The following is a 57,671-nucleotide window of genomic DNA, read 5'->3' as shown; positions in this document are numbered from 1 at the left end:
GCCGAAGGCGATGTTCTGGGCGACCGTCAGGTGCTTGAACAGGGCGTAGTGCTGGAAAACAAAACCGATGTTTCTGTCCCGAACGTGCAGGTTACTGACATCGTCACCACCAAACAGCACCCGGCCGGAATCCGACGATTCCAGCCCGGCAATAATCCGCAGCAAGGTGGTCTTGCCGGAACCGGATGGCCCGAGCAGGGCGGTCAGCTTGCCTTCCGGTATATCCAGCGAGACATCGTTCAGGGCCTGGAACTTGCCGAAAGATTTCTTGATGCGATCGATTGTGATGCTCATATCATGCACCTCCTGTTTTCGGCGCCGGGTGTTCAATTCGGGACTGTCGCCATTCCACAATGGCCTTGGCGATCAGTGTCAGTATGGCGATAGCCGCCAGCAGCGAGGCCGCGGCAAACGCGCCGGCCACGTTGTAATCCTGATAAAGCAGTTCAACATGCAGCGGTAAGGTATTGGTTTGTCCGCGAACATTGCCGGACACCACAGACACCGCACCAAACTCGCCCACGGCCCGGGCGTTGGTGAGTACCACGCCATAAATCAGTGCCCATTTGATGTTAGGCAGGGTGATCTTGCGGAAAATCCGCCAGCCGGAGGCGCCCAGAACCACGCCGGCTTCTTCCTCTTCACTGCCTTGTTGCTGCATCAGCGGAATGAGTTCCCGGGCCACGAACGGGCAGGTCACAAACACCGTGACCATGACAATGCCGGGCCAGGCAAACATCAGTTGAACATCGTGGCTGCTGAGCCAGCCACCCAGCCAGCCGTTGCGTCCATACAGCAGCAGGTAAAGCAAACCGGCCACCACCGGAGACACGGCAAACGGAATATCAATCAGGGTGATCAGCAGTTTGCGGCCGGGAAAGCGGAACCGGGTAACGGCCCAGGCCAGTGCGGTACCGAAAACAAGGTTCAGTGGCACCGTCAGCAGGGCTACCAGCAGCGTCAGCCCGATGGCGTGCAGGCTGTATTCGTCCAGAATGTTATCGCTGAAGGTACTCCAGCCGGCACTCAGCGCTTCGGTAAAGATCACCACCACCGGAATGACCAGCAGGATCACGGTCAGGCTCACCGCCAGGCCGATCAGGCTTCGGCGAACCCAGGGCTGGTCACCGACTCTGTGCTGTTCCGTCGACATCTATCGACCCTCCAGCCGGCGCAGATACCGGCCTTGCCACAGATTGATGGCGAACAGCAGCACCAGGGAGACCAACAAGACCATAGCGGCAATGGCACTGGCGGCGGCGTAGTCGTATTCCTGCAGGCGCACGAAGATCATCAGGCTGGTCACTTCGCTGACATAGGGGGTGTTGCCGGCAATAAAGATAATGGCGCCGAACTCACCAAGGCTGCGGGTGAAGGACAAGGCAATGCCGGTCACCAGGGCTGGCCACAGGGACGGGAAAATCACTTTCCGGAAAACCCGGGCATCGGAGGCACCAAGGCTGACAGCGGCCTCTTCATCGGCCGGAGACAATTCTTCAAGTACCGGTTGAACGGTGCGCACCACAAACGGAATGCTGGTGAAGGCCATGGCAACCACGATACCCAGCGGGGTAAAGGCAACCTCAATACCGGCTTTTGCCAGCGCCTGGCCATACCAGCCGTTCTGTGCGAACAGGGTAGCCAGGGTGATGCCGGCAACCGCCGTGGGCAGGGCGAAGGGCAGGTCGACAACCGCATCGATCAGCCGCTTGCCGGGGAATTCATAGCGCACCAGCACCCAGGCCAGGAGCAACCCGAACAGGCCGTTGAACAACGAGGCTGCCAGCGCAGTCCAGAGAGTCACCTTGTAGGATTCGATCACCCGGGGATCGGTGATGGTGAATACGAACTGATCCCAGGTCATGCCGGAGGTTTCCACGACCAGCCCGGTCAGGGGCAGCAGCAACACGAGGCTGACAAAGAACAGGGAAATACCGAGGCTCAGACCAAACCCCGGTAACACCCGTTTGCTTCGACCGGCAAAGCGCCGCACGGGGGCGGCGCCTGCTTGAGCGGATACCGACATGCTCGCCTCTTACCGCCGACGCTGCAGCTGGTCGAGTTTGCCGCCACTGGTGAAGTGAACCTTCATGGCGTTTTCCCAGCCACCGGCGATTTCATCGATGGACTTGAGCTTGAGCTCCTTGAAGCGGTCGGCGTTCTCGGCTTTCACAACCTCATTGTGAACCCGGTAGTTAAAGCCGGCCAGCAGGCGCTGGGATTCTTCAGAATACAGATGGGTCAGGTATTCCTTCGCCAGTTCTTCGGTGCCGTTCTGCCTTACGTAGTCATCAATCCAGGTGACCGGGAACTCGGCCAGGAAGCTCACGTTGGGGGTGACCACTTCGTACTCATCGCCCAGACGGTCGGCCAGGTTGAGTACTTCGGATTCAAAGGTCAGCAGCGCATCGCCAATGCCACGCTCAACGAAGGTGGTGGTGGCTCCACGGCCGCCGCTGTCGAATACCCGTACCTGGCCCAGGAAATCCGCCAGGAACTGGTCAACCTTGTCCTGATCGTCGCCGAATGTGTCCTGGGCATAACCCAGCGCGGCCAGGTAGGTGTAACGGCCGTTACCGGAGGTTTTCGGGTTCGGCATTACCAGGGCCACGTCTTCGCGAACCAGGTCATCCCAGTTCTGGATGTTCTTCGGATTGTCCTTGCGAACCAGGAACGCCATGGTGGAATAGTAGGGGGAGCTGTTGTTGGGCAGGCGCTCGGCCCAGTTTTCGGGGATCAGGTTGCCGCGTTCGTGCAGGATGTCGATGTCTGTTACCTGATTGAAGGTAGCTACATCGGCTTTCAGGCCCTGAATGATGGCCTGGGCCTGCTTGGACGAACCGGCGTGGGACTGGTTAACTTCAAGGGTTTCACCGGTCTTTTCCTGCCAGTGCTTCTTGAATTCCACGTTGTAGGCGGCGAACAGCTCGCGGGCAATATCGTAAGAGGTATTGAGTAGCTCCCGGTCAGCGGCAAGGGCTGGTTGGGCGGAGAGCAGGGCAGCGCCCAGTGCAAATCCTTTTAGCAGGTGTTTCATGGAAAGCTCCTCAGATTGGAATCAGTGAATCTGAGGAGCAATCTAGCAAAGGTTGTTAAGAACTAAAAATACTAAAAATAAATAAATAAAGCACCTTAGAGAATATGGATCAGTACCTTAACAGGGCGGAGCCCCAGGTAAAGCCCCCGCCAAACGCTTCCAGCAACACCACCTGGCCACGTTGAATGCGGCCATCCCGAACGGCTTCGTCCAGCGCCAGGGGCACAGAGGCGGCGGACGTGTTGCCATGGCGGTTAACGGTGACCACAACCTGGTCCATCGACATACCGAGCTTGCGGGCGGTGGCGGAAATAATCCGCAGGTTGGCCTGGTGCGGCACCAGCCAGTCAATGTCGGATTTCTCCATCTGGTTGGCTTCCAGGGTTTCATCGACGATCCGGCCCAGGGTGTTTACCGCCACCTTGAACACTTCGTTACCCTTCATCTCCACAAACGCCTTGCCGGCCTTGACCGCGTCGAAGTCGTTGGCGACACCGCAGGGCACGTGTAGCAACTCTTCATAGCGGCCATCGGCGTGCAGGTGTGTAGACAGAATGCCGGTTTCTTCACTGGCCTCCAGAATAACCGCGCCGGCACCATCACCGAACAGTACGCAGGTGCCCCGGTCGTCCCAGTTGAGAATGCGGGAGAATACCTCGGCTCCGATCACCAGCGCCTTCTTGCTGGAGCCGGTACGGATGAACTTTTCCGCAGTGGCCAGGGCGTATACAAAGCCGCTGCACACGGCCTGGATATCGAACGCGGGGCAGCCCTCGATGCCAAGGCGGGCCTGCAGAATACAGGCGCAGCTTGGGAAGACCTTGTCCGGGGTGGTGGTAGCAAACACAATCAGGTCGATGTCTTTGGCATCGATGCCCGCGGCTTCAATGGCCCTCAGGGCAGCATGTTCGGCAAGGTCCACGGTAGTCTGGCCGGGCAGGGCGATATGGCGTTGTTCGATGCCGGTGCGTTCACGGATCCACTGGTCAGAGGTATCTACCCGCTGTTCCAGGTCCTTGTTGGTCACAATGTTGTCCGGCAGGTAGGAGCCGGTTCCGGCAATGCGTGCAAAGGTCATTCGGCTTGTCCAGGGTCAGAGTCGATAACAATAGACCCATGCTAACCCTTTGCAACCGGATTGGTTATTAGCGGATTGTCAAAGACCGCCCGGGCAGAATATTTCCTGCCCGGGCGCTTTCGGAGGGCTGATCAGCTCTGTTTGAGCGTCTTCATATCGATCACGAAGCGGTACTTCACGTCGCCTTTTTTCATGCGCTCGTAGGCTTCATTGATGTTGCGGATGTCCAGCATCTCGATGTCGCAGGTGATGTCGTGCTCGGCGCAGAAATCCAGCACCTCCTGGGTTTCCGGCATGCCACCGATCAGGGAACCTGCAATCACCCGGCGCTTGGTAACCAGCAGCCCGGCTTGCAGGGCTGGCTCAACCGGCGTCAGCAGGCCCACCAGGATATGGGTGCCATCGTGCTTCAGGCATTTCAGGTAGGGGTTCAGGTCGTGGGCCACCGGAATGGTGTCGAGCAGGAAGTCGAAGGAGTTGGCCGCTGCCTTCATCTGCGCCTCATCGGTAGAGATGATCACATGGTCTGCGCCCTGTTTCTTCGCTTCCGCAACCTTGGCCTCGGAGCGGGTGAAGATAGTCACTTCAGCGCCCAGCGCCTTGGCGAATTTCACACCCATGTGGCCAAGGCCACCCATGCCCAGAACGCCGACCTTGTGGCCCTTGCCGACATTGAAGTACTTCAGGGGCGAGTAGGTGGTGATGCCCGCGCACAGAATCGGTGCCGCAGCGGCCGGGTCCAGTTTCTCTGGCACGCGAACCACAAAGCGTTCGCCGACCACGATTCTCTCCGAGTAGCCACCGTGGGTAACGGTGCCATCGTGCCGGTCCAGGCTGCCATAGGTCATGGTAGAGCCTTCATCGCAATATTGCTCCAGCCCGGATTCGCAGGCGGAACAGGTACGGCAGCTGTCTACCATGCAGCCCACGCCCACCAGGTCACCCTCTTTATAGCCTTTTACATCCGGCCCCACGGCGGTTACCCGGCCCACAATCTCGTGCCCGGGAATAACCGGGTACTTCGAGCCGCCCCAATCGTTCTCGACGGTGTGGAGATCGCTGTGGCAGACACCGCAGTAGTCGATTTCGATGGCTACGTCGTCGGTCCGCAGCTCCCGGCGGTCTATGGCGTAGGGGGCCAGGCCGGAATCCGGCGTAGTGGCGGCGTATGCTTTGGTATTTGCCATTCGATTACTCCTTTTCGGTTTTAATACAGGGGTCACGGTACCGGTACGATATGACCGTTATCGTATGTTACCCGACATTCGTCGATTGTAACCTACGTATTCCAGACCATCAGGGATGACCAGATGACACAGATGAAATCTCTCAGGGCGTTCGGCGTTGCCGGGTCCCTGGCCTTGGCCGGGATGGTAGCCGGCTGCATGCCCGGCACCATCGCCACCGGCGTGGGTACCGGCTTTGTGTATGAACAGAAGCAGGACCACAAACACCGTCATGAAGTAGAGCGGGCCGTCAACCAGTATGTGCAGGACCATGCCAGCTCACCCTGCCGGCACGGCGAAGACCGGGTGATGGAATCCGCCACAGAGATCCTCAGGGAATACCGGCTGACCGGTGTGAATGAAGTGCTCAGCCGCCTTGAACGGATTTACAAAGATGATAGCCAGCCGGACCAGGTCAGGGCCGGGGCGCTGTACAACATGGCTGTACTGGAATCCCGCCGCAAAGAGCCGAACAAGGTGCGGGCAAGGGAGTATTTCAAACGCCTTTATGTAGAGTTCCCGAACGAATACCGATGCATCTTTGCAGAGTCTGACTGGCGGGATTCGATGATAGAACAGCAGTTGCTGCTGCCCGGAGAAACCGTGGAGTCCTTTTTGCGTGATGCCCGTGAGGATGTAGAGCACATGCAGCAGTAGGAGTACACTGGCCAAAAGGCTTTGATGAACAAACTCCTACAACCGACTCGGGCGGGCACAGGCTATGAAGGTAATTGTTATCGGCGCAGGCATTATGGGTGTCACCCTTGCCACACTGGCAAAGGAACTGGCACCCGAGCTGGATATCACCATACTGGAACGGCTGGATGGCCCGGGGGCAGGGAACTCCTGGGTATTCAACAACGCTGGTACCGGTCACGAAGCCAACTGTGAGCTGAATTACACCCCGGTAGACGGTGAGGTTATCTCCGTTGAAAAGGCCCTGAAGATCCACGCCCAGTTTAACGTGGCCAAGCAATTCTGGGCGTACCTGGTAGAAAAGGGTGCCATTAAAGACCCCACCACGTTCATCAACCAGACCAAGCACTGCACCCTGGTCTCGGAATCCTTCATTGAAGAGCTGGCGCTTCGGCACAAGGAAATGTCCGGCCATCATTTCTTCGAAAGTATGCGGTATTCCGATGATTTTGATGAGATAAAAAGCTGGATCCCTTACACCATGGAGGGCCGGCCTCGCCATGAAAAGATGGCTGCCACGGTAATTGAAACCGGCACGGATGTGAACTTCGGCTCTCTGACAGAACAAATGGCTGCGTACGCTGCCCGGGATTTGGGCGTGGCCATTGAGTACGGTGTACGCGCAAAGCGGGCACACCGCAGCCCGGCCGGCAGCTGGTTACTGGAAACCGAGCGCAACGGTACGGCCACCCAGTATAAAGCTGATGTACTGTTTGTTGGCGCCGGCGGTGGCGCCTTCCCGCTACTGAAACGGAGCCATTTGCCGTTTGCCAGGCGTTTCGCCGGCTTCCCGGTGGGTGGCCGTTTCCTGCAGGCGCCGGTTACGCCGGAGCAGGCTGACCAATACCGCGCCAAAACCTATGGCCGGGCAGAAGTGGGCGCACCTCCGATGTCTGTTCCGCACCTGGATCTGCGGGTGGCCAATGGCCAGCATTACCTGTTATTCGGGCCGTTTGCCTCCTTTAAACCGGTTCTTGAGAAAGGCCGGGGCTTTATTGACTATCTCCGCTCCATGCGCCTGCACGACATTCCGGGCCTGTTGAACGTGGCCATGGAGAACTTCCCACTGGTGAAATACCTGGTCTCCGAAACCTTCAAAGGCGAGCAGAGCATGCTCGATTCGCTGGAGAAGTTTGCCCCCGGGCTCGGTGACAAGTTCAACTGGCAAGCCGTGGAAGCCGGGCAGCGGGTACAGATCATTAAAGATGGCGACCTGCAGATGGGCACGGAGATAATCGTCTCCAGCGACAAGACCTATGGCACCTTGCTGGGTGCATCGCCCGGAGCCTCGGTTTCGCCGGAAGTGATGTTGCGCGCACTGGAACAGTTGATGCCGGCGCGGTTAAACACAGAGAAAGCCAGGAGCAAGCTAAAAGAAATCTTTCCGGAAGATAACCTGGAAATCCTTGCCAACGATGCCGAGCGCTACCGCGAAATTCGTGACGGGGTAAACCAATCGCTGGGCATCGTTTAACAGAACCAGCAGTTACACCCGCCGGCGACGGCCTTCTGTTCGCCTGCGGGCCTGTTCCGAGTTTACGTAGACGGATTCCGTGAAGGTGGCATTGGCGTGGCCGAGCTCTTCACTGATGTGGCGGATATCCGCCCCGGCCTCGATGGCCTGGCTGGCACCGGTGTGGCGCAGATAGTGGGTTTCGGAGCGAATCGCCAGCATTTGCCTGGCTTCATCCAGATAGCCTTCGCGCTCCATCCGGTCTGCGGTGGCAACCATTGCCTGCTCGTAGATGCGTTGCACCTGTCGTTTTCCGATGGCATTACCTTTCGCGGACGGCAGAATAGGCGTGGATTCTCCGGGCACCGGCAACGGAGAAGGCAGGCCCAGATGGCCTCGCCAGCGCTTCAGGTAATCCAGGTAGGCGTCTGGCAAGGTAACTTGCCGGGTTTTGTCGCCTTTACCGAACACCGAATACACCCAGTAGGGTTCGCCATCGACAATGGTTCGGCGGAAATCACCAAAGCAGGGGGTACGCACCTGGTTCCGGTCCACCGGCCGCGGTGCCAGTTCGCTGACCCGCAGGAACAGGCTTTTCATGGTGACGATCACAAACAGGTTACGCTCGAATTTCGGGTTGCTGTCCGCCAGTTCAGTGAGGGTTTCCAGCAGGAACGACCATTGCCAGTCCGTCAACCGCCGCACTTCGGCGTCCCGGTCCTGATTCAGGTTGGGTTTGGCGTTCCGGTCCCGCTTGCGGACATCAATCAGTGGATTTTTGGGCAGATAATCGTGGGCCACCAGGTATTTGAAGAAGGTCTGCAAGGCGGTGCGGCTGGCATTCAGGCTGGCCTGGGTAACAGAGTAGGGCGCCTGCACGGCTTTGGACCGGAGCGCCATGGGCCGCCAGTCCGGGTTTGAGCGGCGCAGGTCCGCCTGTGAAGTAAACGCAGGATAGATCCCGCGGGATATCCAGGGCGCCGGAGGTGTTTTCAAAAAGGCAAAGTAGCCTGTGATCAGGTCGCTGTCTGCCTGGGCAAGGTGACGGCGGGCAATCAGCCAGGTGTAGTTGAGAAAACGCTGGATTTCGCTTCGAAAACGGTTGTATGTGCCGGAAACATCGCTGTATTTTTCGAGGAAGCGGCGGGCGGTGTAGAAGTCCTGACGGGCTTTGTCCGGGTTGATGGGCACCGCATCCAGCGCTGCACGCAGATCCGGATACAGCGCAAGCTCGGCCTGTTCGTGGATGAGATCAGCGGTATCAAACAGCGGAAAACCGGGAAATCCGGGCCTGGCGTTCATCTGGGCAGCCTTGTTTGCGAAGTGTGTTGTACAGTCGGGGAAGCCTGAAATGCCCAATACTCCTAAATATTGGACATAATGAGAGTGTATAAAATTCAGTGAGTTATCGCCAACTCTTCATGCAGTAACTCTCAAGCGTTTCGGCGCCTCAGCAATCTCTCTGCTTCAATTGATGCGACGAAAATGGAGTTTCAGCGAGTTATGAATATAAAAAACGGCTTATCGGGATTGGTAATCGCCGCTGCGTTCTCGGTGTGCCTGTTTGCGGTTCCTTCAGGTGCAGAGACGCTATGGGATGAACAAACTGCAGTCGTGGAGTTTTCCGTGCCTGTCGAACGGGTGGAGAAAGCGTCGATCTCGGATGACGGGCTTCTATGGATTGTTCTGGACGAACAGGGCCGAGCTGAGCTCCGCGAAATGACCAGGGCAAACCTGGGCCAGCCCGTGCAGATTGTGATGGCCGGCCAGGTTGTTCTGCGTTTTACCGTTATCACAGAGCAAGAAAGTGGCCGGCTGCGTGTGCAGAATCCCCACCAGGGCCTGATTGAAGCTTTAGAGGCATTTCTGTGAAATACGGCGGGGCCTGTGTTTGCCATTCTGACGACATGAAGGGCTTACCTGTTTGAACAGATACCCCCATACCGTACTGCGCATAATGTATATTATGTTAAATACGATATCTGACTGGGAGACTTTGTGATAAGCGCCATACAGGTTTAGAATCGCCAACGACTTTCCCGGCGGCTCATTCACAGGCAGCCATTCCTTTTCTGCGGTTCAGGATCCTGAGATGCCAGTTCTTGATGCTGTTCTGATTGCGGTTGCGGTGCTTGCGCTTCTTGGCGTGATTTTCGAAGAAGTCATCCACGTTAATAAGGCAAAGACGACCCTGTTTTTTGGCACCCTGAGTTGGGTGTTGCTGTTTCTTTTCAGTGTCAGCCCGGATGAAACTGCCGCGGTCTCAGCCGGGCTGTCTGAAAGTGTTGCCGAGATTGCCGGGCTCTGGTTGTTCCTGGTGGCGGCGATGACCTTCGTGGCATACCTGAACAAGAAAGGCATGATCGAGAACATGATCTACCTGATCATGCCACGCAAAGTGACGGAACGCCGATTGCTGTTCCTCACCGGGCTGTTCTGTTTTGTGTTCTCGTCCCTGGCGGACAATATCACCGCTACCCTCGTTTCCTGCTCACTGATCCTGTCCCTGAACCTTGAACTCAAGAAACGCCTGCAATTTATTGTTCTGGTTGTGTTTGCGGTGAACTCCGGTGGTGTCTCGCTGATTACCGGCGATGTAACCACGCTGATGATCTTCCTGGCCGACAAGGTAGAGATTCTGACATTGCTGACACTGGCCATCCCGGCCTCGATCACGGTGTTTATCCTGGCGGTGTTCCTCTCCGGCGGGCTGTCCGGAACGGTGACGCTGCAAGCCAGCTCCAATGAAGTGCGAAAGGTTGATGTGATCATCGCGATTCTGTTCCTGGCGACCATTATCGGCACCATTAGCGGAAATGCCCTGTTTGGCATCCCGCCGGTTCTTACCTTTCTGTTCGGTCTTTCTATCATGTTCCTGGTGTCCCGGTTCATGAGCAGCGACGAAGACCTGGACCCGATCCTGGAATACATTCGGGTGATCGAGTTCGAAACCCTGCTGTTTTTCCTCGGTATTCTGTTGCTGGTGGGTATGCTCAAGGAAATCCACGCGCTGGATTCGCTGGTAGCCATCTATGACGTACTGCCGCCGGTCTACGCCAATTATCTGATGGGCATTTTCTCGGCGATTATCGACAACGTTCCGTTGACCGCTGCGTTGCTGAAATCCGGGATTGATATGAGCCCTGCGGAATGGATGGGGCTTACCTACGCCGTGGGCGTGGGCGGTTCTTTGCTGGTGATCGGCTCTGCCGCAGGCATTGTGGCCATGAGCAAGATTCAGGGACTCACCTTTGGCACCTACATGCGCTACGCCCTTCACTTGCTGGCTGCCTATACGCTGGGCTATGGCGGGGTGTTGTTACTCGGATCCTTTATTAACGGTTGAGCATGAAAAAGCCCGCGGGAAGAGGCTTCCGGCGGGCTTTGTGCGTTGGGCGCGGGGTTAGAAATTGACTTGCATGCCGATGCCCAGGCCATCCACGGTTACATCGTTATCATCGTAGTAACGCATGTACTCCAGGTTCGCGGACAGGTTCGGGGCGAAGGCGAAGTTTACGCCAGCGCCATAGGAAAAGTCGGAGTCGTCGTCCTTGGCATTACCTGCCTCAGCTTCGATACGGGTGAAACCCAGCACCCCGTAAGGCGTAATCGGGCTCTCATTTACCATGTTGAAAGTGGCGTAGCCGCCGAAGAAGTTGTCCAGTTTAACGTCAACGCCCCGAACAGTATCGTCATCTACACCAAACCCCGCGCGAGCTTCCACGCCAAAGTATTCGGTGGCCATTACGCCCACTTTGCCGGACAGTGTGCCCGCGTCGGCATCACCAATTCCGTCAAAATCCGCGTTCATAAACGTGTAATTCGCACCCGCATACAAACCTCCAACGCCAGATTTGTACATATCCTGGGCCGATGCGGCGCCAGCCATGGCAATGCCGGCCGTAGCCACAGACGCAATCAGAACATTCTTTTTGATAGTCATAGCGTTTCTCCTTGGTGAAAAACGGAGTTGTGTTGCACTCCTGTTATCAACTTGCACCAACTCAACGGCACTGGCCATAGTAAGGTTCCGCATTTACCCGGAATTTACAGTGTTTTAATTTGCCGGTAATCCTGCGCCACGCGGGCTGTTACCTTGCGGATACAGGGCACCGCGGGTATCCTGACGGCCTCTCACTGTCAGCTGGTACGGGCGCACCTTGAGAAATCTAAATCCTGTTATTTTTATTGTCAGCGTGATGTTTGTACTTTTGAGTGCTTTCATGACGTTACCGGTGTTTCTCCTGGCCGGAACTCCCTCCGGCGCGCCTAATGCCATGGCGTTTGCAGAGTCTGCTGCGATCGTCTGTGTGCTGGGTATTCTGGGTATCCTGCTTACCCGCAACAATAATCGGGAGCTCAAGCCCCGATACATGTTTGTTCTGACCGTATCCAGCTGGTTTATTATCGCCCTGCTCTCGTCCCTGCCTTTTTATCTGAGCGATAACGGTATTTCTGCTGCCGACGCGGTGTTTGAAGGTACCTCCGGCATTACCACTACGGGCGCTACCGTGTTCAGCGGGCTGGATAACTTTGACCGGGACCTGCTGCTCTGGCGTTCCATTCTGCAATGGCTCGGTGGCATCGGGATTATCGGTATGTTCGTTGCCGTTCTGCCGTTCCTGCGGGTGGGCGGAATGCGCCTGTTTGCGACCGAATCCTCGGAGTGGACTGACAAGGCCCTGCCCCGGATGAAAACCCTCAGTCGTGGCCTTCTGTTCGTTTATTTGGTGTTCACCGTCATCGCAGTAACGACCTATTGGTTATCCGGTATGAGCCTGTTTGATGCGTTCAACCACGGTTTGACCAGTATCGCTACCGGTGGCTTCTCCACCTCCGACATGTCCATGGGCAAATTCAACGACTTGATCCTTATGGAAGCAACCTTCTTTATGATGCTCGGCAGCTTGCCGTTCTTCCTGTTTGTGCGGGAAATGCACGGCCAGCACTTTGTGCTGTTCAAGGATCAGCAGGTACGCCTGTTCCTGGCGATTCTGCTGGTAGTGCCACTGTTGCTCACGCTGCACCGGTGGTGGGTATCGCCGGTGGCATTCGACCCCTTCCATAATTATGTATCCACCCTGTTCAACGTTACCTCGGTGGTGAGTACCTCCGGTTACGCTTCGGAAGACTATTCAGCCTGGGGCCCTCTGGCGTTTGTCGCCTTCTTCTTCCTGATGTTTGTGGGTGGCTGTTCCGGCTCCACGGCCGGCGGTATGAAGATTTTCCGCTTCCAGCTGTCACTGATTATCCTGCGGGAGCAGCTGATGCGCCTGTTGCACCCCCGCGCGGTGTTTACCCGGAATTACAACGGCCGGGCGGTCAGCGACGAGATTATCTCCTCGATGATCGCCTATACCTTTATTTTCCTGCTGTGCCTGCTGATTATTACGGTACTGCTGGCATCCCTGCAGCTGGACTTTGTCACTTCGCTGTCGGGCGCGCTGACATCGCTCACCAACGTTGGGCCTGGACTGGGCGACATTATCGGCCCGGCGGGTAACTTCGGCCCGCTGCCGGATGCCGCCAAGTGGATTCTTTCGGTGGGTATGCTGATGGGCCGCCTGGAGATTCTCAGCGTGGTGATTGTGTTGTCACCGGGATTCTGGCGCGGCTGATTCTAGCGGTACCAAAGGATGTGGCTGTCTTCCAGCGGCAGGTTCAGGCGGGCATCCTTTACCCGGATTCTCGGGGTGAAGTGGCCTGCCGGGCGCGGGGGCACGGTTGCCCGGTAGAGATAGCTGTCTTCAGACCCCTCCAGTGCATGCTCCATAGCCATGGGTTGCACCAGTCTTGGCCCGAACTCCGACGCTTCCGCCACCAGTTCCACCGCCAGTTGTTCATGGCCCAGGCCGTCCAGGTAAACACAGAGTGAAAAGGTCTGGCTGTTGTCGCCCGTCTGTTCGGTCAGTTCACCAAACCGAAGTTTTGGCCAGTGCCGGCAGACGTTCTTTCGGTTGGCAACCAGCTCGGCCGCGATTTCCGGGGTGCGTTCGTTACCCTGGGTCACCATCGGCAGGTAAAAGTCGGAAACATACTCCCGCACCATGCGGTTTGCCGAATAGCGGGCGGTCAGCTGGTCCATACTGGCACGGATGCGTTGCAGCCAGGTACCGGGCAAGCCCTTGTCATCCAGGTGGTAGAACTCCGGAATCACCTGCTGTTCCAGCAGTTCATAAAGTTCCCGGGCATCCGAGTCGTCATGGCTGCCATCCAGTGCCAGTTCTTCAAAGCTTGCCCCGGGCCGTATCGCCCAGCCAACCTGATCGTTCCAGGCTTCCGCCCACCAGCCATCAAACTGGGAAAGGTTGAGCCCGCCGTTCACCAGAACTTTCATGCCACTGGTGCCACAGGCTTCCCACGGGTGGCTCGGGGTGTTTAACCACACGTCAACGCCCTGAATCAGCTGGCCGGCCACGGCAAGGTCGTAGTCTTCAATGAACACTACCTTGCCTTCCACTTCCGGGCGCTGCGAAAAGGCTTTCCAGCGCCGGATCAGTTCCTTGCCAACCTTGTCCTTCGGGTGTGCCTTGCCAGCCAGCACGATCTGCAACGGCCGGTCACGGGTGGTCAGTAACCGGACGAGCCTTTCCGGGTCTTTCAGCAACAGGTCCGGGCGTTTGTAGGCCGTGAACCGCCGCGCGAAACCCAGTGTCAGGGTTTCTGTATCCAGCAACAGGCCGCAGGCGGCGTCCGGGTTGCTGCCGTAGTTATGTTCGCAATGTTGTGCGTGCAGGCGTTTACGCAGATAACTCACCAGCCGGCGGCGCTGGTTGCGGCGCATTTCCCAGATAGACAGGTCATCAACGTCGCACATGGGTTCCGGTTCGAGCATTGGCTGGCGCCAGCGGTCCTTGCCACAGGCGCGGGTCCAGAGCTGGTCGGATTCCGGAGAATCCCAGCTCGGGGTATGGATTCCGTTGGTCACGTAGTCTGCAGGGATATCCGGCGTGGGCCAGCGACCAAACCAGGGCTGGAAGATGGTCTGGGTCACCTTTTGGTGTATCCGGCTGACACCGTTGAAGCGGCCGCTCATGCCCAGGGCCAGCCCCGCCATATTCAGGTCTGATGTGCCACCATTGGCGATGCCCAGCAGGTTCTCCAGGCGGTTGCCCTGCCCGGAAAGCCAGGGTTCCAGGTACAGGGCCGCCAGTGCGCGGGGAAAACGGTCGAACCCGGCGGCCACGGATGTGTGGGTGGTGAACAGGTTAGTGGCCCGGGTGGCAACGCGGGCGACTTCAAAATCAGTTTGCTGGCTGCGTTGCCACTGGTGGGCCCGCTCTACCAGGGCCAGGGCACTGTGGCCTTCGTTAATGTGGCAAAGTGCCGGTTTCCGATCCAGAAGTTCCAGCAAACGCCAGCCTCCGATACCCAGAACCATTTCCTGTTGCAGACGCTTTTCCGGGTCGCCACTGTAAAGTTCGCTGGTGATACCCCGGTCGCCGGGTTCGTTGCGGGGGTCGTTACTGTCCAGCAGCAGGAGCTCGCAACGCCCCACCTGGCCTTTCCAGCCCCGAAGCCGAACCTCCCGGCCCGGAAAGGGTACAGTCACCCTCGCCCATTCGCCGTTGCTGTCCCGTAAGGGCGATACCGGCAACATGGTGGGATCGTTGTAGGGATGGAATTCGATCTGTTCGCCTGCCGTGTTCAGGGCTTGCCGGAAGTATCCTTGCTGATACAGCAGGCCCACGGCCATCACCGGAACACCGAGGTCACTGGAAGCTTTGAGGAAATCGCCAGCGAGTACTCCGAGGCCGCCACTGTACAGAGGCAGTGATTCGGAAACGCCATATTCCATGCAGAACCAGGCGATTCCGCCATCGAGATTGTTATTGCAGGAATCCGAATACCAGGTCGCAGCCCGGGTAAAGTCTTCATGCCGGCTGACCTGCTCCTGATAGAGCGTCAGGAAATCCGGATCCTGGGATAACGCCTGCAGGTGCTCCACTGCAACCCCGTTGAGCACTAGCCAGGCATTATGGGTGGCTTCCCAGGCTTCTTCGTCCAGGGCCCGCCATAACCGGTCGCCGCCGTGATGCCAGGTCCAGCGCAGGTCCAGTGCCAGGGAGATAAGCCCCGACAACTGGTCGGGCAGGGCCCGCATGGAATAGGCGGCAAGTGTCATGGGCTGGCCTCAAGCCGTCAGTGTGCGGTGTAGCCACCGTCGATCACCAGCTCGCTGCCGGTTACAAATTTGGATTCATCCGACGCCAGGTAAACCACGCCCCAGGCGATGTCGTCCGGCTCGCCCATGTGGCCCAGCGGGTGCAGGGCGGCGGTGGCCTTTTTCGCCTCTTCCGGATCCACTCCGGTGGTTTTCATGTGGCCCTCTACCATCGGTGTCCAGATAAAGCCGGGGTGGACAGAGTTCACCCGGATTCGGTCTTTGGCGTAGATCATGGCATCTGTCTTGGACATCAGCCGTACCGCACCCTTGGAGGCATGGTATGGCGGTGCGTCGGGAGCACCTACCAGGCCATAAATGGAGGATAGGTTGACGATGCTGCCGCCTCCGGCTTTCAGCATGTGCGGAACCGAGTGCTTGGTGCAGAAAAACACACCCTTTACGTTGATATCCTGAACCTTGTCCCATTCTGCCTCGGTCACTTCGTGGGTCGGCTTGTTGGCACCGGAGATACCGGCATTGCTCACCATAACGTTCAGCTTGCCAAAGCGCTCGGCCACGCAATCCAGCGCTGCTTTCACCTGGCTTTCATCGGCCACGTCACAATGCCAGTAAGCCACCCGGAAACCTTTCTTGGTGAGTTCCTGCACCAGGGCTTCGCCTTCTTTATCAAGCACGTCGAGCACACCTACTGCCGCGCCCTGCTCTACCATCCGTTCCACCATGGCCCGGCCCAGGCCCAATGCTCCGCCGGTTACCGCTGCTACCTTGCCTTCCAGTCTAGCCATTGCTGTTTCTTCCTTTCGTGTCGGGTTTTTAGTGAATCTTGCGATGTCTGAGGGCCGCCCGGCCGTCTGCGTCTTTGTGGTCTTCCAACCAGAGTATCAGCTCGGAAATGACCCTTGCGTCATTCTCTGCGCTGTCAAAATCGACGCCGAGCCCCTGGTCGGCCCTTCGAACCACGTGGGCCTTCAGCGTATGGTGTTTCTCGGGTTGCTCGGGAAACCGGAACGACAAGTGCAGGGCCTGGTTCAGCCGCACATCATCAAAGCCGGTGACAATAAAAAGCCCCCGCCTGGACGCATCTTTTATCGCCCCGGTGGCTACAGGCATACCACGCTTGTACACCAGTATAGGCAACTCCCCTTCAATTCGCTGGCTAAGACGGTGTTCCATTAGAGCCCCCTTTCACAAACTTTTGTTTTCTGGCGGATACAGGTTAGACCTGTTCATTCACCAGTTATATCTGTTTGTTTATTGATCAACTTGACTCTGATCAATAAATAACCGGAGCAACATTACCGCCCGTATAGCTGAACCGTTTCCCTGAGCCGGGCAATATCCACAAGCTCCTGATAATGCTCTGGAAGCTGCCATATCCAGTTGTTCTCGATGGTACCGGGGGTGTTGAATCGGGCATCAGAGCCCAGGCCCAGCAAGTCCTGTACGGGCACAACCACCAGCCCGGAGACCGATCCCATGGCGGCCTGGATAATTGGCCAGGGCATCTGCGCTGCCTCTTCGCCGGTAATTCTCAGGTAGTGGTTTACGTGTTGCCGCGTGCGCTCATCAAGGCTGTGGTACCAGCCCAGGGTGGTGTCGTTGTCGTGGGTTCCGGTGTACACCAGGTCTTCCGCCCTGTGGTTATGCAGCAGGTGCGGATTGCCCGGGCTGCCGTCAAAGCCGAACTGCAGAACCGTCATGCCGGGCAGCCGGAAACGGTGGCGCAACTGCTCCACATCGTCGCCGATAATGCCGAGATTCTCGGCTACCAGGGGAAGGTCCGGCAGTTCCCGGAAACAGGCCGACAGAAAGTCATCCCCCGGGCCCGGCACCCAGTAGCCGTTCACCGGCCGGGGGTCACTGGCAGGAATTTCCCAGAACGCCTGCAGGCCCCGGAAATGGTCTATCCGCAACAGATCAAACTTTTCCCGCTGGCTGGCCAGGCGGCTGAGCCACCACCGGTAACCATCCCGTGCCATGGCCTGCCAGTTATAAAGCGGGTTACCCCAGTGCTGGCCGTCCGGCGAAAAATAATCCGGCGGAACGCCAGCTACTGCCAGCGGCTGACCGTTTGCATCCAGCTTGAACTGCTCCGGATTGGCCCAGACATCGGCGCTGTCGTGGGCCACAAAGATGGGAATGTCCCCGAACATCAGCACGCCCCGGTCCCGGGCATATTCCCTGAGCGCATGCCATTGCCGGTGGAACAGGAACTGCTCGTATTTCACCTGTTCGATGGCTGATTCATTGGCCCGGGAAAACTCTGCCAGTGCACTGGAGTCGCGCCGTCGCAGGGGGTCGGGCCAGTCCGGCCAGGCTGTTCCCGGGTATCTGGCCCGGATGGCCATAAACAGTGCGTAGTCATCCAGCCAATGGCTGTGGCTGGCCAGAAATTGTGGCCAGGCATCGTCAATCTCCCGGCTTTCCAGCTTGCCGGGCAGTTCCCTGAAGTCGATCAGCTCCGGGTTACCGGCGTGGGCCGACAGCGACTGATAGGGTGAAAGATCCGGATGGGTCGGCCCGATAGGCAGCGTTTGCCACACCGTTACACCGGCCGCTGCAAGCCAGTCCACAAACCTGCGAGCGCTTTCGCCCAGCTTGCCGTGGCTGCCCGGCAAGGCTGTCGGGTGCAGCAGCACACCGGCACGGCGCCGGGAAAACACAGAAACGGGCGGCAGGGCCTGAGTCATGAACCCTCACCCGATTCGTGCCCTGGCCGCATGGCGCCGCCCCGGGCCGGCTCGCCACCGCCCTGGCTCAAGGGCTGGAAGAGGCTCGATGGTGCCGGGTATCCGATGGCGTCGTACAGGTTGACCAGGTGGCGCCGGTAAAGGTGTTCGAAATCTTTCACTACAGCAGCCGGGTTGTAATCACCAAACCACCAGAACCAGTCCGAACCTTCACACAAGCCCAGCTGCCTTGCAGCCGCCGCCTTCTGTTCTGCATTTAACGAGCCGTTGTCCATCACCTTGTCGTAATGCTGCTTGGCTTCACACAGCAAATCCCAGGCACGGTTTTTGTCGGGGTCGCCAATCCAGGTTGAGAAGGTTCCGTAAATCCAGCTGCCGGCAACAAGGTGAGGCAGGCCCTCGGGCTGGCAATCCGGGGTATCCAGGTAATCCCGGTAGGTGGTCAGTTTCAGATCCGAGTGGTTCTCCAGAACCCGGTACAACTCGTCCAGGAAGTAGTAGCCGTTCTCCGGGTAATATTCCCAGGCATTCTCACCGTCCAGAATCACCGAAATCACCGCATTGGCGTTGTTGCGATTATCCTTCGCAATATTCTCCATGTGATGTACCAGGTCACCCACGGCATCCCGGGCGTGCCAGTCGGCATAGGTAAAGCCGATCAGGTCAGACAACCCGTCATCACGGAAAAACACGGTCAGCGGCTGTTCAGCGAACCGGAATGGCCGGTGGATACTGCCGCCGCCATCGCCCGCACCTTTGTTCCGGGCCAGTTTCATACTGTTGTGGATCACGGAATCGCCGCTGGCGGTCCAGTGGAATCCATGGTCGTCCAGAAGGGGTAACAGTGACTGGCTCAGCGCGCCTTCGGAAGCCCAGCAACCGGTGGGCTGTTTTCCGAAAAACCGCTGGAACACTTTCTTGCCCTCTTCCAGGTGCCATGCCGCCCGCTGATCTCCCCCGGGGTAGTGCCCGTGTTCGGGCAACCGGATATCGGGAATCGCTTCACTGGCGGAATTCAGGTCCAGCAGCAGCGGCATGATGGGGTGCGCCCAGGGGCTCATTGCCAGTTCTACCTGCCCGTTCTGCTCCAGGTGCCGGTATCTCGGGCCGATGCCTGCCAGCAGCTCGGCAATGACATCCAGCACGGCCAGCCGGTCTTCCCGGGAATACTGATGGCCTTTTTCCTGCAGGCTGCGGATAACAGGGTGAGAACGGCGAACGGTTTCTCCCATCCAGCCAAGGTGGTACCACACCAGCAGGTCTTCCAGGAACTGGACGGAAATGTAGCGCTGTATTTCGGGCCGGGCGCGATAGAAACCGGCCAGCTCGGACAACCTGCGGTAAGGGGGAAAGCGTTTGATGATTCGGTCGGCATTGGCCCGCAGGCACTTGTCCATCAGGTCCAGGAAGCCGGGCGAACCGGGCTCCGGCAGGGACTCGCTCACCAGGGCTGCCAGTACCGGATCACCAATACCGGTGCCTTTATGTCGCCAGCACTCGATCTGCACCAGGTACTCTTCAATCTGTTCCAGCAGCACCGGCGCAAAGTTCACCACGGCCCGGGCATCCGGGTGGGCTTCCAGGTGGGCGGCCATGTCGGCGTAGTCTTTGATGCAGTGCAGGTACACCCAGGGGAACAGGAATTCGCCAGTGCTCTGGTCCTGATAGTCCGGCTGATGCATGTGCCAGCAAAGCACGACCGGTGTGCGGTGGTCAGAGGCCATGGGGGTAGTCCTGCTCCAGCATCTCCGGGGTTACCAGCACAATGCCTTTGGGTGATACGTAGAAACGTTTGGCATCCTGTTCTGCGTCATAGCCGATACGGGTCCCTTCCGGAATGCGACAGCCCCGGTCGATGACGGCCCGGCGGATTTTGCAGTTTCGGGCAATATCCACATCGGGGAAAATAACTGTGTCTTCTACAGTACAAAAGGAATGGACAATCACCTTGGAAAACAGCAGTGAACGCTGCACCTGCGCGCCGGACACAATGCAGCCGCCGGCCACCATGGAATCTACGGCATAGCCCCGCCGGTTATCGTCATCAAACACAAACTTGGCCGGGGGCATCTGTTCCTGGTAGGTCCAGATTGGCCATTCCGAATCGTACAGGTTGAGTTCAGGGCTGACGCCGATCAGCTCCATATTCGCCTGCCAGAGCGAATCGATAGTGCCGACATCCCGCCAGTAGGCCGGTTTGTTGTTGACCGGGTCCCGGAACGGAAACGCAGACACCCGAAGGCGTTCGATAATTGACGGGATAATGTCCTTGCCGAAATCGTGGGATGACAGTGTGCTGAGTTCCTGGTCCCGCAACAGCTCATCAAACAGGATTTTGGTACTGAACACATAGATGCCCATTGAGGCCAGGGCTTTACCCGGTTGCCCGGGCATGGGTTTGGGATTGTCCGGTTTTTCAACAAACTCGGTAATCCGGAGCTTGTCGTCCACCGACATCACCCCGAAGGCCCTGGCGTCTTCCAGGGGCACTTCTATACAACCGACCGTAACGTCTGCCTCCTGCTCCACATGGGCGGCCAGCATGGTGCCGTAGTCCATCTTGTAAACGTGGTCACCCGCCAGGATCAGCACATACTCCGGATTGTGGCTGCGGATAATGTCGAGGTTCTGCAGTACTGCGTTGGCGGTGCCTTCGTACCAGGAGGTTTCGATGCGCTGCTGGGCTGGCAGCAGCTCCACAAACTCCCCCATTTCGCCCCGCAGAAAGCCCCAGCCCCGCTGGATATGGCGCATCAATGAGTGGGACTTGTACTGGGTAATCACACCCACCTGGCTGATGCCGGAGTTGATACAGTTGGAGAGTGGAAAATCGATAATCCGGAACTTGCCGCCGAAAGGTACCGCCGGCTTCGCCCGCCACTTGGTGAGGTCTTCCAGCCGGCTGCCCCGGCCTCCGGCCAGCACCAGGGCGAGGGTTTGCCGTGTCAGGCGGCTGACGTAACGCTTTGCCATTTGCATAGTTCTGCTTCCCTGAAAACCCGCTTGGTCCTCTGCCCGTCCTGAGCGAACGGTAATAGACACTGCATTGACGATTTATAAGATTCTAGAACACTACCATCCAATTATGGCGTAAAATTGTCTCAGGTCATTTTTCGATCAGCGGCAAAAACGTCCAATGGTCTAACCTCCAGCCGTACCATTCTGAACGGGAACCCGAGGACTATGGAAAGCCCCACCCTGAGCGAGTTCGACCTCTACCTGCTGGCCGAAGGCCGGCACTGGCATATCTATAATGTGCTTGGCGCACATCCCATGACCCATGAAGGCATCGAAGGTGTGCGTTTTGCGGTCTGGGCCCCCAATGCCAAGGCTGTCAGTGTCGTCGGTGATTTCAATCACTGGCAGGCCGGCGCAGACGCCATGCAGCTGCATGAAGGCTTTGGCGTATGGTCGGCGTTCATACCTAACGTCCAGGTTGACGCCCTGTACAAGTTTTCAATTACAACCCGCGACGGTCACCAGCTCAGCAAAACGGATCCTTACGGCCAGGCCTTCGAACTCAGGCCGTCAACCGCCGCCCGGGTTACCGAGCGCCGGGGCTATTGCTGGGAAGATGGCGACTGGCTGGAAAGCCGCAACCGGTTTGACTGGCAGCGCAGCCCCATTTCCATTTATGAGGTGCATCCCGGCTCCTGGCGCCACCACGGTTCCGGTCGCTGGCTGAGTTACCGGGAGCTGGCAGAACAGCTGATTCCCTATGTTCTGGAGACCGGCTTCACCCACATTGAATTGCTGCCGGTAACCGAGCATCCCCTGGATGAATCCTGGGGTTACCAGACCACCGGCTACTACGCGCCCACCAGCCGCTACGGCAGCCCGGATGACCTTCGTTACCTGATTGACCAGTGCCACCAGCACAATATCGGCGTGATTCTGGACTGGGTTCCCGGACACTTTCCGGACGACGAACACGCCTTGGCAAAGTTCGACGGCACTGCTCTGTACGAACACGAAGACCCCCGCCGGGGCCGGCACCAGGACTGGGGCACCCTGATCTACAACTACAGCCGCCATGAAGTAAAAAACTTCCTGATTGGCAGTGCCCTGTTCTGGCTGGATACCTTCCATGTGGATGGCCTGCGGGTAGATGCCGTTGCCTCCATGCTGTACCTGAATTACTCCCGCAATGAAGAAGACTGGTTGCCGAACGAATACGGCGGCAACGAGAACCTGGAGGCTATAGCCTTCCTTCGGGAGCTCAACCAGGTGTGCCAGGGCCGGTTCCCCGGGGTGCTGATGATGGCCGAGGAATCCACCTCCTGGCCCCAGGTTACCCGGCCACCGGAAGTCGGCGGGCTTGGCTTCAACCTGAAGTGGAACATGGGCTGGATGCACGACACCCTGCACTACTTCCAGCAGGACCCTGTTTACCGGCAATTCCACCACGACAAGCTCACCTTCGGGCTGCTGTATGCCTTTTCCGAGAACTTCCTGTTGCCGCTGTCCCACGATGAAGTGGTACACGGCAAATCCAGCCTGATCCAGAAAATGCCCGGAGACGACTGGCAACAACGGGCATCGCTGCGGCTGCTGTTCAGCTACATGTTCACCTACCCGGGTGCCAAGTTGCTGTTTATGGGCGGCGAGTTCGGCCAACGGCAGGAATGGAGTGAAAAACGGGAGCTGGACTGGCACCTGCTGCAACACGAAGGGCATCAGGGCATCCACAAACTGGTGCAGGACCTTAACCGCCTGTACCGGGAACAACCTGCCCTGCACCGGCTGGACTACAATGCAGCCGGTTTTGAATGGATTGATTGCCACGACTCCACCCAGTCGGTGGTCAGCTACCTGCGCAAACCGGACCAGCACGGTGGCGAGGCCTTGGTGATCGTGGTCAACTTTACCCCCGTGCCCCGGCATCACTACCGGATTGGTGTTCCCCTGGCCGGCAACTGGCAGGAGATCTTCAATTCCGACTCCACCTACTACGGTGGCAGTAATCTGGGCAATCCGTTTACCCTGACTGCAACCGACACCCCCTGGATGGCCAGGCCGGCGTCGGTGGAGGTTACCCTGCCACCCTTGGGGCTGATTATTCTGAAGGCCGATGCATGACCCGAATTCTGTTTGCCACCAGCGAAGTCTTTCCCCTGGTAAAGACCGGCGGCCTGGCCGATGTGTCCGGCAGCCTGCCGGAAGCCCTGTGCCGGCTCGGCTATGATTGCCAGATCCTGCTACCGGGTTATCCCGCTGCACTCAAGGCGGCCCGGGAGGCCGGTTCTCAGCGCAAGGCCCGCTTCCGTTTCGGGCAATACGATGTTTCACTCTGGCAAACTCAGGTGCCGGAGACCCAGGTACTGCTCTGGCTGGTGGATTGTCCGGCCCTGTTCGACCGGCAAGGTGACAGCCCGTACCAGAACGAAAACGGTGAAGACTGGTGGGACAACGCCCATCGTTTTCAACTGTTTGCCCGTATCGGGGCCATGATGGCGCTGGGGCAACTGGGGTTATCCTGGAAGCCGGATATCGTGCATTGCAACGACTGGCAAACCGGCCTGATCCCCGTGTTTCTGCACAACGACAAGCACGCGCCCGCCACTGTCTTTACCATCCATAACCTGGCGTATCAGGGCCTTTTCTCCCATGAAACGTTCAGGGCGCTGGGGTTGCCGGATCATCTCTGGCGCTTTGACCAGTTGGAATTTCACGGCCAGTTTTCCTTTCTCAAGGGCGGCCTGGTGTTCAGCGATGCCATCACCACTGTGAGCCCGAGCTACGCCCGGGAAATCCGCACGCCGGAGTTTGGCTATGGGCTCGACGGTTTGCTGGAACACCGGTCCCATGCCTTGACCGGCATATTGAACGGCATCGATAACCGTTACTGGAACCCGAAGTCGGACCAGCACCTGGATTTCCACTACAGCCCGGACGATACCTCCGGAAAAGCCCAGTGCCGGGCAGCCCTGCAGCGCAAACTGGGGCTGGAAGTGAACGGCGCTCCGGTGCTGGGATTTGTCGGGCGTCTGGTAGAACAGAAGGGGCTGGACTGGCTGCTGGAAGCACTGCCGGCTTTACTGGAAAAGGGTTGTCAGTTTGCCATTCTCGGTTCCGGAGAGGCCCGTTACCAACAGGCGCTGCAACACCTGGCCCGGGACTGGCCCGAACAGTTGTCACTTACGCTGGGTTATAACGAGGCCCTGGCCCACGAAATAACCGCCGGCGCGGACATCTTCCTGATGCCATCCCGGTTTGAGCCCTGTGGCCTGAACCAGATGTACAGCCTGCGCTACGGCACCATACCGGTGGTGCACGGCACGGGCGGGCTGAACGATACCGTACTGGACCCCGGCGAGGTGCCGGTACGGGACGCCAACGGATTTGTTTTCCGGGAGCCCAACGCCCACGGGCTGAAGCGCGCCGTGAACCGGGCGCTCGAGGCCCGCAAGCACCGGAAAACCTGGCAACAGCTGCAGCAAAATGGCATGACCGCAGATTACTCGTGGAAGCACCGGGCCGGCGAATACGCCGCCCTCTACAACAAGCTCAGGCATAACCAGTAACCACAGGGAGGTTCTGAACATGCACAAGGCTACGGAATTCCGGCTTGAAGCCCGCCCCCAACTGCCCGAAGCCCTGTATCGGCTGGGGGAGCTGGCAAACGACCTGTTTTACAGCTGGAACCACGGCGTAAGGGGGCTGTTTGCCCGTATTGATCTGCGCCTGTGGCAGAAAGTGGAGCACAACCCAAAGCTGTTTCTGCGGCGGGTATCCCAGCACCGGCTCGAAGAAGCCGCTGCCGACCGCGCCTTTCTCGCCGAATACCGTCGGGTGCTGTCCAGTTACGATGCCTACGTAGAGGCCGGGCCGGGTGCAGAAGTAGTGGAGCTGCTCAACCCCGAAACCAGCCTGGTGGCCTATTTTTGCGCCGAGTTCGGGTTTCACGAAAGCTTTCCGATCTATTCCGGTGGCCTGGGCATCCTGGCCGGTGACCACTGCAAGGCGGCCAGCGATCTCGGCTTGCCCTTTGTGGCCGTCGGGCTACTGTACCAGCAGGGCTATTTCATGCAGACCATTGATGCCCAGGGCCAGCAAGTAGCCCGGTATCAGTGCCACGACAGCGACGAGCTGCCCATCAGCCCGGTAGAACAGGATGGCGAGCAACTCAAGATTTCCGTGCCCTTCCCGGGGCGGGAGCTGTGGGCCCGGGTCTGGCAGGCGCGGGTTGGCCATATCCGCCTGTACCTGCTCGATGCCAATACACCAGAGAACAACGAGCAGGACCGGGAACTGACCCTGCAACTGTACGGCGGCGATTCAGACACCCGCATCAGCCAGGAAATCCTGCTGGGCATCGGGGGCACCCGGGCGCTGGCAGCACTGGGTATCAAACCCACCGCCTGGCACATCAACGAAGGCCATGCCGCCTTCCAGATCCTGGAGCGCTGCCGGATGGCCATGGAAAACGGCCTCAGCTTCGAGGCCGCCCTGGAATCCGTTGCCGCCTGCACCCTGTTTACCACCCATACGCCGGTACCCGCCGGCCATGACATTTTCCCCCGGGATTTGGTTGCCCATGCCCTGGGCCCGTATACGGAAACCGCAGGGCTGGATTTTGACCGGGTTTTCGAGCTGGGCAGCAAGAACGGCGATGGCACCTTCAACATGACCAGCCTGGGCTTACGGGGCTCGCGGTTTCACAATGGTGTCAGCCGTATCCACGGCGGGGTCGCCTCGGAAATGGAAGGCAGTATCTGGCCGCAAATTCCTCCGGAAGAAAACCCCATCGGTTACATCACCAACGGCGTGCATGTTTCTACCTTCCTGGCGCCGGAATGGGCCAGCCTGTTTGAAATGCAGGCGCCCACCTGGAAAAGCGAGCTGAGAAACCCGGATTTCTGGAATTTTGTCGACAGAATTCCGGATTATCACTACTGGAGCGTGCATAAAGCCCTTAAACAACAGATGGCAGAATTCATCGTGCGCCGGTTGAGGCGCCAGCATCAGCGCAACGGTACCGGCCATTCGGTCACCGAGCGCATGACCCGAAAGCTGGTATCCCCCGAAAAAGACGCCATGGTGATCGGCTTTGCCCGGCGCTTTGCCACCTACAAGCGGGCCACCCTGATATTTTCCGACCTGCCGCGGCTGGAACGGTTACTGACAGACCCTGACAACCCCGTAGTCCTGGTCTTCGCCGGCAAGGCCCATCCCAAGGACAACCCGGGGCAGCAACTGATCAAGGTCATCCACGACCTGTCCATGCAGCCGTCCCTGATGGGCCACATTATTCTTCTGGAAGACTACGACCAGGCCATGGCGAGGCGGCTGTTAAGCGGCGTGGATGTCTGGCTGAATACGCCGGAATATCCGAAAGAGGCCAGCGGCACCTCCGGCGAGAAAGCCGCCATGAACGGCGCCCTCAACCTGAGCGTGCTGGATGGCTGGTGGGGCGAAGGTTACGACGGTAACAACGGCTGGGCCATTGCCCCCCGGGATATCCGTCTGGACCAGGAATTCCGCAACCGTGAAGAAGCCCGGGACCTGCTCGACTTACTGGAAATAGAAATTATCCCGCTGTACTACAAACGGGAAGCCCAGGGTTACTCGAAAGACTGGGTGGCCCGCTCCAAGGCGTCCATGAAAACCATTACGCCCCGGTTCAATTCCCAGCGCATGGTGATGGATTACGTACGGAACTATTACCAGCCGGCCAGCGCCCAGGGCCACCGCCTGGCAGCAAACAAAGGCGAACTGGCCAATGAGCTGGCGCAATGGAAGGCGCGGATACGGGCGGCCTGGCACGGGGTAAACATTCAGATGCACGGTTGTGTCACAGACCGCTGCAACTGGGATGAAGAAGTGGAGCTGAGCGTAGAAGTGGCCCTGAACGGGCTGGCACCGGAGGATATCCGGGTGGAATGCGTGGTGTCACCGGACTGTACCGGCAGCCACGGCGAGCCCGGGCCGGACAGTTTCATCCTGGAGCCGGCAGGTGACCAGGATGGCAAAACCCTGTTCTCCGCGCGCATCAAAGCGCCCTACCCGGGCCTGCAAACCCTGCGCCTGAGGGCCTATCCCTACCACGACGCCCTCACCCATCCGCTGGAGATGGGTGCCATGCTCTGGGCCTAGGTTATTCTTCGGTTGGCGTCAGCGCCTCGCCGTTGTTATTGGCGGCCAGGGCGTTGACCACCGGATTGGCGTACATATCCAGCAGGTAAGGCCGGATAGCCGGATCACAGGCTTCCAGCCGGCGCTCCATTTCCGCCCGGGCCGCTTCCAGGTCCGCCGGCGACCAGGTTTCTGCAGTCACCACGTTTTCGCTGACACTGCCCGGCGTTTCCCGGGCTTCAGGGTGAACGCCCCGCATCTGGTAAGCCACCAGGTTGGATGCATGCAGATGGTAATTGGCGTGCATTTCGTGGTCGATGCGGGCGGCCAGGGCTTTCGGATTGTCCGGTGCATCAGCAATAGGCGCACCGAAGTGCACATGCACATGCCCCTTGTAACCGGTCAGGCCTTTCACAATCTGCTCGGAATCTTCCCCTTCGGTTTTCTGGTAACTGCCGGTACGGGCCTTCACTTCCAGCTCCCGGGCCTTGTCGGCATCGCAGGGGTCGTACTCGTAGGCAATAGACACCGGCACAATATGCAGCCGGTTCATGGCCTCGCCAAAGTCCAGCCCGGATTTCTTCCGACTCATGTAGAACATCTTGATGATGGCAGGATCCGTGGCGTCTATGCCGTCCTTCGCGCGGCCTTCACGCTGGGCTATCCAGATGCTGTGGTTGGTGTCGATGCTGTGGTTGATAAACCCGGACAGCGTCAGGTAGGCATCGCGCATTTCCCGGGGGCTGGTCATGTTACGACGCACCACAAAGCTCTTGTTCAGGCGCATCATCTCTGCAAACACCCGGTTCTGCAGCAGATTGTCGCCAATGGCAATGCGGGTGGTCAGGAAACCGTTCTGGAACAGCAGGTAATTCACCACCATTGGGTCAAACACGATGTCCCTGTGGTTGGAGATAAACAAATGGGCGTTGGTCTTGCTCAGGTTCTCCAGGCCGCTGTGGGTTACCCGGGAGGTGGTGCTTTCAACCAGTTCGCCCACGTACTTTGACAGCTCCGCCTGCAGGTCATCCACCCGATGGTAGTGGCCGAAGTTGCCAACCAGCCAGCGCCGTACAAACATCCGCAAGACCGCCGGCGCCCACTTCGCCGCCAGGGGGGACTTGAAGCGGCCCACCATGTCGAGGAACTCCCGATCATTAACCAGGCGTTTGATGGCCGGCGCTGTTTCTTCATCCGAATAGGGACGGATTGCGTCAAATTCCTGCATGCAAGCCCTGTTGTTGTTCGAAGCGGTTAATCAAGTGGTTGGAAATTGGCGGTATTCTATCCTGTCTTGGCACTGATTTCCTCCACCGAAATGGCGGGGTTAACCAATCCCGCCGGCGGATCTGTTATCATCCCCGCCCTGAACATTTCCCGCCCACAGGCAAAGACCAGCATGTATCCGGACCAGGATTTTGACCAACTGACCCGCGAACCCCCTTCTGCCACCGGCCGAAGCCCGGAGCAGGTTCTGCACGAGGTATTCGGTTACGAAAGTTTCCGGCCGCTGCAGGGCGATATCGTGCAGGAAGTGGTGGGCGGTGGTGATGCCCTGGTACTGATGCCCACCGGCGGCGGTAAGTCCTTGTGTTATCAGGTGCCGGCGCTGGTTCGACCGGGTACGGCGGTGGTCATCTCGCCGCTGATCGCCCTGATGCAGGACCAGGTCGCCGCCCTGAAACAACTGGGCGTGAAAGCGGCGTTCCTGAACTCCACCATGGATTTCGAACAGGCCCGGGCCACCGAATATGCCCTGATGACCGGTGAGCTGGACCTGCTGTATTGCGCACCGGAACGGCTGATCCAGCCTCGTACCATTGAACTGCTGCACAACGCGTCGCTGTCGCTGTTTGCCATCGACGAAGCCCACTGTGTCTCCCAGTGGGGCCATGATTTCCGGTCTGACTACCTGCAGCTGAGCATGCTGGCGGAAGAATTTCCCGGCATTCCCCGAATTGCCCTGACCGCAACCGCCGATGAACGTACCCGAAAGGAAATTTCCGAGCGCCTGTCGCTGACCCAGGCCCGGCACTTCATCAGCGGTTTCGACCGCCCTAACATCCAGTATCGAATCACCCCGAAAACCAATGCCAATAAACAGTTACTGGACTTTATTAAAGCCGAACATGAAAGTGACTGCGGCATTGTTTACTGTCTTTCCCGGAACAAGGTAGACGCCACTGCCAGGTTGCTGGCCAGCAAAGGCTACCTGGCACTGCCCTACCACGCCGGCCTGACTGCCGAGGAACGAGCCAGGAACCAGGAACGCTTTCTGCGCGAAGATGGCGTAATCATTGTGGCGACCATCGCCTTTGGCATGGGCATCGACAAACCGGATGTCAGGTTTGTTGCCCACCTGGACCTTCCCAAGAGCCTGGAAGCCTACTACCAGGAAACCGGCCGGGCCGGTCGTGACGGCAAACCCTCGACGGCCTGGATGGTTTACGGCCTGCAGGATGTCATCAAACTGCGGCAGATGCTGGAAGCGTCCCTGGGCAACGACCAGTTTAAACGTGTCGAGCGGCAGAAGCTGGATGCCATGCTGGGCCTGTGTGAAGTCACTCAATGCCGCCGGCAGGTTCTGCTGCGCTACTTCGGTGACACCCTAGAGCAGCCCTGCGGTAACTGCGACACCTGCCTGAACCCGCCGGAAACCTGGGATGGCACGGTTGCTGTACAGAAAGCCCTGTCTTGCGTGTACCGTACCGGCCAGCGCTTTGGCGTCAACTATGTCATTGATGTGCTACGCGGCTCAGAGAACGAACGCATCCTGCAATCCGGCCACCAGGCCATTTCCACCTATGGCATCGGGCAGGATCTGTCGGCGACCGAATGGAAGTCGGTATTCCGGCAACTGGTGGCTAACGGATATCTCCGCGCAGATCCGGAAGGCTACGGCGCCCTGCAACTGACCGAACGCTGTCGCCCCTTGCTGAAAGGTGAACAGCCTATCCAGCTGCGTAAAGACCCGGTGCAGAAGAAGGGCTCTGGCAGCAAGTCATCCGGCAGTCGCGCCAGCGGGCAGGATATCCGGGACCAGATCACCGACCATGCTGGCTGGGACGCCTTGCGGGCCTGCCGCAAGGAGCTGGCAGACAAGCAGGGGGTGCCGCCCTATGTGATCTTCCACGACACCACCCTGTTCGAAATGCTCCAGCGCCGCCCTGGCAGTATCGAAGAGCTGGGCGAAATCAGCGGTGTTGGTGCCGCCAAGCTGGAGAAGTACGGCGAAACTTTCCTTCAAGCCATCGCCGAACTGGGCGCTGGCTAACCAAGCGAGGGCGGATTATTCCGCCTTGAAGCCCTTTTTCCGCACCCGGTCCGGCCCAACCTCCTCTATACTGTCGATCAAAGCCATGAATCTGGTGTCTTGGTTCCAGTTACCGCGAATTTGCGTTGCAAAATTGCGCGTAAAGCAACAACAATGCAAATCAGAACAATACAACGACATTTCACGCATCTTCCAGAAGGAAAGCCGACTTGGGTTGTACTCCCCTTTTCCGCGTCGTTTCTTTCGCGGCCTGCCTGCTGGCAAGCCTGGTACCCGCCGCCCATGTAGTTGCCGAAACAACAGACAACCACCGGGAGCTCACCCTCTGGTACCGCAACTACGATAGCCCGGCAATTCGCAACCTGGTGTTGCTGGCCCTGGATAAAACCCCTGAGTACGGCAGCTATGAACTCCTTCGCAGTTTGGAGGTCAGCCAGGGGCGGGCCTTGCTGGAGCTGGCCAAAGGTAACAACCGGATCCTCGATATTGCCAACGTTGCCACCACGGCTGAACGGGAAGACAGCCTGAATCCGATCCCCGTTCCGGTAGATGGCGGCTTGCTGGGTTTTCGGGTTTGCCTGGTAATGCCGGAAAACCTGCCGAAGTTCAAGGATATTTCCAGCCTTGAAGACCTCAAAGCCCGTAAAATCAGTATTGGCCAGGGAACGCACTGGCCAGACACCCCGATTCTCGAGGCCAACGGGCTGAGGGTCATCACCAATCCACGTTTCGAAGTGCTGTTCGGGATGCTGCTGAACCAACGTTTCGACTGCTTTGCCCGGGGCATCAGTGAAGTGCTTTTTGACCTCGAACAGCCTCGCGCCAGTGGCCTGGTGATTGAACCCGATCTTCTGATTGCTTACCCGTTACCTTCTTACCTGTTTGCCGCAAAACACGATCACGACACTGCTCACCGGCTCCAGCTCGGCATTGAGCGCGCCATCAATGATGGCAGTTTTGCGGACTATCTGAACAAATACTTCGGCCGCGCCATGGAAGAGCTAAACCTCAAAAATCGTACGATCATCACCCTTGAGAACCCGTACCTCACTAATGAATCCAATGGTATTGGCCGGAAAACGCTGGAAGAGCTGAGCCGGCGTATCAAATACCTGGACCAATAGTCCCGGGCGAAGTATTCAGGAACCTCTGTTAAACTGATGCATCCTGAACCGTGCATCCGCTCGTCAAAAACGGAGAATCTCTGAATGGCCCACGAAGAACTGCACCTGAACCTGCGCAACCTCACCCTCGAGGATTACCCACAGCTCCAGGAACTGATGGACGATGTTTATGAGGACATCGGCGGTGCATGGCCAAAAGACACCATCAAGGCGCTGGTGGAGCAATTCCCGGATGGCCAGATCTGTATTGAAGACAATGGCCACCTGGTAGCCGTAGCACTAACCGTAAGCGTTAAGTACGAGCGGTTCAGCAACCCCCACGCCTACGACGACCTGATCCTTCGCAACGAAAAGATCTGGCACAACCCCAATGGTGATTCCCTGTATGGGCTGGATGTGTTCATCCACCATGAATATCGCGGCTATCGTCTGGGCCGGCGCTTGTATGAAGCCCGAAAGGAACTGTGTCGCTCCATGAACCTGCGGGCCATCCTGGCCGGCGGCCGCATTCCCAACTACTTCAAGTATTCCGAGCAGTACACACCGGAAGAGTACATCCAGCGGGTAGACCGCAAAGAGATCTACGATCCGATTCTGAGCTTCCAGCTCTCCAATGACTTCCAGGTTACCCGGCTGATGCACAAATACCTGCCGGAAGACGAAAAATCCATGGGCTATGCCACGCTCCTCGAGTGGCGAAACATCCTGTATACCCCGCCCTCTTCAGTACTGGACGTGAAGAAAACCCAGGTGCGTATGGGTGCAGTTCAGTGGCAGATGCGAGAGTTCACCTCGGTTGAGGAAGTGCTCAAGCAGGTAGAGTACTTCGTCGACGCGCTGTCGGACTACAAAAGCGATTTCGCCCTGTTCCCCGAGTTCTTCAACGCACCGTTGATGGGGCTGACCGACCAGATGGACCAGACCCGCGCCATTCGCTTCCTGGCCGGCTTTACCGAACAGTTCCGTAACGAGATGTCGGAAATGGCCGTCAGCTATAACATCAACATCATCACCGGCTCCATGCCGCTGATCGAGAACGACCGGGTGTACAACGTCTCCTATCTTTGTCATCGCGACGGTCGGGTAGACGAGCAGCGCAAGATTCACATTACCCCACACGAACGCCGGGACTGGGTGATTGAAGGCGGTAATGAGTTCAAGGTATTTGATACCGACGCGGGCCGGGTTGCCATTCTGATCTGCTACGACATCGAATTCCCGGAACTGGGCCGTATTGCAGCCAGCCAGAACGTCGATATTATCTGTGTGCCCTTCTGGACAGACACGAAGAACGGCTACCTGCGGGTGCGCCACTGCGCCCAGGCGCGAGCCATTGAAAACGAATGCTATGTGGTGATCACCGGCAGCGTGGGTAACTTGCCCAAGGTGGAAAACCTGGACGTTCAGTACGCCCAGTCATCCGTGTTCTCGCCTTCGGACTTCGCCTTCCCCCACGATGCCGTGATGGCCGAAACCACGCCCAATACCGAGATGATCATGTTCTCGGATATGGACCTGGAAAAGCTGAAACTGGTGCGTAACGAAGGTTCTGTCACTAATCTTAAAGATCGCCGTGTTGATATGTACGAAATCAAAACCCGTTCACGGTAACGGATCTGGCCCGGAATCACCGGCCAGGCTCTTGAACCATTCCCTGAAAGGGTTACCGTAGACGGCTGACAGCATTGCCATAATTGCTTTCGCCGTCTATTGTTTGATCTATATACACATTCTGATGTACTGAAAAACGCAGAGATACAGGTTAATGAACGACCCACTACCGGATCTGGTTGCCCGCTTCCGTGTTCGCAAGGGACTGTTTCGTAAAGAAACCGTCGAGGCCCGCGTGTACGAGCTGGACAGCTATGGCTGCGTGATGAAAACCGACAAGGTTTTCGAGCCGGGCGATACTCTGGTTCTGGAGCTGGTAATGGATATGCCGTTTGAGGAAATCCGGGCCGAGGGTGTCTCCGGCCTGGTCACCGAAAAGAGAAAGCACTGTAGCAATTTCTTCTATTCGATTGATTTTTCTGACCTTAACACCAAAGACGCTTCTCCCCTGTCAGAAAAACTCCGGCGCATTCACGAAGTACTTCTGAAAAAACAAAGCCTCAAATCCCGCCGTGACCCGGGCCCCGTCGGGAGCATGAGGCAACTGGCCTGATACCCCGTAGTACTTACCAAGCATCCGTCTGCAAGGAGACGTCCCCATGGCAAAGAAAGCCAAACCGAGCGTAGATAAGATCGTCAAGAAGGTGAACAAGGAGTTCGAGAAAACCTCTGCCCAGATCGAGGGGCTGATTAGCGATGCCCTGCAACAGTTCGACCACCTGCAGCACCAGATTCAGGACCCCGTGCGCAAGCTGCTCAAAGACATGGACGAGCTGCGTGACCGGGAAATGAAGCGCTTTAACGAAGAGTTCGAGCGCCGGATGAACGAGTTCCACGAATTGCAGGCCACCCTGCTGGAGCGTGTGGGTATTGCCTCCAAGGAAGCCCGCAAAGCGGCGGACGAAACAGCCAGCAAGGCCAAGTCTGCGGCCAAATCCGCTACGGGCAGCAAGCCGGCTGCAAAGAAGGCGCCTGCCAAAAAGCCTGCCGCCAGGAAAACTGCTACTCCGAAGGCGGCCAAGCCCGCGGACAAGTCTGATCTTACCCGCGTGAAGGGTATCGGGCCGGCGACTGCGAAAAAGATGAAAGAAGCCGGTATCACTTCCATCGAGCAGATTGCCAACCCGAGCGCCGAAGACAAGCAGAAGCTGGAAGCCTTCAAGAGCATGAAAGGCTACAGCCAGCTGACTGCCGAGGCGAAAAAATTACTGTAAAACGTACCTTAGCCTCGGATGTCGACTACCCGCGCCAGAGCCTCCTCCAGGCTCTGGCGTTCTTTTTCAGGGGTGAAGGTTTCAGCGAGCGCCGACACAGCCGCTCTCAGTTTTGCCAGGTACTCCGGTTCCCGCTCTGCCCGGTACATCAACTGGGCCAGTGCCTTGTCATCCCCAACCGGGAAATAGCCCGGATAATCCTCACCCAACAGCCCCTTATTGCCCGGAATATCCGACGCCAGAATGGGCAAACCTGCCCTGCAGGCTTCAGAGACCACATTCGCGCCACCTTCCATCACAGAGCTGATGACCATCACACTGCTCACGGCCATCAGGTTTTCCAGGCCCGGTTTATCCAGCTCCCCTAACCAGTGAAAGCGCGGGTTATCCTTGCTTTCTGCCAGCGCTTTCTCGCGCCATTCCTCGGTGTGCTGGCGGCCGGCACAATTAACGACAATGCTGGAATCTTCCGGTAGATGCCGCGCGGCAAGGGCAGCCCGCAGGCTGTCTTTTTCATCACGCAGGTGGCCGATCACACAGATATTGAACTGCCCCGGTTCCGGCCGGGAGCCGCCGCGCACGGCAGGCTGCGCTGCAGACTGACGAAGGGTAACGAGTTTGTCGCGGAATGATTCGGGAATATCCCGGGCTACCAGGTCGTGCAGGCCTATCAGCAAATCCGCCGCGTCCATCGAAGCCAGGGTAACCCCGGGATATTTATGCTGGTGATGATAGATATCAGTACCCGTCAGCACGACAATTAACGGCTTGTCCGGATTTTGCTCTCTCCATGCCGCTACCGCACCGGCACTGCGCCATGCGTGGAGGGCGAGCATCAGATCAGCCGTTTCTCCATCATACCCGGTCAATACCTGGACCTGATGGCCGGATTGCTCCAGCAGTACCTGCCAGCGCAGGGCTGTGGCTCGATTACCGGCCTTGGAGTCCGGGCCGGCAGGAGTGATGATCAGAAGATGCATAAAGGGTGTCCGATAAATTTACCGAAATTCTGCATGCGCCAGTGCTCCGGGTAAAGGATACCTGCGTATACCGGTTCAGACTTGTGGTAATTCACGGTATCCTGAGGCTGCCTTCGGCGCTGGCCGGACCACCCAAAAGCTCCCCCGACTAAAAGGAATGAATCATCATGGTCATCAAACATCTACGGAAATGGCTGGTTTCCGGCCTTCTGTCTTTTTCTGCCGTCACTGCCGTACAGGCACAAACCTTCGTGTTTACGGCTATTCCTGATGAGGATGAAACGAAGCTGGTAGAGCGCTTTCGCGGCGTGGCCGATTACCTTTCCGAGCAGCTCGACGTAGACGTTCGTTATATCCCGGTAAAATCCTATGCGGCAGCGGTATCCGCCTTCCGCAACAACCAGGTGCAGCTGGCCTGGTTTGGCGGGCTGTCCGGTGTGCAGGCGCGGCGCCTGGTGCCGGGTTCTGAGGCCATCGCCCAGGGCGTGGAAGACGAAGCCTTCGTCACCTACTTCATCGCCAACACCAGCACCGAAATCGAGCCGGCAGACAGCCTGGCGGACCTTGAGGACAACCTGCGTGGCAAAACCTTTACCTTTGGTTCCAAGGGTTCCACCTCCGGCCGCCTGATGCCCGAGTTCCACCTGCGCGACACCTTTGGTGAGGCACCGGAATCTGTATTTTCCCGTGTTGGTTTCAGCGGTAACCATACCCGTACTCTTCGCCTGGTAGAGGCTGGCACCTATGAAGTGGGCGCGCTCAACTTCCAGGTCTGGGAAAAAGAGCTGGCAGATGGAAACATCGATACCGATGCCGTTCAGGTTATCTGGAAAACCCCGGCGTACCCGGATTACCAGTGGACCATCCGGGGTGATGTGAATGAACGCTTCGGTGAAGGATTCAAGGACAAGGTGACCAAGGCCTTGCTGGAACTGGACGATCCGAAACTGCTGGAAAGCTTCCCCCGTTCCGGCTTTATTCCGGCGTCTAACGATGATTACGAGCCCATTCGCAAGACCGCTGAAAACATCGGAATTCTCGATTGATGTCAGGATTTGATTTTCATGGCCTGACAGCCAGCTTTAACGGGGAGCGGGTAATTGGCCCGCTCTCCCTTCACGTAAATGAAGGCGAGCATGTGGCACTGGTCGGCCAAAGTGGCGCCGGCAAGTCTACGCTGATCCGTTTGCTTTACGACCGGCTTGAGAGTGAGGCATCCCTGATTCCGCAAGGCCTGGGGCTGGTGAACGCGCTGCCGGTGTTCCATAACGTGTTTATGGGACAGCTGGACCGACATCCCGGCTGGTATAACGCCCTGACCCTGATTCGCCCGTTCCGTCGCGACCGCGACACCATAAAGGCCTTGCTCAAAGAACTGGAAATTTCCGAGAAACAGTGGATACCGGCGGCTGCACTGTCTGGCGGACAACGCCAGCGGGTGGCCATTGCCCGGGCCATCTACCGGCAGGCCCCTGTCCTGTTGGCGGATGAGCCCATTTCGGCACTGGATGGCCCCATGGCGCACCTGGTCATGAAAACCCTCACCAACCGGTTCTCCACCTCGATTATTGCCTTGCACGATGTGGACATGGCACTGCGTTACTGTAACCGGATCATCGGCATTCAGGACGGCCAGATAGCGCTGGACGAAGCGGCTTCCTCGCTTGTCGCATCCGACATCATGTCGCTGTATTAACGGGCCAGAACCAGTTTATGTTTTCCTACCCCACCGTCAGAGCCAGTTTCATCTTCCTTGCCATTGCGCTCGGAGGTTTGCTGGTGGCCGATATTGCTATCACCACCGCCAACCCCTGGCAGGATCTCGGCCGGTTCTTTCTGGGCGTAGCTACCCCCAACTTTTTCAGCACCGAAGGCCTGATGACCGCCCTGCTGCGCACGGTGGCGTTCGCCTTCGTAGGTGTAACCATCGGCAGCCTGGCAGGATTTCTGCTGGCGCTGGGTTATCGGTTTCTGCCGGTTCGAATCTTCTGTGCCTTCATCCGTTCGATTCATGAGCTGTTCTGGGCGCTGATCTTTCTGCAGTTCTTCGGTTTCCACCCACTGACGGGCGTGCTGGCCATTGCCATCCCCTATTCGGGTATCTTCGCCAAGGTGTACTCGGAGATCTTTGAAGAGTCTGATCCGGAGCCCGGCCGCCTGCTGCCTCCTGGCACTGGTTCGATGTCAGCCTTTCTGTATGCCCGTATTCCGGATTGCTGGGAACAGATCCGCACCTACACTTCTTACCGCCTGGAATGCGGCCTGCGCTCCTCGGCCATTCTTGGTTTTGTGGGTTTGCCTACGCTGGGGTTCTACCTGGAATCGTCGTTCTCCCAGGGCATGTATTCCGATGCCGGCGCCATGCTGATTCTGTTCTATATCCTGATTGCCACCCTGCCCCTGTGGGTTCGTCCGAAATTGCTGCCGTTCTACATTCTGGCCGCTCCGTTCTTTCTGGGAGACGGGTTCCCCATTGTCTGGGGCAATGTGGAGCGGTTCTTCACCGAAGACATCATCCCGGCTCCGCTGCGTGATGGCGAGGGGCTTGCCGGCCTGTCTGCCTGGTTCGGGGATGTAATGGTCACCGAGGCACTGCCGGGCATCTGGAACACCATCGTCCTTACCCAGATTGCCCTGGTGGCTACGGGTATTATTTCCCTGCTGGCCTTCCCGCTGATTTCCAACCACTTTGGTGGCCCGGTGCGCCGTACCTCCGGCCATGTGTTGCTGGTGATTGCCCGCTCTACGCCGGAATACATCCTGGCCTATATCCTGTTGCAACTCTGGGGGCCGTCCATGCTGCCGGCGGTGGTGGCACTGGCCCTGCACAATGGGGGCATTATCGGCCACCTGATCGGGCGCCAGACCAACACCATTCGGTTGCGCCCGGATGCGCCCATCGGCTTCACCCGGTACAGCTGGGAACTGGTTCCCCGGGTTTACCGGTCGTTCCTGGCGTTTCTGTTCTACCGTTGGGAAATCATCATGCGGGAAACAGCCATCCTCGGCATCCTGGGCATCTACACGCTGGGCTTCTATGTCGACAGCGCCATACAGAACATCCGTTTCGACCGGGCCATGGTGCTGATACTGATCACCGCGCTGCTGAACATCGGCGTTGATGCACTGGGGCGCTACATTCGCCGGAAACTGGCCCTGCAGACCATGCAAACCTGCTGATCAGCTGAGACCAGCATCACAATTCCCGCGCCTGAAATGCCGGTACTGCCAGAATTGGGAAGCCGGTTACCTTGCCGCTCGTTACATATCGTTACAATGCCTTATCGTTCTAACTTCAGGAATGCGAGGCAAGAAACCCTTCATGGTCAACGGACTGGTCACAGTTACTGAGCTCGGCTTGCTGGCTCTGGTCGGCATTCTGGCAATCCGGATGGTTGCCCTGTCCCGGGGAGAAGCACTTCAACTGGCAGGTGGTATAGCAGAACCGGAAATACCCGGCCCGGTGGCAAGGCGCACGGCGCGTACCGGCAAGCAGGTGAAAATTGCCTCTGCCCATGGCACCGAACTGCGCACCCAGCTGCACATTCTGGCCGGGCTCCAGGAGCGGGATTGTCGGGATAAGGGGCTTTTGCTGGCCGATGCGCCAGAGGCGGTGCGGCTGTACGCAGCCGCCTGGTTGTATGGGGCCGGTTGTGCACTGAGCCGCCAACCGGTGCGCCATTCCGATGCCCTGGCAGGCATGGTGGCACGCATTGTCAGCCGTAAAACAGGCATTCGCCAACCGGAAGCATTGCAGGCTATCAGCACCCTCACCTCCAGTTCCGTGTTACTGGCCTGCTACCGGGCCGGCCTTGAAGGCGCTGAACACTGGCAGCAACATCAGTATGTGCCGGCTCACTCCAGCCTTTATGATGCAGCCACCAGCAACGCGTTTATCTGACGGCTTCAACTTCCCAATTACTACCAAGGTTAATCGCTGTGGTGCCGGTTTCATCCTCTGCAGGCACTCCGGCGATCACCGGCCGGGTAAATCCGCCGTCGTCAGTGTGCTGCATGGAGTCGACATCCACAGACCGTACCAGCCATGATTTCCCGCCTGCGTTCACACGCGCCCGGTGGGTGAGCCCGAAGACAAAGCGGCAGTAATCGAGTTTCAGCTGAAGCAAATCCTGTTCTGCCTTGAGAATCTTTCTGAGCAGAACCTTTTGAACACTTTCCCCGTAATCCATCACATTTCCCTGGAGATTGTTGTATTTTCCAGGAATTTAACTACTTCTCCGCACGAAAGACCAGTGTTGACGGCACATTTTCGATTAAATCCTGGCCATCCTGAAAATCGATTCTCCAGATCATTTCACTGCCCGTGGTACAGAACGGCGCGGTAAACCTGGCCCGGTATTCCAGCGATTCTTCCCGTACCAGCGGCACCGGGTACTCGCCCATGTACATGTTTTCGCCCCTGAGTACCGCCAGAAAGCGATCCGGCGCTTCCGGCACGGTCACCTGGAGCCGGTACTCCACGCCCTGGTCTCCCTCCGGGCCGGGGGTCAGCTTGACCTGCCACTGGCCTTGATCCGTTTGCCAGCTGCAAGGGCCTGCAAGCAGGTCGCAAGGTGGTTTCTTCTCCTCGTTGCTGGCTTCGTTCAGGTAGTCGGGAGCAAATGCCAGTATCGCTACAGCAGCAATCAGTAAACCCCCTGTTACGACGGCTCGTATCATATCAGCAGCCTCTCATCCCCTTTTTGAAGGGGGCATTATGGGCATAAATGCCGACATGGCAAAGGTTTCTAAACCGCGGCTAGCATGAGAAAATGCCCGGCTTTCTGGCTTGAATCACCCAAGAAACAGGATACCGCTGTGCAACCGGACATCTCCGTAAAGCACCTGAACAAGATCTACGAAGACGGCTTCCAGGCCCTGAAAGACGTTAACCTGGAAATCTACCCGGGAGAGATCTTCGCCCTGCTTGGCCCCAATGGTGCGGGCAAAACCACGATGATTTCCATCATCTGCGGGATAGTGAACAAGAGCAACGGTGAAGTAACCGCTGCCGGCCACGATATCGTTAAAAACTACCGCAAGGCCCGCGAAGCCATCGGCCTGGTACCCCAGGAGTTGAATACCGATTCCTTTGAAACCGTATGGGATGCGGTGTCGTTCAGCCGTGGCCTGTTCGGCAAGGCCCCGAAACCGGCCCACATAGAGAAGGTACTGAAAGACCTCTCCCTGTGGGACAAGCGCAACAACCGCATCATGTCGCTGTCTGGCGGCATGAAACGCCGGGTGATGATTGCCAAGGCCCTGTCCCACGAGCCTCGCATCCTGTTTCTGGACGAGCCCACGGCCGGCGTGGATGTAGAGCTTCGCCGCGACATGTGGGAGATGGTCCGGAAACTCCGCGAGAACGGCACCACCATTATCCTGACCACCCATTACATCGAAGAAGCCGAGGAAATGGCGGACCGCATCGGGGTAATTCGCCAGGGCCAGATTATCCTGGTGGAAGACAAGGACACCCTGATGTCCAAGCTGGGTAAAAAAGAACTGCGTCTGCAGCTGCAGCACAAACTCGACAAGGTGCCAGGCGAACTCACCCTGGAGCCCATCGAGCTTTCGGAAGACGGCTACGAGCTGATCTACACCTTTGACTCCCAGCAACAGCAAGCCGGCGTCGCCCGCTTACTTCGGACCCTTGGGGATCTGGGCATCGAGTACCGGGACCTGCAAACCCGGGAAAGCTCCCTGGAAGAGATTTTTGTGGGCCTGGTGCACGAATAAGCCGCCCGAACGGAGAGAGCAGAATGAATCTTTACGGTGTAAAAGCCATCTACAAGTTCGAAATGGCGCGCATGAAGCGGACCATCATGCAAAGCGTGCTGTCGCCGGTGATCTCAACCTGCCTGTACTTCGTGGTATTCGGTTCTGCCATCGGCTCCCGCATGGGCGATATCGACGGCATCGACTACGGCGCCTACATCATCCCGGGCTTGCTGATGCTGTCCCTGCTGATGCAGAGCATCTCCAACGCCTCTTTCGGCATCTATATGCCAAAGTTTTCCGGCACCATCTATGAAGTGCTGTCTGCGCCTGTGTCCTATGCCGAGATTGTTCTGGGCTACGTCGGCGCTGCGGCCACCAAGGCGGTTATTCTGGGGCTGATTATCCTGGCGACCGCACGGCTGTTTGTCGACTACTCGGTACTGCATCCCGTGTCGATGCTGGCCTTCCTGGTGCTGACGGCGGTGACCTTCAGCCTGTTCGGGTTCATCATTGGCATCTGGGCTGACGGTTTCGAGAAATTGCAGATCGTGCCCATGATGATCGTAACCCCGCTGGTGTTTCTTGGCGGAACCTTCTATTCCATCGATATGCTGCCCCAGGTCTGGCAGACCATCAGCCTGTTCAATCCGGTGGTGTATTTGATCAGTGGCTTCCGCTGGGCTTTCTATGGCGTATCTGATGTGCACGTGGGCATCAGCGTTGCCATGACCCTGGTATTCCTGGCCATGTGCATGACCACCGTCTGGTGGATCTTCAAAACCGGATACCGGCTGCGTTCGTGATGTTTCGTGTATTGCTGGCGGCCTGCGCCCTGGTGGCGCTGGCCGCCTGCGGCGCGGCAGACGCCCGGGACGAACAACCCTTGCCGGTGATTCAAGCCTGTTTTGTAACCGCTGATCGCTCGTACCCGGTCATGCTTGAAGTGGCCAGTGAACCGGAGCAGCGGCGCCGGGGCCTGATGGGCCGGGAACACCTGCAGGATAACGCCGGCATGCTGTTCGAGTACCAACAGCTGCGACCGGCCGACCACGGATTCTGGATGTACCAGACCCTGATCCCACTCGACATCGCCTATCTAGGTGCACAGGGCGAGATAGTAAGCCTGCGGCAAATGCACCCCTGTGCATCCTCCCGCAGCAGCGACTGCCCGGCTTATCCGGCCGGCAAGCCCTTCCTGAGTGCGGTGGAAATGAATGCCGGCTACTTCCATGAACGCGGCATTGGCACCGGTGACCGGCTGGTATGGCCAGCCAACGGTGCCTGCAAGCCCTGAAACCACTCCGGCTATTTGTGCTGCCAGTTCGGATCCCGCTTATCCAGGAACGCTGAAATACCTTCCTGTGCATCTTCAGCTGTCATATTGGTGGCCATCACCCTGGCGGTGTAATCGTAGGCATCGGCCAGGGGCATTTCCAGCTGCCGATAAAACGCCTCTTTACCGATCTTCAGGGTGTGGCCAGATTTACCGGCAATGGTTGCGGCCATGTTGTAGACAGTCTCATCCAGGGCTTCCGGTTCCACTACCCGGTTCACCAGCCCGATATGCTCAGCGGTTTCCGCATCAATCATTTCTCCGGTCAACAACATTTCCATAGCATGTTTGCGGGAAACATTGCGCGACAGCGCCACCATTGGCGTGGAGCAGAACAGACCGATGTTCACACCCGGCGTGGCAAACCGGCTGCCCCGCTCCGCTACCGCCAGGTCACAGCTGGCCACCAGCTGACACCCTGCAGCCGTTGCCACACCGGCTACCCGGGCGATCACCGGCTTCGGCAGGTTCACAATCTGTTGCATCACCTTGCTGCACTGCTGGAACAGAGCCAGCTGAAATTCGTGGCTGTCGAATTTATCCCGCATCTCCCGCAGGTCGTGGCCGGCGCAAAACACATGGCCGGCGGAAGCCAGCACCACTACCCGGCTGCTGTCATCCCGGGCAATTTTCTCAAGGGCTGAAGACAACCCTTCCAGCATGGCCATCGACAGGCTGTTCCGGCGTTCCGGCTGGTTCAGGGTCAGCGTGGTAATACCATTTTCTGTACGGACTCGCACTGGGCGTTCTTGCGCGGCGGACATAATTCAGAACTCCTTGATGGCTATCGTCCCAGTATTGCCAACAGCTGCCAGCCTGTCGAACAGACTTTGGGCGTATACAAATAGTTGCAATATGCGGCTATTACCGAGTATTCGCAGGCAACCCCGACCGGTACGATGAATGTTTAAAACAAGCAAGTCTGAAGCGTCTTAAAACATCGAACAGGTAAACGCAGTATGAAGCAAGTCCGCCACTCACTGGCCTCCAGGTTTGTTCTGTTTCTGGCGGGCCTTCTTGTACTGGCCATGATCGCCCTGCTTCTGATCGAAAAAGTTGTATTCCAGCCGGTCCTCATGAAAGCCGAGAACCAGCAAGCCGGCCAGGAACTCGCGCGCATCGAAAATTCACTGACGCAGAACCACAATGCGCTGACCGCCCAAACCCGGGACTGGGCGCACTGGGATGACACTTACCAGTTCTTCCAGGATGCAAACAGCGACTACGCCACCAGTAACTTCAGCCGGGAGATGCTCGAAGACCTGCACGACCAGGCCATGATCTTCATCAGTGAAGACCAGCAACCAATGTGGATTGCCGGCATTGATCCGGGCACGAACACCTACGGCACCTGCACCTCGGCAACGGGCGACTGCAGCTGGGCGGCACCGCTCATCGCTGAGGTTCAGCCGTTTCTGGGCGAGGTAGAAGCATCGGGGCTGCCACTGAACCTTGCCTCCCCGTGGCCTGCAATCGCTGCGATAGCACCCATACTTCAAACCGACAGGACAGGCCCATCCCGGGGCTGGCTTATCAAGCTTCGGCTGATTGACGAACGGCTGACGGATTTGCTCGAGGATCAGACAGGGCTATCGGTGCAGATTTCCACACGTCCAGCAGCCCCGGCCGATACGGAACGGAAGATGGCTCTTCAGCGAGAGCCAGACCTGCTGCATGCCGCCAAGCCCCTGTTAACCCATTCCCGTGGGCCCGAGCTGGTGTTGAGTACTGAAATTCCGAGAGACCGCGTAAAAAGGGCGTCGCGAAATTTTCGCTATTCACTCGCCTGGACGGCCGTTTTGCTGGCCGTTGTGATCGGGGTGGTACTGGCACTGCTGTATGGTCTGGTACTGAAGCCACTGGGCCAGCTCACCCGCTTTGTTACCGGGAAACAGGGAGAGAATTCCCTTGGCCAACGCGAAAACCTGGCGGACGTACCAGACAGCCTGTTGCAGCGGAGAGACGAGTTTGGCACCCTCGCTCGCCACGCCCAGAGGTTGATCAGCCAGCAACGGGAACAGTCAAAAATGTTGCTGGACCTGTCCCATCACGATCCGCTGACAGGCCTGGCCAATCGCCGACTGTTCGATGCCAGCTTGCAACAAAGCCTGTCGGATGAACCGGAAAAGCCGACCTCCGTGTTGATGCTGGATATCGACCATTTCAAACTTTATAACGACCGCTATGGCCATCCGGAAGGTGACCGGTGTCTCGCCAGCGTTGCGGAGTGCATGGAGCAAAACGTCAAGCCCCATGGCTTTCTGGTTGCCCGTACCGGGGGTGAGGAATTCAGTGTGCTGATGCCCGAAACAGGGTTGGAACAAGCCAGAACCTGTGCCGAAGAACTTCGCAAAGCCATCGCAGGCCTGAAACTGCCCCACGCAGACTCTCCGGTCAGCGATGTCGTCACCGTGAGTGTCGGTGTTGCCAGTAGTGTAAACGTGGACAATGTTTCCGGCTCCACACTCATGCGCAGCGCAGACCTGGCGTTGTATGAGGCGAAGGATCAGGGACGAAACCGGGTTGCCTGCTTTGGTGAGGATGCGGCAAACATTTTTGGCTGAAGGGCCGGGGAAAACAGGATGGTGCTCCGGGCCGGAATCGAACCGGCACGACCTTGCGGTCGAGAGATTTTAAGTCTCTTGTGTCTACCAATTTCACCACCGGAGCATCGGGGGAAAACTGAAGGCCGGAATTGTATAAGGCCCGGATGGCTAACGCAATTCCGCTTTAAGAATCGCTCAGTAATTAAGCAACTTTCGGCAGGGACCCTGATTATTCGGGCTTGGTTGCCCGGCCCTTGTAGATATACCCGGCAATTTTCGGTGCATTGGGCATATACAGGTTCTCCAGCTCCTGAATCTCAAAACCGGCGTGTTCAATCAATTCCGCGATGTGCCGGTTCAGGTGGCAGCCGCCAGCCAGCTTTCGCCATCCCGGCGTTACCCGGTGCTGCCATTTACGCGTGGTGTCGTGTGGGGCTTCTCCGTGTTCCAGGAACAGCAGGTCGCCACCGGGCTTGAGTACCCGCTTCATCTGCAGCAAGGCCGTGTGCCAGTCCGGAATGGTGCACAGGGTGAAGGTAAGCAGAACGGTATCGACCGAGTTGTCCTGCAGCGGAATCTTCTCACCCGGCAGATCCAGCCACTCTACCCGCACCGGTGACCGGCCCAGGTTCGGCAAGGCTTTGCGCCGCATGCCTTCCGATGGCTCCAGCCCGTACACCATCTCTACGAGGTCCTGATTATAGAATTCCAGGTTAATACCCGAGCCCATTCCCACTTCCAGCACACGGCCGCGAGCCCTTGGCACAAGTTGGCTGCGCAGTTTCATCACCTGCCCCATGGAGCAGGCCTTGTCGATGATGTAGGGAAGAATCCGGTCTTCATAGAAGCTCATAGGTTCACCGTCATTGTTTTATATCAAAGGTGCGACAAACTGCCCTATTTCTTTCTGCTACAATTCCCGTAGCATCATAATTAACTGCCGGTAATAACAACATAACAAAATCGCCTAAGGCAGCGGCCGGGCAGGTTAGCACCTGTCTGTTGTGACTTGTGAAAGTTACCGGAGGTTCCTGTGGAACTAGATCCCCTCATCCTATCGCGAATCCAGTTCGCGTTTGTCGTGTCATTTCACGCCATTTTCCCGGTATTTACCATCGGGCTTGCATCTTATATAGCCGTTCTGGAAGGCCTTGCCTTCAAAACCCGTAACCCGGTTTGGACGAAGCTTTCCGGATTCTGGACAAAGGTCTTCGCCGTTGTCTTCGGGATGGGGGTGGTCTCCGGGATCGTGATGTCGTTCCAGTTCGGTACCAACTGGAGTAACTTCTCCCAGGCTTCTGCCAACTTCCTTGGCCCGATTCTGAGCTATGAGGTTATCACGGCCTTCTTCCTGGAAGCGGCGTTCCTCGGGGTTCTGCTGTTCGGGCGCAACAAGGTTCCTGCGGGCGTTCACCTGTTTGCGGCCATTATGGTTGCCACCGGCACGTTCATTTCCTCGTTCTGGATACTGTCGGCCAACAGCTGGATGCAAACTCCGGCGGGCACTGAGCTGCGTGACGGCGTGTTCCATGTGGTGTCATGGAGCGAAGCCATCTTCAACCCGTCATTCCCCTACCGCTTCATGCACATGGGGCTGGCTTCATTCCTGACCGGCAGCTTTGTGGTAGCCGGTGTGAGTGCCTGGTACCTTCTCAAGGGCCGGGAGGTAGAAGCCAACCGCAAGGCGCTGTCCATGTGCCTGTGGCTGCTGTTGTTTATTGCCCCGGCCCAGTTGGTGGTCGGTGACTTCCATGGCCTGAACACACTGGAACACCAGCCTGCGAAAGTGGCTGCTATGGAGGGCAACTGGGAAACCTCTTCCAATGTGCCACTGTTGCTGTTCGCCATTCCGGACCAGGAAGCACAAACCAACCATTTTGAAATCGGCATCCCCAGCCTGGCCAGCATGATTCTCACCCACGAGTGGGATGGTGTGGTACCTGGCCTGAAGGATGTTCCCAGAGAAGAGCAGCCTCCGGTGGCGATTGTGTTCTGGTCGTTCCGGGTGATGGTTGGCCTGGGTATGCTGATGATCCTGTTCGCGGTAACCGGGCTGGTGCTTCGGGCCGGCGGCCGCTACTACAAGGCCCGCTGGTTCCTGCAGGGGCTGCGCGCCATGAGCATTGCGCCCTTCTTCGCGGTACTGACCGGCTGGTTCGTAACCGAAGTTGGCCGGGCTCCCTGGCTTGTATACGGCATTATGAACCAGGCTGATTCGGTAACACCCTCGCTGACCGGGGGCATGGCGCTGTTCACCCTCATCGGTTACATCCTGGTGTACGCAGCGGTATTCTCCGCCGGTGTTTACTACCTGATGCGGGTGTTGTTCGTCGGCCTGGAAGGCGATGAAGACGATACCGACCATGAAGCCGATCGCCCTGCCCGCCCGCTCTCGGCGGCCCATGTTCCGTTCGAGATCGAATCCGGCAAGGGTTCGGTTAACCACGCAAAACCCGTTAACGAAGGAGGGCAATCCTGATGGAACTGTTTGATCTGGCCCTCATCTGGGCGTTTATTATCGGCTTCGGCATCATCATGTATGTGCTGATGGACGGCTTCGACCTGGGCGTGGGCATTCTCTTTCCCTTCGCCCCCTCTGAAGAAGACCGCGACACCATGATGAACTCGGTGGCACCGGTTTGGGACGGCAACGAAACCTGGCTGGTACTGGGCGGTGCCGGGCTGCTGGCCGCCTTCCCGATGGTGTACACCATCTTCCTGCCTGCGCTCTACATTGGCGTGTTCCTGCTGCTGGCCGGGCTTATTTTCCGGGGTGTGGCGTTCGAGTTCCGGTTCAAGGCGCGCACGTCCCGCTACCTGTGGAACTGGTCGTTTGCCGGCGGTTCCACCGTAGCCACCTTCGCCCAGGGGGCGGTGGTTGGTGCCTATATCCAGGGTTTCAACACGGTTGATGGCGTGTATGTGGGTGGCGCGCTGGACTGGCTTACCCCGTTCACCGTATTGACCGGCCTCGGCACTCTGGCAGGCTATGCCCTGCTCGGCTCCACCTGGCTGATACTGAAAACCGAAGGCCGCCTGCAGGACTGGGCTTACCGGGTAACAACGCCGCTGCTGTTCGCCGTGCTGGCCATCTTCGCCATTATCAGCGTGTGGACACCGTTTGTGGACGACATGGTGCGTGAACGCTGGTTTGACCACATCGGCATCATTTGGATCCTTCCGGCCCTGACGCTGCTGTGCGCCTTCCAGATCTGGCGCTCCGTGCGCAACCGCTTCGAAGGCATGCCCTTCGTGGCCACAATGGGGCTGTTCATCACAACCTATCTGGGGCTTGTGGTCAGCCGCTGGCCCTATATGGTGCCGCCCAACTACACCCTGTGGGATGCAGCGTCTGCCTATGAATCCCAGCTGTTCCTGCTGCTGGGCCTGCTGTTCGTAATTCCCATTGTGCTGGTATACACCGCCTGGACGTACTGGGTATTCCGCGGCAAGGTGCGGGCCGGCGAAGGGTATCACTGAGTGGCAGAACCGGCACAGGCTGATGTCAAAGGCTGGCTGGCCGGGCTTGCCCGAACCAGCCAGCGCTGGATAAACGCCACAGTAGTCGCCGGTACCCTGGCCGGGCTGGCCACCATCGTGCAGATGGTATTACTGGCCTGGCTGGTTTATCAGGGGGTAATTGCCGGCGAGCCGGTCTCTGCCCTCACCCCCTGGTTTCTGGTTTTGGTGGGCATGCTCGTTGTGCGGGCAGTTTGCCAGGGCCTGCAAACACGCTTTGCGGCGCGCTGCAGCGAACAGGTACGCCGGCATGCCCGTCGCCAACTGAATGACCACTGGCAAGTTGCCGGCCCCGTAGCTCTGTCGGAAGCCTCTGCCGCTTCCCTGGCCCGGGAATGGCTGGACCACGTGGAAGCCTTGCACGGTTATTTCGCCAGGTTCCTGCCCCAGATGATCCTGGCCACCGTTATCCCTCTGATGATTCTTGCGCTGGTGTTCTGGCTCGACTGGCTGGCCGGCATCTTTCTGTTGTTATCCGCGCCCCTGATCCCTCTGTTCATGGCCCTTGTGGGTGTGGGTGCAGAGAAAGTGAACCAGCAGCATTTCGAAACCATCAGCCGGCTGTCCGGGCAGTTTCTGGACAAGGTTCGAGGCCTGACGACCTTGCAGCTGTTCGGCCAGACCGCCCAGGCCAGCGATACCCTGTATCAACGCTCGGATCAGTACCGGCGTATCACCATGAAAACCCTGAAGGTGGCCTTTCTGTCGTCGGCGGTACTGGAGTTCTTTTCCTCGGTCGCCATTGCCGTCATCGCCATCTACATCGGTTTCGGGTTGCTGGGCTACATCACCTTTGGCCCCAGCGATCAGCTCACCCTGTTCTCCGGCCTGCTGATCCTGCTGCTGGCACCGGAGTTCTTTCAGCCATTACGGACGTTGTCCCAGCATTATCACGACCGGGCTGCCGCACTGGGTGCCGGGGCAGAGATTCTTGCCCGGCTTCAGGAGCCGGTCTCCGGCGCCGGAAATGTCCAGGCACAAACCGAAACTGCCGCTGCGGAGGACACGATCGCCCTGGGCGGTGTATCCCTGCGCTATTCCGATAGCCCTCCAGTGTTTGATCAGTTGAACATGCAGGTAAAGCGCGGTGAAGTGATCGCGCTCACAGGACCGTCCGGTGGCGGAAAGTCGTCGTTACTGCACCTGTTAGCCGGGTTTATCCGCCCCGATGCCGGAACAATATCGGTGTTCGGACAATCTGCGGGCTCATCCCCTTTCGGCTGGCTGGGCCAGAAAGGCTTCTGGATTCAAGGTTCCTGGGCGGACAATCTGAGGCTGACCAGCCCTGACGCATCAGATATAGCCATTGAGAATGCCCTGCGCATGGTCGGCCTTGCCGAGTTGCTCGACAGCCGGGAACAGGGCATCAACAGCCGTATTGGCGAAGATGCCCAGGGCTTGTCCGGCGGCCAGGCCCGACGGCTCAGTCTCGCCCGCATTTTTCTGGCGGATCATGAGCTGGTTCTGCTGGATGAGCCGACCGCCGGCCTGGACGCCACCAGCGAAATCTGTGTGCTGGAAGCCCTGCACAAGCTTTCCGAAGCCGGCAAGACCGTGATTTTCTCTACCCATCACCAGGCCCTGCTGGCACTGGCCGACCGGGTTCTGATCGTCTCCGGCGCAGAGGTGCGCAATGCGTGAACTCCGGCCCTGGTTACAGCTGATTCTGCGCCGCCGGGGTCGGCTGGTGGTGGGCGGTGCCCTGCTGCTGGCAACACTGATCTCCGGCATTGCCTTGCTGGCCCTGTCCGGATGGTTCCTGACCGAAACCGCCCTGGTGGGCTTGCTGTTTGCGGCGGGTGTTCAGGCGTACATCAATCTTTATGTGCCCGGCAGCGGGATTCGATTCTTTGCGGTGTCCCGAACAGTTTCCCGATACCTGGAGCGGCTTTACAACCACAATACGGTGCTGAGCCTGCTTACCGATATTCGCGTAGCGCTGTTCAACCGGCTGGCGCAGGCGGGCAAACGCCAGCGAGGCGATAAAACCGGAGCCCAGTGGTTGTCCCGCCTGACTGCCGATGTAGACGCCCTGGACACCCTGTACCTGCGCCTGATTGCCCCTACCGCACTGGCGGCGCTGGTTACCCTGATGATTGTCGGCCTGGCCTGGCTGCTGTTCAGCGGCACCATTGCGCTGATACTGCTGGGTATTCTGGCAACAGCCTTCGGTCTCGCCACCTGGGGGCTGTATGTTCGCACCCGGGCGCTGTCGGGACAGTTAAACGAACGGCAGGAACAACTTCGCGGCCAGGTGATTGAACACCTCGAAGGCTTTGCAGAACTCACCGCCGCCGGCCGTGCTGGCAAACATTCGGGCCGGCTGATGCGCCACGCCTTTGCGCTTTCACAAAGCCAGGCGGAGGTCGATGCCAGGGTGGGCTGGCACCTCTCGGTAACAGTGTTGCTGGTAAACCTGTCAGCGGTGATTGCCCTGTGGGCCGGCTTTGGCTTGTTCCAGCAGGATCTCATATCCGGGCCGGTTCTGGTGCTGCTGCCCATTGCCCTGCTTGGTCTGGGAGAAGTTTACGGCATGCTGCCCGAGGCCTTTGGAAAGTTTGGTGCAACACTGGCAGCCGCCAGGCGTCTCAATGAAGATGTACAACCCGCAGATGAACAGCCTGGCTTCCAGAAGAGGCCGGCCGGACAGGGCGCAAAACAAAGCGCTCTGACCGCGAGCGACCTGGCCGTTGGCCACCCGGGGCAGTCTTCGGTTATCACCCACTTCTCGGTAGCGGTCGAACCCGGAGATCGCCTGGGCGTAGTCGGGGTGTCTGGCAGCGGAAAATCATCCCTGGCAGATACCTTTGCCGGTTTGATTGCTCCGGTTGCAGGTTCTCTGGAGTCCCTGCCCTGCACCTACCTGACTCAAACTACGGTTGTGTTCGACGACACCGTCAAAGCCAACCTGTTGCTGGGTAATCCAGAAGCAACGGACGGCGAACTCTGGCATGTACTGGAGCTGGTGGAATTGGCCGAGCGCTTCAGCCGTGAGGTTGCCGGCCTGGATACCTGGCTAGGGAACGGCGGCAGCCGCTTGTCGGGCGGTGAAGCCCGGCGGCTGGTATTGGCCCGGGTACTGTTGAGTAATGCACCGCTGGTGATTCTGGATGAACCCTTTACCGGCGTGGATGCCGATACCCGGGGCCGCATAGCCCCCCGGATTGATCAGTGGCTGGACGGGCGCGCCGTGATTTCATTAGGCCACGGGCCGGAGGCATTGCTGCCATCCGGCCACATTCTGCATTTGAACTAGCGGCTCAGCGGGTTTCGAGCAGCTCGAAAGTCAGCCCCGCCCTGGTAGTCAGGCGCTCAAGCAACTTGCCGTTAAGCGCAGAGGCCGGAGTCCAGAAACCACCAGGCACTTCGTCTTTCACATCAAAGGCCAGGCACATACCGGATTCACCCAGCATCTTGCCGGTAGAGCCGTAGCCCGGGTCCCGGTCGCCCGTCACCTTGGTGATCAGGGTCTTGCCATCTTCTGTACGTCCGACAAAGCGGATGTCGTAGAAGCCTTTTTCCTGTGATTCCGGGCTTGGCCCCTCACCCGGCTTGGGCACCAGTTTTTCCACCACCCAGCGGGTTGGCTTGATGGCCGATGCGGTAAAGAAGGCACCCAGGGCGGCCACAATGCCATAGGCCGTCAGGCGTCCCTTGGTGCCTTTGCCGGTCATGATGGCTTCGTCGTAGGTGAATTCCTTGCCGTAGCGGGCTTGCTGCAGGGCGTTAGAGCGATGAACCACCCGGGTATTAATGGCACCCATCACAAACGGGGCCAGCCAGGCATTGAAAGTTTTATCGAATTCCGCTGTTTTCAAGCTCGGCTGGCGCGTGCTGGAACGGTGGTCCGGCGGGCAGATGGAGAACGGGTTAGCCAGCTCTTTCCGGAGCTTCGGGTCTGCCCCGGCCTCTTTCGCCACGTTGATCATGGAGGCTACAGTACCGCCGGACAGCCCGCCCTTGGCCACCTTCACCCGCATACGCACATCACGACAGGGCTGGCCGAAGGTCTCTTCGGACTTCTGCTGCAGGAACCAGACGCCCATATCGGAAGGAATCGAGTCAAAACCGCAACAATGAACAATCCGGGCTCCGGTCTGCCTGGCCTGGTCTTCATAACGCTCGATCATCCGGCGAATCCACTGAACTTCGCCGGTCAGGTCGCAGTAATCGGTGCCGGTGGACACGCAGGCTTTAACCAGCGGCTCGCCATACAGCGCATAGGGGCCAACGGTCGAAATAATCACCCGGGTCTGTCGGCACATGGCGGCAAGGGCGTCGTCGTCAGAGGCATCTGCCAGAATAACCGGCAATGCAGAGGCGTTATCCCCCAGCTCAGCCTTCAGGCTGGCCAGTTTGCTCTCGGAACGGCCGGCAATGGCCCAACGGACTTCACCACCGGTGCCGTAAGTCTCCATCAGATACCGGGAAAGAATCTGGCCCACAAAGCTGGTGGCGCCAAATACGACCAGATCAAACTCTGCCTGTGTGGTGTTGGTCATTATTTATCCTTATTCAAACGGGTGTTGGGTTACGATGGTAACAGGTTTGAACACAGGTTCTACTTTCCTGTTTACGCTGTCCGGGGCGTCCTCCCGGCCAATCGTTTGTCATGCAGACTGGGGCACACTCTGTACATGCACACAAGACACCCGGGAGGTGCCCTTTGAACACGTTGCTTGCACTCACCAGCCTGATTCTTCTAGTGTTCAGCGCCCTGCTGCTCTGGCAATTCCTCGAGCAGAAGAAGATGATCGCCCAGATGCTGGAGAACGAAGGTATCCCTGAGACCAGCCAGGATCCGGAATTGATACTGACCCTTCGGGTGCTGGACCCGATTTCCCTGGCCAAGCGGGAATCCCGGACCGGCCGGCTGCTTGCGGATCGCTTACCGGTAATGACCCGGAAAATGGTCTATCAGGAAGTCATGAAAGAACTCGAAGTGGAACTCGAAGAGCGTGATATCGATGTTGAAATGCACATTGAATACCGCTGAGGAGCCTCGACCATGATCGACCAGATTCTTGTTGCCCTGAGCCTTGCCGCCACCGCCGGCTGCCTGTTTGCCGGTTTTCGTGTATCCGGCGATAACCGCCGTGATCTGAGGATTCTTAACACCCACCGCATCAGTGCCCGCAGTGCCGTCCAGAAAAGCCGTATGGAACTGCTGGAGGTCCGTAACCGTGCGAAATTGCTGGAGGATACGGTCTCTGGCGGCGCCATGGCGGTCGAGAAAGTGCACAAGGCCATCGCCAACACCACGTTTGGCCTGATCGACATGTTTTCCAGCGATGAAGAGTTTCGCAACAGTACCAGGAAGGTCCAGCAAACCCATCACGAAAAAACCGAGCAGGTGTACAAGGCGGTCCGTACCACCAACCGGGCCCTGCATATCCTCGCGGATACCCTGATTATCGGCAAAGCCGAAAAACGCATTGTTTCAAAAACAAAAAAGGCACCCTGAGGTGCCTTTTTTGCTAAAGAGATCTGAAAGTTACAGAACTTTCTTCAGCTCTTCTTCGAACTGCGGAACTGCTTCAAACAGATCTGCTACCAGGCCGTAATCAGCAACCTGGAAGATCGGCGCTTCTTCGTCCTTGTTGATCGCAACGATCACCTTGGAGTCAGACATACCTGCCAGGTGCTGGATGGCACCGGAGATACCCACCGCAACGTAAAGCTGCGGAGCAACGATCTTACCGGTCTGACCAACCTGCATGTCGTTCGGTACGAAGCCGGCGTCAACTGCGGCACGGGATGCACCAACAGCGGCACCCATCAGATCAGCAACCTGCTCCAGCATCTTGAAGTTGTCGCCGTTCTGCATGCCACGACCACCGGAGATTACGATACCGGCAGAAGCCAGGTCCGGACGGTCAGACTTGGCCAGCTCTTCGCCTACGAAAGAAGACAGGCCGGCGTCTTTTACAACGTCCAGCTGTTCTACCGAAGCAGAACCGCCTTCAGCGGCAACCGGGTCGAACGCGGTCGGACGCACAGTGATCACCTTGATGCTGTCGCTGGCCTTTACGGTCGCGATAGCGTTACCGGCGTAGATCGGACGAACGAAGGTGTCGTCAGACTCAACGCGGATAATGTCGGATACCTGGGCAACGTCCAGCAGCGCAGCAACGCGCGGCATGAAGTCTTTACCGGTGGTACCGGCAGAAGTCAGGATGTGGCTGTAGCCCTTACCCACTTCAGCAACCAGGTCACCCAGGTTCTCACCCAGGAAATGACCGTACGCGGCGTTGTCTGCAACCAGTACCTTGTTCACGCCTTCTGCCTTGGCAGCGGCTTCAGCGACGGCGCCTACGTTCTCACCGGCAACCAGCACGTCGATGTCGCCACCGATGGCCTTGGCAGCCGCTACAACGTTCAGAGTAGCCTGCTTCAGGCTGCTGTTGTCGTGTTCAGCAATTACCAGGATGCTCATTTAGATCACCTTCGCTTCGTTCTTCAGTTTATCCACCAGCTCAGCTACGTCTGCCACCTTGATACCAGCCTGGCGTGCAGCCGGGGCTTCGACCTTCAGGGTGGTCAGGCGCGGGGCGATTTCAACACCCAGATCGGCGGGGCTCATGGCGTCCAGCGGCTTCTTCTTGGCCTTCATGATGTTCGGCAGAGAAGCGTAACGCGGCTCGTTCAGACGCAGGTCAGTGGTAACAACCGCCGGCAGGTTCAGGGCAACTGTCATCAGACCGCCGTCTACTTCGCGTGTTACGTTAACCTTTTCACCGTCAACAACCACTTCGGAAGCGAAAGTGCCCTGGCCCATGCCAGTCAGAGCGGCCAGCATCTGGCCAGTCTGGTTGTTGTCGGAATCGATGGACTGTTTGCCCAGAATAACCAGCTTGGGCTCTTCTTTCTCGACAACCGCCTTCAGCAGCTTGGCCGCTTCCAGGGACTGTACTTCTTCGTCAGTCTCGATGTGGATACCACGGTCAGCACCCAGCGCCAGTGCAGTACGAATCTGCTCCTGGGAAGCCTTCGGGCCAATGGATACAACCACGATTTCACTGGCAACGCCCTTTTCCTTCAGACGAACCGCTTCTTCAACTGCGATTTCGCAGAACGGGTTCATTGCCATCTTGACGTTGGCGAGATCAACGCCGGTGTTGTCCGGCTTGACACGCACCTTCACGTTGTAGTCGATAACTCGTTTTACAGCGACCAGAACCTTCATAGATTCCTCGTTCTTCTACGATGGGTTTAATGAGTCTTCACAGTCAAAGGACCGGGTTGACCCGACCTGACAATGAGACGATACTAAAAATCGACTCAAAACACACGATATTTCGGTGTATACGTACAATGCCAAAGGTAAGGGCAGATTTCAAACAAACGTTTGTTTGATTCTTGAAATGCGCTATCCTTCGGGTTAATAACATTCATTAGAAGCTGTTTGAGGAGACCAACGTGGAACGCGAATCGATGGAATTTGATGTTCTGATCGTCGGCGGCGGCCCTGCTGGCCTGTCTGCAGCCTGCCGCGTCATGCAACTGGCGCAGGAAGCTGGCGAAGAACTGACTGTCTGTGTAGTAGAAAAGGGTTCTGAAATCGGGGCGCATATCCTCGCAGGTACCGTATTCGAGCCTACTGCCCTGAATGAACTCTTCCCGGACTGGAAAGAAAAAGGCGCTCCCCTGAATACGCCGGTTACCCGGGACGACATTTTCCTGCTCAAGAACCAGGAAAAAGCTACCAAGGTTCCCAATGCCTTTGTGCCCAAGAACATGCACAACCACGGCAACTATATTATCAGCCTTGGCAACCTGTGCCGCTGGCTGGCCGAGCAGGCCGAGCAGCTGGGCGTAGAGGTTTACCCGGGCTTTGCCGCCTCTGAGACCATCATTGAAGATGGCCAGGTTAAAGGTATCATCACCGGCGACATGGGCGTGGCCCGTGACGGCTCCCAGAAAGATGGCTACATGCCGGGTATGGAGCTGCGCGCCAAGTACACCCTGTTCACCGAAGGCTGCCGCGGCCATCTGGGCAAGCGCCTGATCAGCGATTTCAAGCTGGATGAAGGCAAAGACCCTCAGCACTACGGCATCGGCATCAAAGAACTGTGGGACATTGACCCGGCCAAACACGAGCCGGGCCTGGTGGTTCATACCACTGGCTGGCCGCTGAATGAGTCTGGCTCTACCGGCGGTTCTTTCTTGTATCACCTGGAAAACGGCCAGGTTTATGTTGGCCTGATCACCGATCTGTCCTACAGCAACCCGCACCTGAGCCCGTTTGAGGAATTCCAGCGTCTGAAGCACCACCCTGAGGTGAAGAAGTACCTGGAAGGCGGCAAGCGTGTTGCTTACGGCGCCCGCGCCATCGCCAAGGGTGGCTACAACGCCCTGCCGAAAATGAGCTTCCCGGGCGGCTTGCTGCTGGGTTGCGATGCCGGCACCCTGAACAGTTCCAAAATCAAGGGCTCCCACACTGCCATGAAATCTGGCCTGCTGGGCGCCGAAGCGGTGTTCGAAGCTCTGAAAGAAGGCAAGTCTGGCGAAGAGATCACCAGCTTCCAGAAGCGCTTTGAAGACAGCTGGTTGTACAAAGAGCTGTACGCCGAGCGTAACTTCGGCCCGGCCATGCACAAGTTCGGTAACATCGTAGGCGGCGCCATTGCCTTCTTCGAGCAGAACATTCTGCGTGGCAGCCTGCCGATCACGTTCCGCGATACTACCCCGGACTACGCCACCATGAAGCCGGCATCCGAGTGCAAGAAGGTCACCTATCCGAAGCCGGATAACAAGCTGACGTTCGACCGCCTGTCCTCGGTGTTTATCTCCAACACCAACCACGAGGAAGACCAGCCGGTTCACCTGAAGCTGACCGATCCGGACATTCCGCTGAAGGACAACCTGCCCAAGTTCGACGAGCCCGCCCAGCGCTACTGCCCGGCCGGCGTGTACGAAGTGGTTGAAGCGGAAGACGGCAGCGGCAAGAAGTTCCAGATCAACGC

At 58.0% G+C, this 57,671-nt stretch carries 51 protein-coding genes and 1 tRNA gene (1 of these 52 cut by a window edge); 28 read left to right on the top strand and 24 right to left on the bottom strand.

Translation table 11 applies throughout. The features are described from left to right. The 6 genes from B2589_RS12745 to B2589_RS12720 form a co-directional block, all read right to left on the bottom strand. Positions 1-294, bottom strand: partial view of a sulfate/molybdate ABC transporter ATP-binding protein gene (locus B2589_RS12745; protein WP_286816819.1) — the 5' portion only. It extends 828 nt beyond the left edge of the window; the window shows 294 of its 1,122 coding nt (coding positions 1-294); it begins with the start codon at positions 292-294; the stop codon falls past the left edge of the window. Between the two features lies 1 nt (position 295). Beyond that, a complete protein-coding gene (gene cysW / locus B2589_RS12740; RefSeq protein WP_286816818.1) occupies positions 296-1,153 on the bottom strand; it encodes a sulfate ABC transporter permease subunit CysW in 858 nt (285 codons plus the stop codon). Then, the gene (cysT, locus tag B2589_RS12735; RefSeq protein ID WP_286816817.1) at positions 1,154-2,026 is read right to left on the bottom strand and encodes a sulfate ABC transporter permease subunit CysT; all 873 of its coding nucleotides are present in this window, start codon (positions 2,024-2,026) and stop codon (positions 1,154-1,156) included. A 9-nt stretch (positions 2,027-2,035) separates the two neighbouring features. Further along, the gene (gene cysP / locus B2589_RS12730) at positions 2,036-3,037 is read right to left on the bottom strand and encodes a thiosulfate ABC transporter substrate-binding protein CysP (protein ID WP_199457500.1); all 1,002 of its coding nucleotides are present in this window, start codon (positions 3,035-3,037) and stop codon (positions 2,036-2,038) included. Between the two features lie 109 nt (positions 3,038-3,146). Continuing rightward, positions 3,147-4,115, bottom strand: coding sequence for a beta-ketoacyl-ACP synthase III (locus B2589_RS12725; RefSeq protein WP_286816816.1), 969 nt, complete (start codon positions 4,113-4,115; stop codon positions 3,147-3,149). 131 nt (positions 4,116-4,246) lie between these two features. Next, positions 4,247-5,302, bottom strand: coding sequence for an NAD(P)-dependent alcohol dehydrogenase (locus B2589_RS12720; RefSeq protein WP_286816815.1), 1,056 nt, complete (start codon positions 5,300-5,302; stop codon positions 4,247-4,249). Positions 5,303-5,425: 123 nt separating this feature from the next. Here B2589_RS12720 and B2589_RS12715 point away from each other — a divergent pair, with 123 nt between their 5' ends. Continuing rightward, entirely contained in the window at positions 5,426-5,998 is a 573-nt protein-coding gene (locus B2589_RS12715) for a hypothetical protein (RefSeq protein ID WP_286816814.1), read from the top strand. Positions 5,999-6,062: 64 nt separating this feature from the next. Beyond that, positions 6,063-7,511, top strand: a complete 1,449-nt coding sequence (locus B2589_RS12710; protein ID WP_286816813.1) for a malate:quinone oxidoreductase — start codon at positions 6,063-6,065, stop codon at positions 7,509-7,511. 12 nt (positions 7,512-7,523) lie between these two features. Here the strand turns inward: B2589_RS12710 and B2589_RS12705 are convergent, their stop codons facing one another. Beyond that, on the bottom strand, positions 7,524-8,792 hold the full coding sequence (locus tag B2589_RS12705; protein ID WP_286816812.1) for a tyrosine-type recombinase/integrase: 1,269 nt from the start codon (positions 8,790-8,792) through the stop codon (positions 7,524-7,526). 201 nt (positions 8,793-8,993) lie between these two features. Between B2589_RS12705 and B2589_RS12700 the strand changes: the two genes are divergently transcribed. Both B2589_RS12700 and nhaD read left to right on the top strand, forming a co-directional pair. Continuing rightward, complete coding sequence (locus B2589_RS12700) at positions 8,994-9,362, top strand: hypothetical protein (RefSeq protein ID WP_286816811.1); 369 nt, start codon at positions 8,994-8,996, stop codon at positions 9,360-9,362. A 220-nt stretch (positions 9,363-9,582) separates the two neighbouring features. Continuing rightward, positions 9,583-10,836 (top strand): sodium:proton antiporter NhaD, encoded by a 1,254-nt coding sequence (nhaD, locus tag B2589_RS12695; protein ID WP_286816810.1) that lies wholly within the window; start codon positions 9,583-9,585, stop codon positions 10,834-10,836. A 57-nt stretch (positions 10,837-10,893) separates the two neighbouring features. On the opposite strand, the gene B2589_RS12690 is transcribed toward nhaD, so the two are convergent. After that, positions 10,894-11,433 (bottom strand): porin family protein, encoded by a 540-nt coding sequence (locus tag B2589_RS12690; protein ID WP_058340941.1) that lies wholly within the window; start codon positions 11,431-11,433, stop codon positions 10,894-10,896. 256 nt (positions 11,434-11,689) lie between these two features. Here B2589_RS12690 and B2589_RS12685 point away from each other — a divergent pair, with 256 nt between their 5' ends. Further along, positions 11,690-13,108 (top strand): TrkH family potassium uptake protein, encoded by a 1,419-nt coding sequence (locus tag B2589_RS12685; RefSeq protein ID WP_094623981.1) that lies wholly within the window; start codon positions 11,690-11,692, stop codon positions 13,106-13,108. Positions 13,109-13,110: 2 nt separating this feature from the next. Here the strand turns inward: B2589_RS12685 and glgP (B2589_RS12680) are convergent, their stop codons facing one another. The 6 genes from glgP (B2589_RS12680) to glgC form a co-directional block, all read right to left on the bottom strand. Next, positions 13,111-15,615 (bottom strand): alpha-glucan family phosphorylase, encoded by a 2,505-nt coding sequence (gene glgP, locus B2589_RS12680; RefSeq protein WP_286816809.1) that lies wholly within the window; start codon positions 15,613-15,615, stop codon positions 13,111-13,113. Between the two features lie 17 nt (positions 15,616-15,632). Further along, the gene (locus tag B2589_RS12675) at positions 15,633-16,403 is read right to left on the bottom strand and encodes an SDR family NAD(P)-dependent oxidoreductase (RefSeq protein ID WP_286816808.1); all 771 of its coding nucleotides are present in this window, start codon (positions 16,401-16,403) and stop codon (positions 15,633-15,635) included. Between the two features lie 28 nt (positions 16,404-16,431). Continuing rightward, on the bottom strand, positions 16,432-16,791 hold the full coding sequence (locus tag B2589_RS12670) for a PilZ domain-containing protein (protein ID WP_286816807.1): 360 nt from the start codon (positions 16,789-16,791) through the stop codon (positions 16,432-16,434). Between the two features lie 122 nt (positions 16,792-16,913). After that, on the bottom strand, positions 16,914-18,308 hold the full coding sequence (gene malQ, locus B2589_RS12665) for a 4-alpha-glucanotransferase (RefSeq protein ID WP_286816806.1): 1,395 nt from the start codon (positions 18,306-18,308) through the stop codon (positions 16,914-16,916). Further along, positions 18,305-20,032, bottom strand: a complete 1,728-nt coding sequence (locus B2589_RS12660) for a glycoside hydrolase family 57 protein (RefSeq protein ID WP_286816805.1) — start codon at positions 20,030-20,032, stop codon at positions 18,305-18,307. The genes malQ and B2589_RS12660 overlap by 4 nt, the downstream gene beginning before the upstream one ends. Then, on the bottom strand, positions 20,022-21,287 hold the full coding sequence (gene glgC / locus B2589_RS12655) for a glucose-1-phosphate adenylyltransferase (protein WP_286816804.1): 1,266 nt from the start codon (positions 21,285-21,287) through the stop codon (positions 20,022-20,024). The genes B2589_RS12660 and glgC overlap by 11 nt, the downstream gene beginning before the upstream one ends. A 204-nt stretch (positions 21,288-21,491) precedes the next feature. On the opposite strand from glgC, the gene glgB reads away from it, so the two are divergent. The 3 genes from glgB to glgP (B2589_RS12640) are packed head-to-tail and all read left to right on the top strand — an operon-like array spanning position 21,492 to position 27,404. After that, positions 21,492-23,387, top strand: coding sequence for a 1,4-alpha-glucan branching protein GlgB (gene glgB / locus B2589_RS12650; protein WP_286816803.1), 1,896 nt, complete (start codon positions 21,492-21,494; stop codon positions 23,385-23,387). After that, positions 23,384-24,832 carry a glycogen synthase GlgA gene (glgA, locus tag B2589_RS12645; protein ID WP_286816802.1) on the top strand — a complete coding sequence of 483 codons (1,449 nt, stop codon included), beginning with the start codon at positions 23,384-23,386 and terminating at the stop codon, positions 24,830-24,832. Before glgB ends, glgA begins: the two co-directional genes overlap by 4 nt. A gap of 19 nt (positions 24,833-24,851) precedes the next feature. Continuing rightward, positions 24,852-27,404, top strand: a complete 2,553-nt coding sequence (gene glgP, locus B2589_RS12640; protein WP_286816801.1) for an alpha-glucan family phosphorylase — start codon at positions 24,852-24,854, stop codon at positions 27,402-27,404. 1 nt (position 27,405) lies between these two features. Here glgP (B2589_RS12640) and B2589_RS12635 read toward each other — a convergent pair whose 3' ends face one another. Further along, the gene (locus B2589_RS12635; protein WP_094623990.1) at positions 27,406-28,611 is read right to left on the bottom strand and encodes a 1-acyl-sn-glycerol-3-phosphate acyltransferase; all 1,206 of its coding nucleotides are present in this window, start codon (positions 28,609-28,611) and stop codon (positions 27,406-27,408) included. 171 nt (positions 28,612-28,782) lie between these two features. Between B2589_RS12635 and recQ the strand changes: the two genes are divergently transcribed. From recQ to B2589_RS12610, 5 genes are all read left to right on the top strand, one after another. Then, positions 28,783-30,657, top strand: coding sequence for a DNA helicase RecQ (recQ, locus tag B2589_RS12630; protein WP_286816883.1), 1,875 nt, complete (start codon positions 28,783-28,785; stop codon positions 30,655-30,657). Positions 30,658-30,866: 209 nt separating this feature from the next. Next, positions 30,867-31,781 (top strand): ABC transporter substrate-binding protein, encoded by a 915-nt coding sequence (locus B2589_RS12625; protein WP_339648163.1) that lies wholly within the window; start codon positions 30,867-30,869, stop codon positions 31,779-31,781. 84 nt (positions 31,782-31,865) lie between these two features. Further along, positions 31,866-33,392 (top strand): bifunctional GNAT family N-acetyltransferase/carbon-nitrogen hydrolase family protein, encoded by a 1,527-nt coding sequence (locus B2589_RS12620; protein ID WP_058340930.1) that lies wholly within the window; start codon positions 31,866-31,868, stop codon positions 33,390-33,392. 154 nt (positions 33,393-33,546) lie between these two features. Then, the gene (locus B2589_RS12615) at positions 33,547-33,945 is read left to right on the top strand and encodes a hypothetical protein (protein WP_286816800.1); all 399 of its coding nucleotides are present in this window, start codon (positions 33,547-33,549) and stop codon (positions 33,943-33,945) included. A gap of 46 nt (positions 33,946-33,991) precedes the next feature. Next, complete coding sequence (locus tag B2589_RS12610) at positions 33,992-34,606, top strand: helix-hairpin-helix domain-containing protein (RefSeq protein WP_286816799.1); 615 nt, start codon at positions 33,992-33,994, stop codon at positions 34,604-34,606. Positions 34,607-34,614: 8 nt separating this feature from the next. Here the strand turns inward: B2589_RS12610 and senB are convergent, their stop codons facing one another. Then, positions 34,615-35,586: a selenoneine biosynthesis selenosugar synthase SenB gene (senB, locus tag B2589_RS12605; protein ID WP_286816798.1), complete on the bottom strand. Its 972-nt coding sequence runs from the start codon at positions 35,584-35,586 to the stop codon at positions 34,615-34,617. A gap of 167 nt (positions 35,587-35,753) precedes the next feature. Between senB and B2589_RS12600 the strand changes: the two genes are divergently transcribed. The 4 genes from B2589_RS12600 (at position 35,754) to B2589_RS12585 (ending at position 39,487) form a co-directional block, all read left to right on the top strand. Further along, positions 35,754-36,632 carry a putative selenate ABC transporter substrate-binding protein gene (locus tag B2589_RS12600; RefSeq protein ID WP_286816797.1) on the top strand — a complete coding sequence of 293 codons (879 nt, stop codon included), beginning with the start codon at positions 35,754-35,756 and terminating at the stop codon, positions 36,630-36,632. Then, a complete protein-coding gene (locus B2589_RS12595) occupies positions 36,632-37,282 on the top strand; it encodes an ATP-binding cassette domain-containing protein (RefSeq protein ID WP_286816796.1) in 651 nt (216 codons plus the stop codon). The genes B2589_RS12600 and B2589_RS12595 overlap by 1 nt, the downstream gene beginning before the upstream one ends. Before the next feature lie 17 nt (positions 37,283-37,299). Further along, positions 37,300-38,766: a PhnE/PtxC family ABC transporter permease gene (locus B2589_RS12590; protein ID WP_286816795.1), complete on the top strand. Its 1,467-nt coding sequence runs from the start codon at positions 37,300-37,302 to the stop codon at positions 38,764-38,766. 142 nt (positions 38,767-38,908) lie between these two features. After that, positions 38,909-39,487: a hypothetical protein gene (locus tag B2589_RS12585; protein ID WP_286816794.1), complete on the top strand. Its 579-nt coding sequence runs from the start codon at positions 38,909-38,911 to the stop codon at positions 39,485-39,487. On the opposite strand, the gene B2589_RS12580 is transcribed toward B2589_RS12585, so the two are convergent. After that, positions 39,480-39,776, bottom strand: a complete 297-nt coding sequence (locus tag B2589_RS12580; RefSeq protein WP_058340923.1) for a hypothetical protein — start codon at positions 39,774-39,776, stop codon at positions 39,480-39,482. The genes B2589_RS12585 and B2589_RS12580 overlap by 8 nt on opposite strands. Positions 39,777-39,816: 40 nt before the next feature. After that, entirely contained in the window at positions 39,817-40,266 is a 450-nt protein-coding gene (locus B2589_RS12575; RefSeq protein WP_286816793.1) for a hypothetical protein, read from the bottom strand. A 138-nt stretch (positions 40,267-40,404) separates the two neighbouring features. On the opposite strand from B2589_RS12575, the gene B2589_RS12570 reads away from it, so the two are divergent. Genes B2589_RS12570 through B2589_RS12560 form a run of 3 tightly spaced genes read left to right on the top strand, consistent with a single transcriptional unit; the run spans position 40,405 to position 42,601 of the window. After that, positions 40,405-41,325 carry an ABC transporter ATP-binding protein gene (locus B2589_RS12570; protein ID WP_094624001.1) on the top strand — a complete coding sequence of 307 codons (921 nt, stop codon included), beginning with the start codon at positions 40,405-40,407 and terminating at the stop codon, positions 41,323-41,325. A 23-nt stretch (positions 41,326-41,348) separates the two neighbouring features. Beyond that, positions 41,349-42,110: an ABC transporter permease gene (locus tag B2589_RS12565; protein ID WP_022988234.1), complete on the top strand. Its 762-nt coding sequence runs from the start codon at positions 41,349-41,351 to the stop codon at positions 42,108-42,110. After that, positions 42,110-42,601 carry a DUF192 domain-containing protein gene (locus B2589_RS12560; protein ID WP_286816881.1) on the top strand — a complete coding sequence of 164 codons (492 nt, stop codon included), beginning with the start codon at positions 42,110-42,112 and terminating at the stop codon, positions 42,599-42,601. The genes B2589_RS12565 and B2589_RS12560 overlap by 1 nt, the downstream gene beginning before the upstream one ends. A gap of 11 nt (positions 42,602-42,612) precedes the next feature. Here B2589_RS12560 and B2589_RS12555 read toward each other — a convergent pair whose 3' ends face one another. After that, positions 42,613-43,404 (bottom strand): enoyl-CoA hydratase, encoded by a 792-nt coding sequence (locus B2589_RS12555; protein ID WP_199457527.1) that lies wholly within the window; start codon positions 43,402-43,404, stop codon positions 42,613-42,615. A gap of 195 nt (positions 43,405-43,599) precedes the next feature. Here B2589_RS12555 and B2589_RS12550 point away from each other — a divergent pair, with 195 nt between their 5' ends. Further along, positions 43,600-45,204 carry a sensor domain-containing diguanylate cyclase gene (locus tag B2589_RS12550; RefSeq protein WP_286816792.1) on the top strand — a complete coding sequence of 535 codons (1,605 nt, stop codon included), beginning with the start codon at positions 43,600-43,602 and terminating at the stop codon, positions 45,202-45,204. A gap of 19 nt (positions 45,205-45,223) precedes the next feature. Here B2589_RS12550 and B2589_RS12545 read toward each other — a convergent pair. Both B2589_RS12545 and B2589_RS12540 read right to left on the bottom strand, forming a co-directional pair. After that, positions 45,224-45,310, bottom strand: a tRNA-Leu gene (locus B2589_RS12545). A 105-nt stretch (positions 45,311-45,415) separates the two neighbouring features. After that, entirely contained in the window at positions 45,416-46,039 is a 624-nt protein-coding gene (locus tag B2589_RS12540; protein ID WP_286816791.1) for a class I SAM-dependent methyltransferase, read from the bottom strand. Positions 46,040-46,219: 180 nt separating this feature from the next. On the opposite strand from B2589_RS12540, the gene B2589_RS12535 reads away from it, so the two are divergent. The 4 genes from B2589_RS12535 to cydC are packed head-to-tail and all read left to right on the top strand — an operon-like array spanning position 46,220 to position 51,961. Beyond that, complete coding sequence (locus B2589_RS12535) at positions 46,220-47,665, top strand: cytochrome ubiquinol oxidase subunit I (protein WP_058340909.1); 1,446 nt, start codon at positions 46,220-46,222, stop codon at positions 47,663-47,665. Beyond that, positions 47,665-48,666 carry a cytochrome d ubiquinol oxidase subunit II gene (gene cydB, locus B2589_RS12530; RefSeq protein ID WP_022988228.1) on the top strand — a complete coding sequence of 334 codons (1,002 nt, stop codon included), beginning with the start codon at positions 47,665-47,667 and terminating at the stop codon, positions 48,664-48,666. Before B2589_RS12535 ends, cydB begins: the two co-directional genes overlap by 1 nt. Next, positions 48,667-50,346: a thiol reductant ABC exporter subunit CydD gene (gene cydD, locus B2589_RS12525; RefSeq protein ID WP_286816790.1), complete on the top strand. Its 1,680-nt coding sequence runs from the start codon at positions 48,667-48,669 to the stop codon at positions 50,344-50,346. Then, positions 50,339-51,961, top strand: a complete 1,623-nt coding sequence (cydC, locus tag B2589_RS12520) for a thiol reductant ABC exporter subunit CydC (RefSeq protein WP_286816789.1) — start codon at positions 50,339-50,341, stop codon at positions 51,959-51,961. The genes cydD and cydC overlap by 8 nt, the downstream gene beginning before the upstream one ends. 4 nt (positions 51,962-51,965) lie before the next feature. Here cydC and B2589_RS12515 read toward each other — a convergent pair whose 3' ends face one another. Beyond that, the gene (locus B2589_RS12515; protein ID WP_232901025.1) at positions 51,966-53,207 is read right to left on the bottom strand and encodes a saccharopine dehydrogenase family protein; all 1,242 of its coding nucleotides are present in this window, start codon (positions 53,205-53,207) and stop codon (positions 51,966-51,968) included. A gap of 164 nt (positions 53,208-53,371) precedes the next feature. On the opposite strand from B2589_RS12515, the gene B2589_RS12510 reads away from it, so the two are divergent. After that, positions 53,372-53,701, top strand: a complete 330-nt coding sequence (locus tag B2589_RS12510) for a hypothetical protein (RefSeq protein WP_022988224.1) — start codon at positions 53,372-53,374, stop codon at positions 53,699-53,701. Between the two features lie 12 nt (positions 53,702-53,713). Then, complete coding sequence (locus B2589_RS12505; protein WP_286816788.1) at positions 53,714-54,169, top strand: hypothetical protein; 456 nt, start codon at positions 53,714-53,716, stop codon at positions 54,167-54,169. 30 nt (positions 54,170-54,199) lie between these two features. Here the strand turns inward: B2589_RS12505 and B2589_RS12500 are convergent, their stop codons facing one another. Together B2589_RS12500 and B2589_RS12495 are read right to left on the bottom strand one after the other, a co-directional pair. Then, positions 54,200-55,141, bottom strand: coding sequence for an electron transfer flavoprotein subunit alpha/FixB family protein (locus tag B2589_RS12500; RefSeq protein WP_058340905.1), 942 nt, complete (start codon positions 55,139-55,141; stop codon positions 54,200-54,202). Continuing rightward, a complete protein-coding gene (locus B2589_RS12495; RefSeq protein WP_022988221.1) occupies positions 55,142-55,891 on the bottom strand; it encodes an electron transfer flavoprotein subunit beta/FixA family protein in 750 nt (249 codons plus the stop codon). A 233-nt stretch (positions 55,892-56,124) separates the two neighbouring features. Between B2589_RS12495 and B2589_RS12490 the strand changes: the two genes are divergently transcribed. Beyond that, a partial coding sequence (locus B2589_RS12490) for an electron transfer flavoprotein-ubiquinone oxidoreductase (protein WP_286816787.1) occupies positions 56,125-57,671 on the top strand: 1,547 nt, incomplete at its 3' end.

Source organism: Marinobacter sp. UBA3607, from assembly GCF_002375525.1.
Taxonomy (GTDB): Bacteria; Pseudomonadota; Gammaproteobacteria; order Pseudomonadales; family Oleiphilaceae; genus Marinobacter; species Marinobacter vinifirmus.
The sequence above is the reverse complement of the archived record's forward strand: the minus strand, read 5'-3'. Positions and strand labels throughout refer to the sequence as shown.

Coding starts and splice junctions, on each gene's coding strand:
- B2589_RS12705 (WP_286816812.1), bottom strand. CDS start 8,792: ATGAACGCCAGGCCCGGATTTCCCGGTTTTCCGCTGTTTGATACCGCT.
- B2589_RS12675 (WP_286816808.1), bottom strand. CDS start 16,403: ATGGCTAGACTGGAAGGCAAGGTAGCAGCGGTAACCGGCGGAGCATTG.
- cysW (WP_286816818.1), bottom strand. CDS start 1,153: ATGTCGACGGAACAGCACAGAGTCGGTGACCAGCCCTGGGTTCGCCGA.
- B2589_RS12500 (WP_058340905.1), bottom strand. CDS start 55,141: ATGAGCATCCTGGTAATTGCTGAACACGACAACAGCAGCCTGAAGCAG.
- cysT (WP_286816817.1), bottom strand. CDS start 2,026: ATGTCGGTATCCGCTCAAGCAGGCGCCGCCCCCGTGCGGCGCTTTGCC.
- B2589_RS12590 (WP_286816795.1), top strand. CDS start 37,300: ATGTTTTCCTACCCCACCGTCAGAGCCAGTTTCATCTTCCTTGCCATT.
- B2589_RS12700 (WP_286816811.1), top strand. CDS start 8,994: ATGAATATAAAAAACGGCTTATCGGGATTGGTAATCGCCGCTGCGTTC.
- B2589_RS12580 (WP_058340923.1), bottom strand. CDS start 39,776: ATGGATTACGGGGAAAGTGTTCAAAAGGTTCTGCTCAGAAAGATTCTC.
- senB (WP_286816798.1), bottom strand. CDS start 35,586: ATGCATCTTCTGATCATCACTCCTGCCGGCCCGGACTCCAAGGCCGGT.
- cydC (WP_286816789.1), top strand. CDS start 50,339: ATGCGTGAACTCCGGCCCTGGTTACAGCTGATTCTGCGCCGCCGGGGT.
- B2589_RS12550 (WP_286816792.1), top strand. CDS start 43,600: ATGAAGCAAGTCCGCCACTCACTGGCCTCCAGGTTTGTTCTGTTTCTG.
- glgP (WP_286816809.1), bottom strand. CDS start 15,615: ATGACACTTGCCGCCTATTCCATGCGGGCCCTGCCCGACCAGTTGTCG.
- B2589_RS12505 (WP_286816788.1), top strand. CDS start 53,714: ATGATCGACCAGATTCTTGTTGCCCTGAGCCTTGCCGCCACCGCCGGC.
- B2589_RS12540 (WP_286816791.1), bottom strand. CDS start 46,039: ATGAGCTTCTATGAAGACCGGATTCTTCCCTACATCATCGACAAGGCC.
- B2589_RS12720 (WP_286816815.1), bottom strand. CDS start 5,302: ATGGCAAATACCAAAGCATACGCCGCCACTACGCCGGATTCCGGCCTG.
- B2589_RS12495 (WP_022988221.1), bottom strand. CDS start 55,891: ATGAAGGTTCTGGTCGCTGTAAAACGAGTTATCGACTACAACGTGAAG.
- glgA (WP_286816802.1), top strand. CDS start 23,384: ATGACCCGAATTCTGTTTGCCACCAGCGAAGTCTTTCCCCTGGTAAAG.
- B2589_RS12635 (WP_094623990.1), bottom strand. CDS start 28,611: ATGCAGGAATTTGACGCAATCCGTCCCTATTCGGATGAAGAAACAGCG.
- B2589_RS12710 (WP_286816813.1), top strand. CDS start 6,063: ATGAAGGTAATTGTTATCGGCGCAGGCATTATGGGTGTCACCCTTGCC.
- B2589_RS12660 (WP_286816805.1), bottom strand. CDS start 20,032: ATGGCCTCTGACCACCGCACACCGGTCGTGCTTTGCTGGCACATGCAT.
- B2589_RS12670 (WP_286816807.1), bottom strand. CDS start 16,791: ATGGAACACCGTCTTAGCCAGCGAATTGAAGGGGAGTTGCCTATACTG.
- cydB (WP_022988228.1), top strand. CDS start 47,665: ATGGAACTGTTTGATCTGGCCCTCATCTGGGCGTTTATTATCGGCTTC.
- glgP (WP_286816801.1), top strand. CDS start 24,852: ATGCACAAGGCTACGGAATTCCGGCTTGAAGCCCGCCCCCAACTGCCC.
- B2589_RS12685 (WP_094623981.1), top strand. CDS start 11,690: ATGTTTGTACTTTTGAGTGCTTTCATGACGTTACCGGTGTTTCTCCTG.
- B2589_RS12515 (WP_232901025.1), bottom strand. CDS start 53,207: ATGACCAACACCACACAGGCAGAGTTTGATCTGGTCGTATTTGGCGCC.
- B2589_RS12585 (WP_286816794.1), top strand. CDS start 38,909: ATGGTCAACGGACTGGTCACAGTTACTGAGCTCGGCTTGCTGGCTCTG.
- malQ (WP_286816806.1), bottom strand. CDS start 18,308: ATGACTCAGGCCCTGCCGCCCGTTTCTGTGTTTTCCCGGCGCCGTGCC.
- cysP (WP_199457500.1), bottom strand. CDS start 3,037: ATGAAACACCTGCTAAAAGGATTTGCACTGGGCGCTGCCCTGCTCTCC.
- B2589_RS12600 (WP_286816797.1), top strand. CDS start 35,754: ATGGTCATCAAACATCTACGGAAATGGCTGGTTTCCGGCCTTCTGTCT.
- glgC (WP_286816804.1), bottom strand. CDS start 21,287: ATGCAAATGGCAAAGCGTTACGTCAGCCGCCTGACACGGCAAACCCTC.
- B2589_RS12725 (WP_286816816.1), bottom strand. CDS start 4,115: ATGACCTTTGCACGCATTGCCGGAACCGGCTCCTACCTGCCGGACAAC.
- B2589_RS12620 (WP_058340930.1), top strand. CDS start 31,866: ATGGCCCACGAAGAACTGCACCTGAACCTGCGCAACCTCACCCTCGAG.
- nhaD (WP_286816810.1), top strand. CDS start 9,583: ATGCCAGTTCTTGATGCTGTTCTGATTGCGGTTGCGGTGCTTGCGCTT.
- B2589_RS12615 (WP_286816800.1), top strand. CDS start 33,547: ATGAACGACCCACTACCGGATCTGGTTGCCCGCTTCCGTGTTCGCAAG.
- B2589_RS12690 (WP_058340941.1), bottom strand. CDS start 11,433: ATGACTATCAAAAAGAATGTTCTGATTGCGTCTGTGGCTACGGCCGGC.
- glgB (WP_286816803.1), top strand. CDS start 21,492: ATGGAAAGCCCCACCCTGAGCGAGTTCGACCTCTACCTGCTGGCCGAA.
- B2589_RS12595 (WP_286816796.1), top strand. CDS start 36,632: ATGTCAGGATTTGATTTTCATGGCCTGACAGCCAGCTTTAACGGGGAG.
- B2589_RS12575 (WP_286816793.1), bottom strand. CDS start 40,266: ATGATACGAGCCGTCGTAACAGGGGGTTTACTGATTGCTGCTGTAGCG.
- B2589_RS12610 (WP_286816799.1), top strand. CDS start 33,992: ATGGCAAAGAAAGCCAAACCGAGCGTAGATAAGATCGTCAAGAAGGTG.
- B2589_RS12715 (WP_286816814.1), top strand. CDS start 5,426: ATGACACAGATGAAATCTCTCAGGGCGTTCGGCGTTGCCGGGTCCCTG.
- recQ (WP_286816883.1), top strand. CDS start 28,783: ATGTATCCGGACCAGGATTTTGACCAACTGACCCGCGAACCCCCTTCT.
- B2589_RS12565 (WP_022988234.1), top strand. CDS start 41,349: ATGAATCTTTACGGTGTAAAAGCCATCTACAAGTTCGAAATGGCGCGC.
- B2589_RS12560 (WP_286816881.1), top strand. CDS start 42,110: ATGTTTCGTGTATTGCTGGCGGCCTGCGCCCTGGTGGCGCTGGCCGCC.
- B2589_RS12555 (WP_199457527.1), bottom strand. CDS start 43,404: ATGTCCGCCGCGCAAGAACGCCCAGTGCGAGTCCGTACAGAAAATGGT.